Source organism: Micromonospora sp. NBRC 101691, assembly GCF_030269285.1.
Classification (GTDB): domain Bacteria; phylum Actinomycetota; class Actinomycetes; order Mycobacteriales; family Micromonosporaceae; genus Micromonospora; species Micromonospora echinospora.
Genome location: NZ_BSTB01000024.1, coordinates 57,672 through 112,325 on the forward strand (window position 1 = coordinate 57,672; position 54,654 = coordinate 112,325).

Below are 54,654 nucleotides of genomic sequence, written 5' to 3' on the forward strand. Positions count from 1 at the left end.
GCCAGCGCCCCGGTCGACGCGGCCACCGGGACGGCCGACCACGATGCCGTCACCGCCCCGCCGACCAGCCGGGCCGTGCTGCTGACCGTCATCCCCGCCCGGCGGCGGACGGTCCTCACCGGCTACCTGCGGGAGCAGATCGCGGCGGTGCTGGGACTCCAGCCGCAGCAGCTCGACGTGGACCAGCCCCTGCTGGGGCTCGGCCTGAACTCGCTGATGGTCTTCGAGCTGCGCAACCGTCTCCGGGTCATGTACGGCACGCAGATCGCCGCCCAGGACTTCCTCTCCGGGATCACCGTCGACCAGATCGTCGGTCACGTCCTGGCCCAGGTCGACGGCCCGGCTCCGGCCACGGACAGTCCGGCCTCCGGCACCGCCGACGGATCAGCGGATCCGGCCACCGGGGCGGCGGTTCCGCAGTCGACGGCGGTGCCCCGACCGGTGGTGGCACGTCGGTCGACCCGCCCGGCCCGGTCGGCCGCCGTCGAGGTCAGCACCGACCCCGCCGACTGGCTGGTCCGGGGCACCCCGGACCCGGACGCCCGGCTGCGGCTGTTCTGTCTGCCGTACGCGGGCGGCAACGCGGCGCTGTTCCGCACCTGGTCGGGCGAACTGCCCGACGGGGTGGAGGTCTGCCCGGTCCAGCTTCCCGGTCGGGAGCAGCGGCACCGGGAACCGGCGTTCACCCGGATGTCCACGCTGGTCGAGGCGCTCACCGGGGTGCTGCGGCCGTACCTCGACCGGCCGTTCGCGCTGTTCGGGCACAGCATGGGTGGCCTGGTCGCGTACGAGCTGACCCGGCACCTGCGCCGGCGGGAGCTGCCCGCCCCGACCCACCTGTACGTCTCGGCGGCCCGCGCCCCGCACCTGCCCGACCTGGAACCGCCGCTGCACCGGCTGCCGGAGGCCCGGCTGATCGAGAAGCTGCGGGCGATGGACGGCACGCCGGAGGAGATGCTCGGCGACCCGGAGACGATCGCGCTGTACCTGCCGGTGCTGCGCGCCGACTTCGCCCTGGTGGAGACCCGTATCCACCAGACCGAGCCGCCGCTGGACGTCCCGCTGACCGTCTTCGGCGGCGAGCGGGACGACAAGGTCACCGGGGAGCAGCTTGCCGCCTGGCGGGACCAGACCACCGCCGGGTTCGCCCTGGAGATGCTCCCCGGCGACCACTTCTTCGTCCAGCGGGAGCGCGCCGGGCTGCTGGCCGCGCTCTCCGGACGACTCACGCACGACCTGGCGCGGCTCGACGCGCCGCACGTCCCAGTTACCACCGACACCCGCATTTCCTAGAAGGAGGACCGGTGCCGTACATCGTCGCCACCGAGACCAGCCTGCCCACCTACTACTACGACCAGCAGACCCTCGCCACGACGCTGCGGAAGTACTGCCAGGCGATCGGGCTGGACATCGACCTGGACATCATCGACAGTCTCTTCCACAACACCCAGATCGACGGTCGCTACTTCGCGATGCCGCTGGACACCTTCTTCGACCCGCCGCCGTTCAGCACCGTCGCCGCCCGCTGCGTCGAGGAGGCCGCGGACCTCTGCGAGAAGACCGTCCGCAAGCTGCTGGCCGCCGCCGGCATCGACTCGACCGAGATCCATCAGTTCACCTCGATGCTCAGCACGGTGGTCTCGGTGCCCACCGTCGACGCGATCCTGATCAACCGGATCGAGTTCGCGCCCACCATGAAGCGGGTGCCGATCAACGGCCTGGGCTGCATGGCCGGCGTGGCCGGGCTGAGCCGGGTGGCCGACTACCTCAAGGGCCACCCGACCGAGGCGGTCATCCTGCTCACCTGCGAGCTGGGCGGCACCGCGTTCTGGCAGGGCGGCGTGCAGGGCTACCTCCAGGAGGCGCTGGACCGCGACCTGACCGAGAGCTCCTTCTACACCGACCTGGTGTCGCAGATCGTCACGGTGGCCCTGTTCGGCGACGGCGTGGCGGCGACCCTGATGGTCGGCGACGAGCACCCGCTGGCCAAGCCGGGCCTGCCCCGGGTGGTGGACACCCGCTCCGGTTTCCTGCCGGACACCCTGCACGTCGCCGGGGTGGACGTGCTGGACAACGGGTTCCGCAACCGGCTGAGCGTGGACGTGCCCGGCCTGGCGAAGACCGGTCTCCGTCCGGTGCTCGACCCGCTGCTGGCCGACCACGACCTCACCGTCGACCAGATCGGACACTGGCTGATCCACCCCGGCGGCCCGAAGGTGCTGACCGCGACGGCGGAGGAGTTCGGGCTGACCGCCGAGAACCTCAAGCTCAGCCAGCACGTCCTGCGCACCGTCGGCAACGTGTCCGGGCCGACCGTGCTCTACATGATGGACGAGACCTTCTCCTCGTACGACCTGGAGCCCGGCACCTACGGGCTGGTCGTCGGGATGGGGCCGGGCTTCTCGCAAGAGGCGGTCCTGCTCCAGTGGTGACCGCGAACCCGTCCGCACCGCGCCTGGCTCCCGGGCCGCGCGGCACGTTCCTGCTCGGCAGCCTGCTCGACCTACGGCGTGACCTGATCGGCTTCCTCGGCCAGGTCAGCGCCGAGTACGGCGACATCGTGCGGTTCACCGTCGCCGGGTTCACCGTGCACCTGGTCACCCACCCGGACCACCTGCGGCACGTGCTCCAGGTGAACAGCAAGAACTACGACAAGCAGTCGCACGAGTACCGGCCCCTGAAGCTCGCCTTCGGGGCGGGGCTCTTCACCAACGACGGCGACTCGTGGCTGCGGCAGCGACGGTTGATGCAGCCGGCCTTCCACCGGCAGCGGATCCTCAAGCTCGGCGAGTTCATCGTCGCCGACGTGGTGGACCGGATCGCCCGGTGGGAGTCGTACGCGGCGCGCGGCGAGTCCCTGGACGTCGCCGCGGAGATGGTCGCCCTGTCCATGAACGTGGCCACGAAGTCGCTGTTCAGCACCGGGCTGCGCGGGGACGGCGAGGTGACGGCGATCGCCCGCAGCCTGGACACGGTGATCAACTACTGCCTCTACCGGACGATGGTGCCCTTCGCGCCGCCGCCGAAGGTGCCCACCCGGCGCAACCGGGAGTTCACCACGGCCATGGCCGAGCTGGACGGCATCATCTACCGGATCATGGGGGAGCGCCGCGCGCAGGACGAGCAGCCGTACGACCTGCTGTCGATGCTGCTGGAGGCGCGGGACGAGGACACCGGCGAGGGCATGTCGGACAAGCAGGTACGCGACGAGATTGCCACCCTGCTGCTCGGCGGCTACGAGACGACCTCCAACCAGCTCAGCTGGGCCTGGTACGAGCTGTCCCGCAACCCGGAGGTCGAGGCGAGGCTGCACGAGGAACTCGACCGGGTGCTCGGCGACCGGCTGCCCACCGTGGCGGACGTGCCGCAGCTCGAGTACACCAACCGGGTGCTGGAGGAGACGCTGCGGCTCTACCCGGTGCCGTGGCTGGAGCGGCGGGCGGCCGGCGCGGACACCCTCGGCGGATACCACGTCAAGGCCAACTCGCTGATCTACATCAGCCCGTACCTGACCCACCGGCACCCCGACTTCTGGGAGGACCCGGAGCGGTTCGACCCGGACCGGTTCACCCCGGAACGGTCGGCGGACCGGCCCCGGTTCGCGTACTTCCCGTTCGGCGGCGGCCCCCGGTTGTGCATCGGCAACCGGCTCGCCCAACTGGAGGCGCAGCTCACCCTGGCGACGATCGCCCAGCGGTACCGGCTGCGCATGGTGCCGGGGCACCCGGTCGAAGCCAAGATGCAGGTCACCACCAGCCCTCGCCACGGGCTGCGGATGACCCTCGAACCACGCCGCCCGTCGGCCTGACGGCGGCACGAGGAGATGTCCCCTATGCACGACAACCGGTTGAACAGACTCGGCGGCACCTGCGCGATCCTGGTGGGTGTCTCCTACGTCGTGGTCACCACCTTCTTCGTGCTCGACCCGACGCAGCTCATCCACGAGGACAAGCACCGGCTCTGGACCGAGCTGGCCGAGAACGGCACCCCGCGGGTCCTCTACTACTGGGGGTACGCCCTCGGCGCGATCTTCGCGTTCGGGGCGATCCCGGCCATCGCCGACCTGGTCCGCGACAGGCACGAGGGGTGGGTGCGCTGGACCACCGGTCTGGCGTACCTCTCCTTCGGGGTGACCGCGGTCGAGACGTTCCGGCTGGTCACCGCGACCCCGCTCTGGGCGGCCGACTACGCCGGCGGCGACGCGACGGTACGGACCGCGATCGTCACCACCGACCTGCTGCTGCGGCTGGACCCGGCGACCTGGCTGCGGTTCGGCGCGCTCGGCCCGTTCTTCCTGGTGGTGAACATCCTCGCGCTGCGGTACGGCCTGCTGAGTCGGGCGCTGACCTACGTGGGCATCGCGTTGGGCGTGCTGACCAGCACGGCGGCGCTCGGGGTGGCCTTCGGGATCGGTCCGATGGTGCTGGTCTCGGCGATCCTCGGCGGGGCCCTGGCCGCGCCGATCTGGTTCGTCTGGATCGGGGTGACGCTGCGCCGGGGTGTGCCCCGGGCGGGCGTCGTGGAGCCGGCGGTGGCCGGCGGGGCTGTGAAGGAGGGGAGCAATGGCTGACCGTCACCCACCGGGGCCGAAGGGCGTCCCGGTGCTCGGCAACCTGCCCGGCCTCGGCCGGGGCATGGTGGAGTTCATGACCGAGACGGCGGCGCACGGCGACATCGCGTCGTTCACCATCGGCCCGACCCGCAACTACCTGCTGAGCAGTCCGGAGCACATCCACGACGTGCTGGTGCTGCGCCGGGACAGGTTCACCAAGGACCCGCACGACCTGCGGACGCTGGGCCGCTGGATGGGTCGGGGGCTGCTCACCAGCGACGGCGCGCACCACCGTCGGCAGCGCAAGCTGGTCCAGCCGGCGTTCCGCCACCGGCGGATGACCGGGTACGGCGAGATCGCGGTGGACAGCTCACTGCGCCAGATCGAGGGCTGGCGGTCGGGCGAGGTGCACGACATGCACCACGAGATGATGAAGCTGACGCTGAACGTGGTGTCCCGGTCGATGTTCGGCAGCGGGGTCTCCGACGAGGAGGCGCTGAAGGTCCAGCGGGCGGTCGCCGGCCTCCAGGACGTCGCCATCAACATCAGCAAGTTCGGCATGCTGGTGTCGCCGTGGCTGCTGCTGCCGCTGCACCAGCTCCTCAAGCGCGGCACCCGGGTGCTCGACCGTGCGGTCATGCGGATCATCGCCGAACGGCGGGCCGGCGGCGCGGAGGACCAGGGCGACCTGCTGTCGATGTTCCTGACCGCCCAGGACGAGGACGACGGCAGCGGCATGACCGACCAGCAGGTCCGCGACGAGACCGTGACCATCTTCGTCGCCGGTCAGGAGACCACCGCCAACGGGCTGACCTGGGCGTGGTACCTGCTCTCCCAGCACCCGGAGGTGGCCGAGAAGCTCGGCGCCGAGCTGGACGAGGTGCTGGGGGACCGGCCCCCGACGGCGGAGGACCTGCCCCGGCTGCGGTACACCGGGATGGTCTTCAAGGAGGCGCTGCGCTTCTGCCCGCCCGCCTGGACGCTGAACAAGCGCACCCCGGTGGAGGACGTCGAGCTGGGCGGCTACCGGATCCGCCGGGGCAGCGGGATCTTCATCATGCCGTACGTGATGCACCACCTGGAGCGGTACTTCCCGGACCCGGACCGGTTCGACCCGGAGCGGTTCGCCCCCGAGCGGGAGGCGCAGATCCCCCGGTACGCGTTCATGCCGTTCGGCGGCGGGGAGCGGATGTGCGTCGGGGCCGGCTTCGCCGAGATGGAGGCGAAGCTGATCCTGGCCACCCTCGCCCAGCGGTTCCGGTTCACCCTCGAACCGGACCAGAAGGTGGCGCTGAAGCCACTGGTCACCCTCGCGCCGAAGCACGGCATGCGGATGCGGGTGACCGCGCGGTCGAGCTGACCGTCGACCCCGGCAAGGGCCGACCCACCACCGGTGGGTCGGCCCTTGCGTTGTCCGCGTCCGTCCTCGGCGGGACCGGGCGGGGCGCCGGTGTCATCCCGGCTGGGCGCTCTCGTCCGGTCCGTCCCGCTCTGCCGGCGTGGCATGCCGGCCGGAAGTGGTCCGGCCAGCGAAAATCGCTTCGTCAACCGTTGACCGTGTGAGTAACGCGGTGTTAACTGTCAACAGTTTCCAGGAGGTTACCGGTGTTGAACGTCAGGCCCATCCGGGTGGAGTCGCTCGGCGAGAAGCTCGCCAGCGAGCTGCGTCGCCGCATCATCGTGGGCGACGTCCCGGCCGGCACCCGGCTCGTGGAGGAGGAACTGGCGGAGTCGTTCCGGGTCAGTCGTGGCCCGGTCCGGGACGCCATCCGGATCCTCCGCGCGGAGGGGCTGGTCACCGGGACCGGCCGTAACGTGGTGACGCTCTCGCTCAGCGTGGCGGACATCGACGAGCTGATGGCCCTGCGGGAGTCCTTCGAGCTGCTCGCCGTCGAACGTGCCATGGACACCAACCGGGACGACCTCACCGGCCGGCTGGCCGCCGCCCTGGTCGAGATGGACGCGGCGGCGGACGCCCGGGACGCCACCGCGTTCACCACCGCCGACATCCGCTTCCACAGTTCCTTCTTCGAGGCCGCCGGCCTGACCCGGCTCGACGTCCTCTGGAACCAGTTCCGCCCCACCATCGAGGGCCTGCTGCACGCCTCCGGCAAGCGCATGGACGACCTCGCCCCGTCGGCGAGGGAGCACCACGACCTTTCGGCGCTCATCGCCGCCGGCAAGGTCGCCGACGTCAAGAACGAACTGCACCGACACCTGCGGAAGACCCGCACGCGGCTCCAGGCCGCGGTTTCCCCACCCCCGTCCCAGAGGAAATCAGACCTATGAAGTCACGGATGTTCCGGATCGCCACCATGGCGGTCGTCGGCACACTCGCGCTCGGCGCGTGCGCCAACCGCGGCGGCACCGAGGAGGCGTCGTCGGAGAACTACCCCGAGAAGAGCCTGACCATGGTGGTCCACGCGGGGGCGGGCGGTGGTTCCGACCTGACCGCCCGTACCCTCGCCAAGGAGCTGGAGGCCGACCTCGGTCAGTCCATCGTCGTGGAGAACCGCACCGGCGGCGGTGGCCGGGTCGGTCTGACCTACCTCAAGGACCGCCCGGCCGACGGGTACTCCATCGGCTTCGTGCCGGTCGAGGTGGCGATGCTCGGCCACCAGGGCGCGGACATCAAGCCCGACCAGTACACCATCCTCGGCCAGGTGATGAACGCCCCGGCGACACTGTCGGTGCCGGCGAACAGCCCGCACCAGACGCTCGAGCAGTTCCTCGCCGCCGCGAAGGCCAGCCCGGGCAGCATCACCGTCGCCAACTCCGGCGCGGGCGCGATCTGGGAGGCCGCCACCCTCGCCCTCGGCGAGGCGGCCGGCGTGACCTTCAAGCCCGTCCCGTACGACGGCGGCGCCCCGGCCGTCGCGGCCGGTGTGTCCGGCGAGGTCCAGGCGGTCATGGCCGGTGTCAGCGAGTCCGCCACCGCCGCCAGGGACGGCCGGATGCGGGTTCTCGCGGTGCTCGCCCCCGAGCGGGTCGCCGCGCTGCCCGACACCCCGACCGCCAAGGAGCAGGGCCAGGACATCGTCATCGGTGGCTGGGGCCTGATCGGCGCGCCGGCCGGCCTGCCCGCCGAGGTCAAGGAGAAGCTCGCCGCCGCCGTGCAGAAGGCCGCCTCGTCGACCACCTTCAAGGACGTGATGACCAAGGCCGGCAACACCCCGATGGCCACCTCGCCCGACGAGGCGACCACCTTCGCCCAGTCCGAGTACGACCGGTTCGGCGAGATCTACTAGTCATGACCGCCGACCAACCGGCCCCCGTCGCGGGTGACCGCAGCGCTGCCTCGCCGTTGCGCGAGGCAGCGCTGGGCGGGATCTTCCTGCTGCTGGGCGTCGTCCTCCTCATCCTGGCCCGCTCGATCGAGCTGCCGGCGCGGGCCATGGCGGTCAGTCCGCGGATCTGGCCCGAGATGCTGGCCTACGGCATCATCGGCCTCTCGGTCGTCCAGCTCGTCGGCGCCTTCGTGCACACCCGGGCCGACGAGGACGAGCAGGAGCCGGCCACCCGGACCGGGGTCCTGCGGGTCGCCGGGTTCGTCCTGGCCACCGTCGCCTTCGGCGTCCTCTGGTACTACGTCCACTTCCTGGTCTCCGCGACGGTCTTCGTCGCCGCGCTGACCCTGATCGCGGGCGGCCGGGGCGTCAAGGACCTCGTCCTCTTCCCGGCCGGCATGACGGTGGTGCTCTACGCCCTGTTCGCGCTCCTGCTGAAGGTGCCGGTATGAACGCCGTGGTCGAGGGCTTCGGTGCCCTCCTCACCCTCGAGATCGCATTCTGCGTCCTGATCGGCGCGGCCATCGGCATGCTCGTCGGGGCGTTCCCCGGCATCACCGCCACCATGGCGGTCGCCCTGGCCAGCGCCTTCACGCTCACCATGGACCCGGTGCCCGGCCTGGCCGTGCTGCTGACCATCCTGATCGCGGCGCAGTTCGGCGACCGGGTGCCGGCGATCCTGATCAACACCCCCGGCACCCCGGCCTCCATCGCGACCACCTTCGACGGGTACGCGCTGGCCCGGCAGGGCAAGGCCGGCATCGCGCTCACCGCCTCGGCGTACGCGTCGGCGATCGGCGGGTTCGTGGGCATCGCGGTGCTGATGTTCGCCGCGATCCCGCTGAGCGGCCTCGCGGTGGAGTTCGGCTCGCCGGAGATGTTCGCCCTGGTGGTCTTCGGTCTGACCATGATGATCGAGGTGTCCGGCGGCAGGATCGTCAAGGGACTGATCGCCGGTCTCTTCGGCCTCGCCCTCGGCACCATCGGCCGGGACCCGCTGGACGGCTCGGACCGGTTCACCTTCGGCATCCCGCAACTGGTCGAGGGCATCCCGTTCATCGCCGTGATCATCGGTCTCTTCGGCATCGCCGAGGTCTTCGGGCAGATGCTCGAACGCGCGCACGCCAAGGGCCGGGCGGTGGAGACCTTCGGCCGCTGGTGGCCCAACCGGTCCGAGCTGCGCGGCATGGTCAAGCCGGTCGCGGTGGGCTCGACCGTCGGCACGGTGGTGGGTGTGCTTCCCGCCGCCGGCGGCGACATCGGCGGCATCGTCGCCTGGAACCAGGCGAAGAAGGTCTCCAAGCAGCCGGAGAAGTTCGGCAAGGGCTCCCTGGAGGGGCTGACCGCCGCCGACTCGTCGTCCAACGCCGGCGTGGGTGGGTCGGTGCTCACCACGCTCGCCCTGGGCGTCCCCGGCGACTCGGTGATGGCCGTGATGCTCGGCTCGATGATCATCTGGGGCATCCAGCCCGGTCCGACGCTCTTCTCGCAGCAGCCCGACCTGGTCTACTCGATCGCCGGCATCATGCTCTTCGCGACCGTGCTGACCCTGGGGCTCAGCCTGCTGCGCATGCGGGGCGTGGCCAAGCTGCTGGAGTTGCCCAACCGGTTCCTCTGGGTGGTCATCCTGACCTTCTGCGTCGTCGGCACGTACGCGGTCAACAACAGCGTCTTCGACGTCGGCCTGATGATCCTCTTCGGGATCGTCGGACTGCTGTTCCGCCGGTTCGGCTTCCCGGCCGGTCCGGTGGTGCTCGGCCTGATCCTCGGTCCGCTGGCCGAGCGGAACTTCCGCCGGTCGATGGAGCTCGGCGGTCTGGAGACCATCTACACCAGCCCGATCGCCGTCCTGCTCATCGTCGCCGCCGTCCTGGCCGTCGCGGTGCCCCGGATCCGGGCCCGACTCAAGGCCCGCCGGCCGGAGCCGCAGAAGGCTGACCCGGCCGACGACGACCGGACCCCGACCGGGGTGAACGGTTGATGCGTCGGGACTTCGTGGTCCGGGACGTGCCGGGGCAGTGCCACGGCAGCACGGTCTGCGTCCGGGGGGACGGTTCCTTCGTGGTCGCCTGGTTCGCCGGCGACCACGAAGGAGCCGCCAACTCCCGGATCCACCTCGCCACCGGGGCGGGCGGTCAGTGGTCCGACCCGGTGGTGGTCAGCGGTGACCTGGCCCCCTGCTGGAACCCGGTGCTGCACCGTCGGGTCGACGGGGACCTGCTGCTCTACTTCAAGGTCGGGGCGACCATCGGCGCCTGGCGGACCTGGCTGGTCCACTCCGGCGACGGGGGCCGCACCTGGTCGGCCCCGCGTCCGCTGGTCGACGGCGGCGAGGGGGGACGCGGACCGGTCCGCGTCCCGCCGCTGCGGCTGTCCTCCGGGCGGCTGCTCGCCGGGGCCTCCACCGAGACGTGGAGCGAGCGACCCCGCTGGGACGCCTTCGTCGACATCAGCGACGACGACGGCCTGACCTGGCGGCGCACCCCGGACGTGCCGCTCGACCACGACACGTTCCCCGGCGCCGGCATCATCCAGCCCACCCTCTGGGCGACCCCGGACGGCACGGTGCGCCTGCTGGCCCGCAGCACGTCCGGCCGGCTGGTCGCCTCGACCAGCACCGACGAGGGCGAGACCTGGTCACCGGGGGCACCCAGCGCGGTGCCGAACAACAACTCCGGGGTCAGCGCCTGCGCCGATGGACGCACGGTCCACCTCGCGCACAACCCGACCACCGGCGACTGGGCCTCCCGGGCCCCGCTGGTCGTCTCGGTCTCCACCGACGACGGGGACACCTGGCAGCCCTGGCTGACCCTCGAGGAGTCCACCGGCGCGGCCGACCGGGAGGACTACCGGCCCGCCGACTCGGGCGTGCTGACCACCGGCGTGAACGAGTTCTCCTACCCCTGTCTGGTCCGCACCCCCGACGGGCTCGCGGTCACCTACACCTGGCAGCGGCGCGGCATCGTCCTCGCCCTGCTCCATCCCTGATCCCCGGAGCCGACCCATGACGGCGTACCCCGCCAGCAACCTGATCAGCGCCCTGCCCACCCTCTTCGACACGCACGGCGAGGTCGACCTCGGTGCCAGCAAGGCCGCGTACGCGCACCTGGCCGAGACGCCCCTGGACGGGGTGTTCGTCGCCGGCACCACCGGCGAGTTCACCACGCTCACCGACGACGAGCGGCTCGCGGTCTGCGCGGTGGCCGCCGACGCGTTCGGCCCGGAGCGGACGTACTGGCACGTCGGCGCGGCCTCGACCCACCAGGCCGTCCGGCTCACCCGGACCGCCGTCGACCTGGGCGCCCGGCAGTTGGCGGTGCTGACCCCGTACTACTACCCGGCGAGCGAGTCGGCGCTGGTCGCGTACTACGAGCAGGTGGTCGCGGCGGCGGCCGGGGCGTCCGTCTACGGGTACCTCTTCGCAGCCCGGACCACCGTGCCGGTGCCCCCGGCGCTGCTCGCCCGACTCGCCGCGACCGGCCTCGCCGGGGTGAAGATCAGCGGCGAGAGCACCGCCGACGTCGGCGGGTACGTGGCCGCGCTCGCCGGCACCGGCCTGCCGGTCTACTCCGGGGCGGACGCCGAGTTCGCCGAGGTCGTCGCCGTCGGTGGGGCCGGGGTGGTCTCCGGGGTCAGCTCCGCCCTGCCGAAGCCCTTCCTGGAGGTCCGCGACGCGCTGCGCACCGGCGACGCCGACGCCCTCGCGGTGGCCCGCGAGCGCGCCCACCGGGCCGTCGCCGTCACCCGGCAGGGCAACCTCGCCCACCTCAAGGCGGTGCTCGAACTGCGCGGCGTACCCGCCAGCGGCCTGCGCGCCCCGCTCGACCCGATCTCGCCGGAGGACCGGCGCGTGCTCGAAGCCGACGTCGCCGACCTTCTCTGACCACATTCCCGGGAGCCATCATGAGCAGCAGTTACGCCTTCCCCGTCCTGGCCGACGAGGCCGCCGCCGAACCCGGCGTCGTCTACACCGTCGCCAGCGGCGACCTGCGGCTGAGCGCCAACCAGACCTGCTGGCCCACGCAGGAGGCGTTCGAGGCCGACCTGGACCGGGCGGTCACCGCCCTCGGCCGGCGGATCCGCCGCGCCCACCCGGTGGACGCCGAGCAGAAGCACGGCTTCATCGCCAGCCAGCGCCAGGGCATCGAGGTCTTCAAGACCATCCCGCCGGACGCCCCGGTGATCGTCGCCGAGGCGGTCTGGCAGTACAGCCACCACGTGCTCGCCGGCCTGCGTACCCACCGGGGGCCGATCCTGGTGGTCGCCAACTGGAGCGGCGAGTTCCCCGGCCTGGTCGGCCTGCTCGGGCTGACCGCCAGCCTGACCAAGGCCGGCGTCGCGCACTCCATCCTGTGGAGCCAGGACTTCACCGACGACTGGGCGCTCGCCGGGCTGCGTACCTGGCTGGAGACCGGCACGCTGACCCACGACCAGAGCCACGTCCGCGACCTGCCGGCGCTGCCGGACACCGAGGAGGTCGCGCTCGGTCGGGCGCTCGCCGCCCAGCTCCAGCGGGAGAAGGCGATCATCGGCGTCTTCGACGAGGGCTGCATGGGCATGTACAACGCGATCATCGACGACGAGCTGCTCAACCCGCTCGGCATCTACAAGGAGCGGCTCTCGCAGAGCGCGCTGGTCGCCGAGATGAACCGGGTGCCGGAGGCGGAGGCGCAGGCCGTCCGGGACTGGCTCGACAAGGCCGGGATGACCTTCCACACCGGCACCGACGAGGCCACCGAACTGACCGACGCCCAGCTGCTCAGCCAGTTCCGGATGTACGTCGCGGCGCTGCGCATCGCCGACGACTTCGGCCTGGACGCGGTCGGCATCCAGTACCAGCAGGGCCTGAAGGACACCGTCCCGGCCAGCGACCTGGCCGAGGGCCTGCTCAACAACGCCGAGCGCCCGCCGGTGCGCAGCCGCGACGGCGCGCGGGAGCTCTACGCCGGTCAGCCGCTGCCGCACTTCAACGAGGTGGACGAGGGTGTCGCGGTGGACTCCCTGGTCACCAACCGGATCTGGACCGCGATGGGCTTCGACCCGGCCACCACGCTGCACGACATCCGGTGGGGCGAGGAGTACGACGGCCGCTTCGTCTGGGTCATGGAGATCTCCGGCTCGGTGCCCGCCTCGCACCACGGCGGGTACGACAAGAGCTACAGCATGCGGCAGCCGCCGATGTTCTTCCCGCTCGGTGGCGGCACGCTCAGCGGTGTCTCCAAGCCGGGCGAGATCGTCTGGTCCCGGGTGTTCATCATGGACGGTGTCCTCCACGTCGACCTCGGACGCGGCACCGCCGTGGAACTTCCCGAGGAGGAGACCCGCCGCCGGCTGGACGCCACCAACCCGGAGTGGCCGATCATGCACGCCGTCCTGCACGGCGTCGACCGGGACCAGCTCATGGCCCGGCACAAGGCCAACCACCTGAACGTCGCGTACACCCCGGACGCCGACACGGCCGACCGGGCGTTGCAGGCCAAGGCGGCGATGTTCGAGTCCCTCGGTGTGGTCGTCCACCTCTGCGGGGACGTGCGGATCTGATGGGACCGCTCCTGCTCGGCATCGACCTGGGCACCGGCAGCAGCAAGGGCGTCCTCACCGACCCCGGCGGCCGGGTGGTGGCCACCGCCGTCCGCCCCCGGCCCCGGTCGATGTCCATGCCCCGTCCCGGCTGGGCCGAGGTGGACGCCGAGGCGGTCTGGTGGGGCGACGTGGTCGCCATCGCCCGGGAGCTGGTCGAGGCGGCCGGCGGGGCGCCGATCGCCGGGGTCTGCGTCAGCGGCGTCGGCCCCTGCCTGGTGCTCTGCGACGCCGACGACGTGCCGGTCCGGCCGGCCATCCTCTACGGCGTCGACATGCGGGCCACCGCCGAGATCGACGAGCTGACGCAGCGGTACGGCGCGGCGACGGTGCTCGACCGCTGCGCCACGCCGATCACCACGCAGGCGGTCGGCCCGAAGGCGCTCTGGGTGCGTCGCCGGGAGCCGGCGGTGTGGGCACGCGCGGCCCGCTGGTACAACTCCAGTTCCTACGTGGTCCGGAAGTTGACCGGCGAGTACGTCCTCGACCACCACACCGCCAGCCAGTCGGTGCCGCTGTACGACATCGAGGCCCGGCGGTGGCACCAGCCCTGGTACGACGACATCATGGGTGACCTGCCCGCGCCGCGGCTGGCCTGGTCGTCCGAGGTGGTCGGCGCGGTCACGCCGGCGGCGGCCGAGGCGACCGGCCTGCCGGTGGGCACCCCGGTCTGCGCCGGCACGGTGGACGCCTGGGCCGAGTCGGTCAGCGTCGGGGTGCGCCGCCCCGGCGACCTGATGCTCATGTACGGCTCGACGATGTTCTTCGTCCAGGTGCTGCGCGACCTGGCCCGGCACCCGCAGCTGTGGAACACCGCCGGGGTGGACGCCGAGGCGTACTGCCTGGCCGCCGGCATGGCCACCTCGGGCAGCCTCACCGGCTGGCTTCAGGAACTGGTGGGCGACGTGCCGTTCGAGACCCTGGTGGCGGAGGCGGCGCGGGTGCCGGCCGGCGCCGACGGGTTGCTGCTGCTGCCGTACTTCGCGGGGGAGCGGACGCCGATCTTCGACCCGTACGCGCGGGGCGTGGTCGCCGGACTCACCCTGCGGCACGGGCGCGGGCACCTGTTCCGGGCGGTGTACGAGGGCATCGCGTTCGGCATCCGGCAGATCCTGGAACTGCTCGACACCGAGGCGAACCCGGTGCGTCGGCTGGTCGCCGTGGGTGGCGGTACGCAGGGCGGACTCTGGACCCGGATCGTCAGCGACGTCACCGGCCGGGTGCAGGAGGTGCCGAAGGTGACCATCGGGGCCAGCTACGGCGACGCGCTGCTGGCGGGTGTCGGCGTGGGCCTGGTGCCGGCGGGGACGGACTGGACGGTGCCCGGGGTCACGGTCGAGCCCGATCCGACGGTGCGGGACACCTACGACCTGTTGTTCGCGCAGTACACGTCGCTCTACCGGGACACCCGGGACCAGGTGCACACCCTGGCCCGGCTCCAGTCCGACCCCGGCCCCGGGTAGGACGGTTCCCCGCACCGGGCCGGACCGGGCCCGGTGCGGGATCCCGGCGACTGTCGGATCGACACCGGGCCCCGGTTCGTCGGGTCACTCGAAGCGCGTCGGGTCCCCGGCGCCCCGGCGGACGATCTCGGCCGTGCCCTCGGAGAAGTCGATCACCGTGGTCGGCTCGGTGCCGCACTCGCCGGAGTCGACCACCGCGTCGACGGCGTGGTCGAGCGTCTCCTTGATCGTCCAGCCCTGGGTCATCGGCTCGTCCTCGCCGGGCAGCAGCAGGGTGCTGGAGACCAGCGGCTCACCCAGTTCGGTGAGCAGCGCCTGGGCCACGGTGTGCCGGGGGATGCGAACCCCGACGGTCTTGCGTTTCGGGTGCAGCAGCCGGCGCGGCACCTCCCGGGTCGCCGGCAGGATGAACGTGTAGCTGCCCGGGGTCGCGGCCTTGATCGACCGGAACAGCGCGTTGTTGATCTGCACGAGCTGACCGAGTTGGGCGAAGTCCCGGCAGACCAGGGTGAAGTGGTGGTCGTCGTCGAGGTGGCGGATCTGGCGGATCCGGTCGATGCCGGCCTTGTTGCCGAGTTGGCAGCCGAGCGCGAAGCACGAGTCGGTCGGGTAGGCGATCAGTCCGCCGTCGCGGACGATCCCGACCACCTGTCCGATGCTGCGGGGTTGCGGGTTGTCCGGGTGCACGTCGAAGTACCTCGCCATGCGCCGGAGCATAGAAGCGCACGCCGCCGTCCCGCCAACCAGCCTCGGTGCGACCGCCGGTCGGTCGACGGCGACGCGGTGGAAAAGTCGGCGGTGGGCGGTGAAGAAACCGGCGTCCGGCGGGCTCTACCTGATGACCGGCGCGACCGCGTCCGGTCGTCGGGAGAGCGAGGTGACCGATGGACGCGACGACGGTCGTCCTGGAGGTGGCCACCGGGGCGGTGGGGCTGGCCCTGGCCGTCACCAGGCTGGTGACGGAGACGGTGGACTGGTGGTCCGGCCGCCGCCGGTCCGCCGCTGTCGGGGAGGCGACAACCCGGTCCGGCGTGGTCGGCGATGCTGGAGGCGTCCGTTCCGGCGCGGGGCGGACCGGCGCGTGGGAGGACGACGGTGCATGAGTACGCCGACTTCGACGACTTCGTCGCCCGGACCCGGTCGGCGACGCTCGCCCGGGCGGTCATGTACTGCGGTCGCCGCCCCGACGCCGAGGACGCGGTGCAGGAGGCCTACCTGGCGGCGTACCTGCACTGGTCGGAGCTGCGCGAGCCACGGGCCTGGGTGGAGACGACGGTGAGGCGGCGGTTCGCCCGGGAGGCCGGACGCTGGTGGTCGCGGTGGCGGCGCACGGAGCTGGAGGTGCCGGTCGCCGCGTCGTCCACGCCGGACGAGGAGGCCGCCGCCGTGGCCGTGCTGCGCAGCGTCGGGCTGTTGCCGCCCCGGCAGCGTCAGGTGCTGATCATGATCTGTCTGGAGGGCATGACCTACCGGCAGGTCGCCGACGAGGTGGGGATCAGCGTCGGGGCGGTCGGCGCCAACCTCGCCAAGGCCCGGGAGCGGCTGGCCGTCCTGCTCGGTCTCGCCGCCGAACCGCACCGGGCCGGTGATCCGCTGGTCGCCGGCGTGCTGACCCGGTCCGCTCCGGACGGTCTGCCGGGGTACGGCGAGGACGCGCTGGCGACGGCGCTGCGCCGGACCGAACGGTGGCTGGCCCGGGGGTTCGACGCCGACCGGGCTTCGGCGCAGCGACTGCGGGCGGCCCTGGACCGGCAGCGGGACGAGAACCGGTGACCGCCTCGCTGCGGGCCCTGCTCGCGCTGATCCTGCTGGCCGGCGTCCACCTGCTCACCGGGCTGCTGGTGCTGCTCTGGATCGGGTTCGCGGTCGCCGCGGTCTGGGTGGTCGGCAGCCGGGAGGCCAGCCCGCAGTTCAACACCGTGCCGTTGCTGGTGGCCTCGGCGACCTTCGTCCCGCTGGCGCTGACCGTGCGCGAGCTGGTCCGGGTCAGCCGGCCGGCCGGCCCCCGGCCGGACTCCGTGCTGCTGACCCGGGGCCAGGGAGCGGCGTTGTGGGAGCTGGTGGAGACGTTGGCGGAGCGGGTCGGCACCGACCCGCCGCTGGAGATCCGCCTTACCGGCGAGGCCAACGCGGTGGTCACCGACGACGCCTGGCTGCTCGCGCCCACCGGCCGGCGTCGGCTCTACGTCGGGGTGCCGCTCCTGGTCGGCCTGCGCCCGGACGAACTGCGGGCGGTGCTCGCCCACGAACTCGGCCACTACGCGCGCCGGCACGCGCGCTTCAGCGAGCCCGCCCACCGCGCGTACGCCGGCATGGTCATGGGCCGGCAGCGCATCCGCGAGGCGATGGTCGCCAACCAACTGGTGCGTTTCTACGCCGGGCTCCTCCTGCTCACCGTCACCGCCTGCGCGGCGCTGACCTACCGGCTGGTGCGGCCGGTCCGGCGACGTCAGGAACTGGAGGCCGACCGGATCGCCGCCGAGGTCGCCGGGGCCGGCGCACTGGCCGACGGGCTGCGGTCGGTGCCGGCGGTCGCCGCCGCGTGGGCCCGGTTCGAGGCGGACCTCGTCGGGCCGGTGCGCCGCGCCACCGGCACGGTCCCCGACGAGCCGCACCGGGCGTTCGCGCACCTGTTGGCGGACCCGGAGTACCAACCCGAACTGGCGGCGCTGCGCCGGGCCGCCGAAGGGCTCCCGGCCGACGGGTTCCACCCCGCCATGCGGCGTCGCCTCGACCGGTTGACGGGGCTCCCCGACGATCCCCGGCTGCCGCCCGCGCCGGAGGTCGCCGCCACGCTCGCACCCGGTCCGCTGCGCCGGGCGACGCGGTACGCGGGGCGGAAGCGGCCGTGGACGGAGTGGCTCACCACGCTCGCCACGCATCGCGCCGGGGTGGCCGTGGCGGCGGTGACCTCCGTGCTTGATCCCGAACCGGGACCCTCGACCGTCGCGGAGGTGCTCCGCCGGGTCGGCTCCGGCCGGGCCGACCGGATCGCCCGAGCCCTCGGCCCGGACCCGCAGGTGGGGCGCCGACGGCTGGTCGAGGGGTTGTCCGCGCTGGTGGGGCTCTGCCTGCTCCGGGCCGGCCTGGCCCGGGTGACGGTCGGCTGGACGGGTTTCGGCCGGTTCACCGGTCCGGCCGTCGACCACGACGACATTACGGACTGGGTCACGGCGGCCCTCGACGAACCGGACGGGGTGCCCCGACTGCTGGCGAAGCTGACCGCGCTGGGGGCCGACCCCGACGACCGGGTGGGTGCCGGGCCGGCCGGAGCCGCCCGGATACTGACCATCACGCCCGCGCTCGACGAGACCACCCGACGCCGGCACCAGGACGTCGCCTACGTGTCGCTGGCCGTGCTGCTGCTCCTGGCACTGCTGGGATTCGCCCACTGGCTCGGCGACGAGCCGGAGACACCGTACCGGCCCGGGGTCACCCTCACCCGGCCGGCGCTGCCGGATCCGCTGGACCAGGGTCCCCTGCCGGGTCTCGACTCCGTGCCGGGATTCCCGCTCCGGCCCACCCGGGGCGTGCCGTCGTGGTCACCGCCGCCGTTGCCGGATCTGGTGCCCCGTCCCACTGGCGGCGGGTGACCCGGCTCCCCGCGCGGGGCATTTCCGCCCGGGGAGCGCCGCATCCGCTGCGGGCGGATGCGGCGCACCGGCGCGGCGTCAGACCCGGGTGACCCGGATCGCGTCGGCGATGACCAGGCCGCTGGCGGTGGTCCACCGGCTGACCCCGACGCGGTTCGCGTCGCCGGCCGGCAGGGTGAACGTGCCGAGGCTGCGCCACGTGCCGCCGGTCCGCTGGTCGACCACGACCGTCTTGTTGCCGGTCGTCGTCGAGACGATGTACGGCGTGGCGCTGTTGTAGCCGGAGACGCCCGGCCACCAGGCGTCCACCCGGTAGTTCGCGGTCGCCGGGATGTTGACCTTGTACCAGGCGACGTCGCTGGCCAGGACCGGGTTGGCGTACCGGTAGTCGGCGCCGTAGCGCTGGCCGGAGTACGTCGAGACGCCCCAGTTGGCGCTGGCGGTGAACCGACCGGCGGTGGTGTTGTCGACGATGGTGCTCCAGGCCGGGGGAGTGGTACCGCCCATCTTGGCGGCCACGTCGGCGCGCATGACGTTCAGGTCGATGAAGGACGGGTCGATCTTGCCGCTGGTGCTCGTCTCCCGGTGTCCCCGGGCGTAGCTGGAGTCCCGGCCCAGCCGCTTGAGGACGGCGGCGGTCGCGGCGACCGAGGCGTTGTACTGCGCCGCGGTCATCTCCTGGTTCACGCCGTTGTAGTCGATCTCCCACCCGATCAGCATCGTGTTGCCGTCCCCGGCGGGGATCGGCCCGCTGGCCCGGGCCGTGCCCGCGTGGTTGCAGCGGCCGGCGGAGATGACGTGGAAGACGCCGTGGTAGTCGACCAGCGCCTGGCAGAGCGGGCCGGGCAGGTCGGAGCGACCGTTGATGCAGACGTTCAGCGCGGGGTGCGGGTTGCTGGCGCTGGAGGTGGCAGCGGTGTGGTGCCAGAGCACGCCGATCGGGTCGAAGCTGCCCGGCCGCATCCGGTTCAGCCAGTCGCCGTGGACCACCACCTGCACGCCGGCAGAGCGCAGCACGTCCACGAGCCAGGGGATGGTGGCCATCAGGCCTCCCCGAGCAGGTCGGCCAGGCACTCCACGCGCTTGGCGGTGGGAGCCGGGGCGGCGCTGGCCGAGGCGGGCGCGGCAGCGACGGCGGCGGATGCGGCGACCACGAGGGCCGGGACGCCGAGCAGACGTCGGCGCCGCAGTCGGAGGGATCGTGAGGTGGCCACGGCGCTCCTTAGGAACGAGGGGTCCAAGGGGGGTTCACCAGGTCGACGACCAGGTTGATCGGCACGCTATATCCTCACGCCCATCTATGTCGATAGTCTTCGTGTCTGTTTATCGACGTGAAACTCTCCGACGATCATCGGGTCGCCGCGACGACGGTCGGCAAGCGGTCGTGTGACGGTTCCATGACGAAGCGCCCCGCCGGCCGCGAACCGCGTTTGCGCAGTCCGGAGCGGTGGGGATGGGTACGTTGACGACAGACCCGCCAAGGGAGGTATCCCATGGAAGTGACCGGCTTCTTCACTGCCCTCGTGATCGGCCTGATCATCGGTGCGCTCGGCCGGTTGGTCGTGCCGGGCCGGCAGTCCATCCCGATCTGGCTCACCCTGCTCATCGGTGTGATCGCCGCCGTCCTCGGCACGCTGGTCGCCGGGGCCCTCGGTGTCGACGACACCCCGGGGGTCGACTGGATCGAACTCGCCCTCCAGGTCGTCTTCGCCGCGATCGGCGTGTCCGTCGTCGCCGGCACCTACGGCCGACGCCGGCACTAGAGCGGAGCCACCGGCCCCGTCCTGTCACTCCGTTGCCGGGGCGGGTCCGGTGCTGCCGCGTACGGTCAGCCGGGGCGCCAGCAGGGTGGCGTCCGGCACCGGCTCGCCGGTGAGCTTGCGCATCAGCAGCGACACCGCCTCCCGGCCGGTCTCCTCCGCCGGCACCGGCACCGAGGTCAACGCCGGGCTGGCCCGCTCCGCGAACTGGTCCGGGCAGACCGCCACCACCGAGACGTCCTCCGGCACCCGCCGACCGAGGGCGGGCAGCGCGGCCAGGACCGGCCCGACCGCCGCCTCGTTCTGCACCACCAGCCCGGACAGGTCGGGGGAGCGGGTCAGCAGGTCGACCAGTTCGTCCCGGACGGCGGCCACCTCCTCCGGGCAGGGCCGGGTCTCGGCCGTGACGCCGAGCCGGATCGCGGCGTCGGTGAACCCGGCCCGGGTCCGGTGCGCGAACCCGGTGCCCCGGTCGTAGACCGCCGTCGGCGCGCCGAGCAGGGCGACCTGGCGGTGCCCGAGCGCGGCCAGGTGCTCGACACAGACCTCCCCGGCCCGGCGGAAGTCCAGGTCCACGCAGGTCAGGTCGGTCGGGTCGGCGGGAAAGCCGATCAGCACGCTGGGCCGGGTCAGCTCCCGCAGCAGCGGAGCCCGGCTGTCGTGCATCTCGACGTCCATCAGCACGATCCCGTCGACCATCGCGCTGGCCGCGATCCGTCGCAGCCCGGCCGCCCCCTCGTCGGCGGTGAGCAGCAGCACGTCGTGGTCGTAGCGCCGGGCGGTGGTCACCACCGCGGTGGCGTACTGCATCAGCACCGGCACCTGCGCCCCGGTGCGCAGCGGCAGCACCAGCGCGATGACGTTGGCCCGACGGCTGGCCAACGCCCGCGCGCCGGCGTTCGGGTGGTAGTCGAGCAGGCGGATGCTGGCCAGCACCCGGTTGCGGGTGGCCGCCGAGATGGCCCGCTTGCCGCTGAGCACGTACGACACGGTGCTGACCGCGACCCCGGCGTGCCGGGCCACGTCCGCGATCGTGACCAGGTCGGCCGACTTCACCGCGCGGGTCGGGGAGCCGGCGGCCCGGTCACCGGGTGGCGCCGACATCGAAGGGTTCCCGCTCGGGCCGCCACCCGGCCGTCCCGCCGGTCACGGCCAGCGCGCCGACCAGCCGGATGTCCCGCGCCGAGCGTCCCACCAGCACGCTGTGCCGGGCGTCCTCCACCACCGGCCGGCCCCGGGACTCGTCCCAGTACGCCAGGTCGGCGACGCGCAGCCGCAGCGTGACGACCCGCCGTTCGCCCGGGGCGAGGGAGATCCGGGCGGTGTCGCGCAGCTGGCGCAGCGGCTGCTTGACCCGTGAGCGGCGCTGGCGGGTGTAGAGCTGCACCACTTCCTCGCCGGGGCGGTCGCCGCTGTTGGTCACCGTCACGCTCACCCCGACCTCCTCGTCGGCGGTCGCCGACCCCGCGCTCAGCTCCAGGTCAGCGTAGTCGAACCGGGTGTAGCCGAGCCCGTGCCCGAACGGGTAGAGCGGATCGCCCCGGTGGTAGAGGTAGGTGGCGTCCGCCTCGATGACGTCGTAGTCGAGCAGGTCGGGCAGCTCGGCGCCGTCCCGGTACCAGGTCTGCGGCAGCCGGCCGCCCGGCTCGGTGTCGCCGGCCAGCGCCGCGGCCAGCGCCGCACCGTACTCCTGGCCGCCGTGCGCGGACCAGAGCACCGCCGGCAGGTGCGCGTCGGCCCATCCGATCGCGTACGGGTAGCTGCTGCTCAGCACCAGCACGGTCCGCGGGTTGGCGGCGTGCACCGCCTCCAGCAGTCGCTGCTGCCCGGCGGGCAGGGCCAGGTCGACCCGGTCCTCGGTCTCGCGTCCGTTGACCATCGGGTGGTTGCCCAGCACCACCACGGCCACGTCGGCGGCGGCGGCGCGGGCAGCGGCTTCGGCCGCCCCGTCGGCGACCAGCTCGACCCGGAACGCGGTGGCCCCGGCGGCGTCGGCCGCGTCGGCCCGCAGCAGCCCGTCCGGGCCGGCGGCGACGTACCGGTCGGTGGCGACGTGGTGCAGCAGCACGGTGCCGTCCGGCCCGGGGTGGCACCGGAAGGTCTCCCGGACCACCCACTCACCCGGTCCGGGCCGGTCGTTGACGAGCAGTCCGTTCTCGTCCGCGCGGACGTGTCGCCCGTTGGCGACCGCGCGCAGCGCCAGCAGGTCCGCTCCCCAGTCGAAGACGTCCAGGTGGGTGTCGTCGGTCGCGTCGGTGGCGTCGGCGGTGAGCGCCGCGCCGTCCGGCGTGCCGGCGCAGCGGACGTACCGGTCGCCGACCCGCAGCGCGATCCGGTCCACCCCCTCGTGACCGGTCACGGTGGTGTACCGCTCGGCCAGCGCCCCGTATGCGGTCACCGCGTACGGCAGCGTCCCGCTGTACCAGTCGGTGAAGAGGGTGTCGGCCAGCGGGCCGAGCACCGCCACCCGCAGCCCCGGGTCGGTGGCCAGCGGCAGCAGTCCGTCGTTGCGCAGCAGGACGAGCGACTGCCGGACGGACTCCCGGGCCAGCTCCCGGTGCGCGGGGCAGTTGACCACGTCCGGCGACACGTCGGCGTACGGGTCCTCGTCGCGCGGGTCCAGCTCGCCGAGCCGGACCCGGACCGTGAGGATCCGCCGTACCGCCGCGTCCACGTCGGCCTCGGTGACCAGCCCGCGGCGCAGCGCCTCGGTGAGCCGCTCGACGGTCGGCGTGCTGTCCTCGTTGTCCTCGGTGAAGTTGTCGATCCCGGCGCGCAGCGCGGCGGCGAAGCCCTGCACGTGGTCGGGCAGGTACCCCTGCATCCCGGCGATGTTGGTCACCGCGCCGGCGTCGCCGACCACCATGACCTCGCCCGGCGCGTACCGGCGCAACTCGTCGGCGATCAGCGGGCTCAGGTGCGCCGGTACCCCGTTGACCAGGTTGTACGAGGCCATCACGGCGACCGCCGCGTCGGCGGCGAGCGGGGCCCGGAAGGCGGGCAGTTCGTACTCGTGCAGCACCCGGGGCGGCAGGTTGCTGGAGGTGGTGGCCCGGTCGGTCTCGTTGTTGTAGCCGAGGAAGTGCTTCAGGGTGGGGGCCGTACGCAGCCGCCAGGGGTGGTCCCCGCGCAGTCCGCGCGCGTACGCGGTGGCCAGGTGCCCGGTGAGCCAGGGGTCCTCGGCGAAGCCCTCCTCGTTGCGTCCCCAACGCGGGTCGCGCAGCGGGTTGACCACCGGCGCCCAGACGTTCAGCCCGACCCGGTCCGGGTCGGCGTGGTGCATGGCGCGGACCTCCGCGCCGACGGCCGCGCCGACCGCGCGCAGCAACTCCGGGTTCCAGGTGGCGCCGAGCCCGACCGCCTGCGGGAAGACGGTGGCCGGCCCGAGCCACGCCACCCCGTGCAGCGCCTCGGTGCCGGTGCGGAACGACCGCAGGCCCAGCCGGGGCACCGCGGCCTGGTACTGGTGCAGCAGCCCGATCTTCTCCGGAAGGGTGAGCTGGCCCAGGAGGTGCTCGACGCGGTCGCCGGGGGAGTCGCCGGATGCGGGAGCGATGCGGTTCGTCATGGTCGGTCCGTTGCCTTTCCTGGCCTGCCTCGACCCGGTCCGGGCTGTCGAAGCGCTTCGACGACCACCGGCGCGGGACGTGCGGGATCGGGGTGAGGGGTAGCCGTCAGCCCGGTCGGCGGGAAGCGCCTCGACGGCATGCACACGTGACCCGCCCCGGTTGCCCACGTGTTACGGGGCGGCTGTCTGAGGCTTGCACCAGCCCCGTCCTCCGGTCAAGAGGTTGGTGGGATCGCTTCCACGCGGGCGTGTCGATGGATGTCCGTCGGTGCGGGTGTCGGGTCGGTCGCGTCGGCCGGACGCGTCCGGCCGCCCGGTGCCGGACGTGGGTCAGCCGAGGGCGGCGGCCGGGGTGGGCAGCCGGCCGGCCTCGACCGCGGCCAGCGACGCGGTCGCACCGCCCAGCGCCGTCGCCTCGGCGCCGAGCGTGGAGGCCTCCAGCCGGCAGCCACCGGCGTCCGGGGCGAGCGCCCGCCGGGTCAGCTCCGTCCGGGCCGCCGGCAGCAGCCAGGGTGCCAGCGCCGCGAAGTGTCCGCCCACCAGCACGGCCTCCGGGTTGAGCAGGTCGGCCAGGACGGCCGCGCCGTGCCCGAGGTGCCGGCCGAGGTCGGCCAGACCGGCGAGGGTGGACCGGTCCTCGGCGCGGGCCAGGGCCTGGATCCGTTCGATCTCCGGGGCGAAGTCGGTGACCGCGCCGTCGGACTCGACGTCGGGCAGCAGCCGGCGGACCACCGCCGGCAGACCGACGAGCGCCTCCAGGCAACCCCGCCGGCCGCACCGGCACGCCGGGCCGGACGGGTCCAGCGGCAGGTGCCCGACCTGGCCGGCGAAGCCCCGCCCGCCGCGCAGCAGCCGCCCGTCGACGAGGACGCCCGCGCCGATGCCGACGCCGCCGGTGAGGTGCACGAGGTTGGCCGTTCCGGCCCGGTCCCCGTGGCGCTGTTCGGCCAGGACGGCCAGGTTGGCCACGTTCTCCACGGCCACCGGGAAGCCCGGGTCGCGGAGCGCGGCCCGCAGTTCGGCGGCGACCGGCGCGTCCCGCCAGTTCAGGGTGGCGGCCAACGGCACCGTGCCGGTGGTGTCCACCAGCCCCGGCACCCCGAGGGTGAGCCCCAGCACGGTACGGCCCCCGGCGGTGAGGCGTCCGACGGCCCGGCGGGCCAGCTTCGCCACGGCGGCGACGGTCTCGGCGGGGGAGGCGTCCAGCGTGCCGAAGGCCCGGCGCCAGGTGAGCAGCCGGTTTCCGCCCAGGTCGACCGCGACCACCACCAACTCGTCGGCGTCGACCTGCATGCCCAGCGCCGCGTACGGCTCGCCGTCGAGGACCAGCATGGTCGCCGGCCGGCCGACCCGGTTCTCGGTGAGCCCGGTCTCGCGCAGCAGCCGGCGTTCGATCAGCTCGGTCACCAGGCTGGAGACGGTCGCCTTGTTCAGCCCGGTGCGGGCCGCGATGTCCGCCCGGGAGCAGGGGGAGTGGGTGCGGACGTAACGCAGCACCACGGCCCGGTTGGTGGCCCGGACGTCGCTCAGGTCGGTCGGCTGCGGCCCGGTCTGCATGGTGATCAACGTTCTCCGCTCCCTGCGCCGACGTGCCCCGACCGGTGCTGTCGTGGGCGGTGATCGCGTCTTCATCATGCCGCACCCGGACCGTCGGTTCCGACCGGTACGCCCGTCGCGGTCCGGTTGCCGACCACCGGGTCCGCTCCCTTGTGGGACCGGTGGCGGTCGTTTAGTTTGTTCGGCTAGAAGACTAACTAATCCTAACCGGGTCGGGCCGCTTTGCAACCGTGATCACCACGATCCGGCCCGGTTTCGCCATGAAGGGAGTGCGCCGTGCAGCCGTCCCTGCCGGACGTGTCCACCGATCGTCGGACCCTGCTCCGCCTCGCCGGGGCCGGCGCCGCCGCGACCGTGGCCGGCGGAACCCTGGCCGGGTGCAGCAAGGAGGCGGGCAGCCAGGGCAGCGCCACCAAGGCCGACGCGATCCGTGCCGTCCTGCCCACCTACAAGCCCGCCGAACTGCTCAAGCCGGACATCCCGGGGGAGGGGCCGATCCCGGACGGCTACCTCACCTATCCGCGTGAGCTGGTGGACGCGATCACCGAGCAGCCCGGCCGGGGCGGCGCGCCGATCGGCACGATGAGCCCGTGGTGGGGGCCGGCCCCACCGACGCTCGGCCGCAACTCGTACCTGGCCGCGGTGAACGGCAAGCTCGGCGTGGACGTCAACCCCAGCCTCCAGGACGGCGGCACCTACGCCGACAAGCTCAACGCCATGCTCGGCGCGCGCGACGTGCCGGAGTTGCTCAGCGTGCCGAACTGGGAGGTGGACAAGGTCGCCCGGTTCTCCGACGCGGTCAAGGCGCTCTTCGAGGACCTCACCGACCATCTCAAGGGCGATGCCGCCGCCACCTACCCGTACCTCGCCGCGCTGCCGACCGGCGCCTGGGAGTACTCGGTCTGGGGCGGGCGGCTGTACGCGGTGCCGTTCCCGACCGACGGCCCGTTCGCCTACGCGCTCTTCTACCGCAAGGACCTGGCGGCCAGGAGCGGTCTGGGCGCCCCGACCAGCCCCGAGGAGCTGTACGAGTTCGGCAAGAAGGCCACCGACCCGGCCAAGGGGGTCTGGGCCTTCGGCAGCGTCTTCGACATGGTCCAGCAGTTCTTCGGCTGTCAGCAGATCTGGCGGAAGAAGCCGGGCGGCGGGCTGGAGCACAAGTTCGAGACCGCCGAGTTCCGGGCCGCGCTGGAGTTCACCGCCCGGCTCTTCGCCGAGAACCTGGTTCACCCGGACACGGTGGCCAGCAAGGGCGCCGACGAGAAGCAGCTCTTCAAGGGTGGCAAGATCCTGATGTACCAGGACGGCCTCGGCGCCTGGCAGGGCATGCAGGGCGAACAGTCCAAAGTGCTGGCCAGCTTCGACATGCAGCCACTGCCGGTCTTCGGCGTGAACGGAAAACCGGCGGTGATCTGGGGCAGCGAGAAGCCGATCTTCTTCACCTTCCTCAAGAAGGGGCTCGGCGAGGAGCGCACCCGGGAACTGTTGCGGGTGCTGAACTGGTGCGCGGCACCGTTCGGCAGCCGCGAGTTCGAGCTGCGCGAGTACGGCGTGGAAGGCAAGCACTTCACCCGGGGCTCGGACGGCAGCCCGGTCCCCACCGAGCTGGGGCGCAAGGAACTGGGCGCGCAGTACACCCACATCGGCGGCCGGGTGCCGGTGAAGGTGCGCAGCGGCGACACCCCGAACTACGTCCGCGACTACCTCGGCTACTACCAGAAGCACATCTCGTTGATGGAGAAGGACCTCTTCGCCGGGATCAAGCTGGAGCTGCCGGCGAACTGGTCGAAGATCCTCACCCCGACCGAGGACAAGATCCGGGACATCCTGCGGGGCCGCCGGCCGATCGGCGATCTCGACCAGGTGCGCAAGGAGTTCCTGTCCACCGGTGGCGAAGAGGGGCGCGCGTTCTTCGAGAAGGCGCTCGCCGACAACGGCCGATGAACCGGGCGGGCACGGCCGGGGCGGTCGACGCCCCGGCCGGCACCGATCGGGAGCCCACACCGGCTGGGCGTACGCCGAAGCGGGGTCGCCGTCGCGGTGACCGGCCCCGCCCCCGGCGCAACCTGCGGGCCCGGCTGCGCCGGGACTGGCCGCTGCTGGCGATGACCGCGCCGGCCGCGTTGCTGCTGCTGGTCTTCCACTACCTGCCGACCCTCGGCAACGTGATCGCCTTCCAGGACTACAACCCGTTCGTCGGCGACGATCCGCTCGAGGCGTTCCTCTACAGCGAGTGGATCGGCTTCGGCAACTTCGAGGCGCTCTTCCGCGACCCGCTCTTCTGGGACGCGGTCGGCAACACCCTCACCATCACCGCTTTCCAGCTGGTCTTCTTCTTCCCGCTGCCGATCCTGCTGGCCATCCTGCTCAACAGCCTGGTCTCCGGCCGGGTGCGCGGCTTCGTGCAGAGCGTGGTCTACCTGCCGCACTTCTTCAGCTGGGTGCTGGTGATCACGTTCTTCGTGCAGATGCTCGGCGGCGCCGGGCTGCTGGCCCAGGAGATGCGCCAGGCCGGGCTGGAACCGTGGAACGTGATGACCAACCCGGACACGTTCATCGTGCTGGTCACCGCCGAGGCGGTCTGGAAGGACGTCGGCTGGGGCGCGATCGTCTTCCTGGCCGCGCTCGCCGCCATCGACCCGAACCTGTACGAGGCCGCGGCGGCCGACGGCGCGGGCCGCTGGCGGCGGCTCTGGCACATCACCCTGCCCGGCCTGCGCCCGGTGATCGTCCTGCTGCTCATCATGCGGCTGGGCGACGCGCTCTCGGTCGGCTTCGAGCAGTTCATCCTCCAGCGCGACGCGGTCGGCCGCGAGGCCGCCGAGGTGCTGGACACCTTCGTCTACTACCAGGCGATCGCCACCCAGCAGTGGGGCCTGGGCGCCGCCGCCGGCCTGTTCAAGGCGGTCGTCGGCCTGCTGCTCATCGTCACCGCCAACCACCTGGCACACCGGATGGGCGAACAGGGGGTGTATTCGAGATCATGACCGCACAGCTCAGTGGGGCCGGACCGGTGCCGGTGGCGCCGCCCCCGGTCGACGGTCGCCGGAAACGGCGGGCCCGGCCGGCGCGGCCGGTCTGGGAGGGACCGCCCTCGCCGGCCGGCCAACTCGGCAAGGGCGTGGTGCTCACCCTGTTGGTGCTCGCCGTGCTCTTTCCGATGTGGTCGGTGGTGGTGACCAGCCTCGCCTCCCGGGAGACGATCAGCGAGACCGGTGGCATGGTCGTGGTGCCACGCGAGTTCGACCCGAGCGCGTACGTGACGATCTTCAACGGCGGTCAGATCACCCAGGCGGTCTGGATCAGCACCCTGGTCACCGTGCTCGGGACGGCGGTGAGTCTGGTGCTCACCGTGCTCGCCGCGTACGGTCTCTCCCGGCCGGGCTCGGTGGCGCACCGGGGGCTGCTCTTCTTCTTCCTGCTGACCTTCCTGATCTTCCCCGGCCTGGTGCCCAGCTACCTGGTGGTTACCGGGCTGGGCCTGAAGGACAGCATCTGGTCGCTGATCCTGCCCAGCGCGATCAGCGTCTTCAACCTGGTGGTGATCCGGGCGTTCTTCATGAACGTCCCCGGCGAACTGGTCGACAGCGCCCGGATCGACGGGGCGGGCGAGTTCCGCATCCTGTGGAAGGTCATGCTGCCGCTGTCGAAGGCGGTCGTCGCGGTGGTCGGTCTCTTCTACGCCGTCGGGTACTGGAACGCGTACTTCAACTCGGTGCTCTACATCGACGACAACGACAAGTTCCCGATCCAGCGGGTGTTGCAGACCTACATCCTGGGTGGACAGTCACCGGCCGTTTCCGGGTCGTCGTGGAACATCCCGGGGGTGACCGCGTACCCGCCGACGCTGGCGGTCAAGATGGCGGTGGTGGTGGTGACCGTCCTTCCCGCCGTGATCATCTATCCGTTCGTGCAGCGGCACTTCACCAAGGGCGTGATCACCGGCGCGGTCAAGGGCTGACCCGATCCCGTCCCGTCGCCGCGTCCGGCCCCACCGGCAGTCCCCGGCCGCACGCTTCGGCGCCCCGACCGTCTCCGGTCGGGGCGCCGTGTGCGGGTTCAGCCCGCCGGGTCGAACAACCCGTCGAGCGGCGTCGGCGGCACCTCGGCGCCGTCGAGCAGCACCCGGGCCGGTGCGTCGGCCCCGGCCACCGGCGCGAGGGCCACCCCGCGCAGCCGCAGCGGCCCGTCGCTGGTGACCCGCAGCGTGTCGCCGTCGCGGACCGCCGTGACGACCGTGTCGCCGTCGGAGTCGTGCACCACCGCGCGGCCGTCCACGCCGCCCCAGCTCACCAACGTGACGTCGGTGAACGGGCCGTCGGCGATCCGGTCGGCCGGGGCAGCGACCGGCAGCAGCGCGCCGTACCGGACGAAGAGCGGGGTGCGCTCCAGCGGTACGTCGACGGGCAGGTGCCGGCCGCCGTCGTGCACCTCGCCGGTGTGCGCGTCGACCCACCGGTCCCCCTCGGGCAGGTACACGGTGCGTCGGCCGGTCGGGTCGTACATCGGGGCCACCAGCAGGTCCCGGCCGAGCCGGTACTCCAGGTCCCGGGTCCACGCGGTGGGGTCGTCCGGGGTGTCCACCAGCAGGGCCCGCATCATCGGCGCCCCGGTGCGGGCCGCCTCGGCCGCGACCGAGTAGAGGTACGGCAGGAACCGGTAGCGCAACCGCAGCGCCGCCACCGCGTCCCGTTCGGTCTCGGCGGGGAAGTCCCAGGGCAGCCGGCTGGTGGTGCCGTGCAGCCGGACCAGCGGGGAGAACGCCCCGAACTGGGTCCAGCGCACGTACAGGTCGGGCTCCGGGGTGCCGTGGAAGCCGCCGGTGTCGTGGCTCCAGAACGGGATGCCGGAGAGCCCGTGCGAGAGCCCGCCGCGCAGCGTACTGGCCAGGGCCGGCCAGGTGGCGTTGACGTCACCGCTCCACTGGGCGGCGTGCCGCTGCCCGCCGAGGAAGGACGACCGGGCCCAGACGGTGTCGTGCCCGGCCACCTCCCGGGTCACGGTCGAGACCGCGTCGTTGAACAGCAGCGAGTACACGTTGTGCAGTTCCACGCCGGTCATGCCGTTGGCGGCCACCGCGTCGGCCGGTACCCCCTCGGCGAAGTCCGTCTTGAACACCGCCGCGCCCTGTTCCAGCAGCGGGCGCAGCAGCCCGGTGAACCAGTCGGTCGCCTCCGGGTCGGTGAAGTCGACGATCGCGCTGGCCGCGTGGCTGCCGTGCCAGACGTCGGCCACGTAGGTGCGGCCGTCGGCGTGGGTCAGGAAGTAGCCGGCCTCGGCCGCCTCGGCGTAGAGCGGGCTGTCGGCGGAGACGTACGGGTTGATCCAGAGACAGACCCGGAACCCCTGCTCAGCGAGGGTGGCCATCATGCCGGCCGGGTCGGGGAACTGTTCGGCGTCCCACTGGAGGTCCGACCAGCGTCCGTCGACCTGCCAGTAGCAGTCCAGGTGCAGCACGTCGCAGGGGATGCCCCGCTCGCGGATGCGGCGGGCCCGTTCCAGCACCCGCTCCTGGCTGTCCGGGTAGAAGCCGGAGGAGATCCAGGACCCGAACGCCCACTTCGGCGGCAGGTATGGCCGCCCGGTGAGGCGGTCGAACCGGTCGAGGATCTCGGTCGGGGTCGGCCCGGCCAGGACGTAGTAGTCGAGCACGTCGTCCGGAACGAGGATCTGCACGCTGCTGTGCGTGGACTGGCAGACGTCGAACTCGACCGGCAGGCCGCTGTCGACCAGCACCCCGTAGCCCCGGTTGGACAGGTAGAACGGCACGCACTTGTGCGACCGGTCCGACTCGCTGCCGAAGGCGTCGAAGTTCCACATCAGGGCACGCTGGCCGCGTTTGTCCAGCGGGGTGAACTTCTCCCCGAAGCCGACGAAGCGCTCGTCGCCGGGGGCCACGAAGCTCTCGTGGTACGCCACCGGCTCTCCGCCGGAGCCGGAGCGGCCGAAGGGCAGGGTGCGCCGCCGGCCGGAGATGTCCAGGGTGCCGCCGTCCTGCTGGAGCAGCACCCGCCCGTCCGGGGCGAGGAAGCGCAGGTGCCAGGGATCGAGCCGGATCTCGGCCACGACCGCCCCGGCGTCGAGCCGGACCAGGCCGTCGTCGACAGTGACCCGGGCGGGCCGGGGCTCGCCGGTGACCAGCGGCAGGATCCGGGCGGAGCGGCTGCGGGCCTGCGGGTCCTCGGCGAGCCGCACCCGGATCACGCCGTCGCCGGCGGCCTCCACCCGGACGACCAGGGAGCCGCCGTCGGAGGTGGCGCTCTTCAGGGTCACCCCGTGGTCGTCGGTCTCCACCACCTCGGCCCGGGCGACCACGGCGGGGCCGTCGTCCCCGGCGCGGCGGACCGGCAGGTCGGGCGGGTCGGCCACGAAGGTCTCGAACGGAACCAGTGGCGGGCGGTACGGCATGGACGTCTCCTCGGTCCCCGGGTCGGCAACCCCACCAGTTTCTTTGGATACCCAACAAAGTGTCAACGAGAATCGGCCCTTCCTGTGGGGTGAACCGCGTTGACAAGGGCCTTCCCCGCCAATAATTTAGCCGGACGGTAAACAAAGTGGTGGGAGTGCGGCATGATGTTGGACGGTCGGCTCTGCTACGGCGGCGACTACAACCCGGAGCAGTGGCCGGCGGAGGTCTGGGAGCAGGACGTCGAGTTGATGCGGCGGGCCCGGGTCACCCTGGTCACCGTCGGCGTCTTCGCCTGGTCCCGCCTCGAACCCGCCCCCGGCCGGTACACCTTCGACTGGCTCGACCGGGTGCTCGACCTGCTGCACGCCGGTGGCATCCGGGTCGCCCTGGCCACCCCCACCGCGTCGCCCCCGCCCTGGTTCACCCTGGCCCACCCGGACGCGCTGCCGGTCACCGCCGACGGCGTCCGGCTGCACCACGGCAGCCGGGACACCTACTGCGCCGCCGCGCCGGCCTACCGCGCCGCCGCCCGCCGGATCACCGCCCTACTGGCCGAGCGGTACGCCGACCATCCGGCGCTCGCGCTCTGGCACGTGCACAACGAGTACGGCACGATCTGCCACTGCCCCCATGCCGAGACCGGCTTCCGGCGCTGGCTGCGGGAGCGCCACGGCGACCTCGACGCGCTCAACGACGCCTGGACCACCAGCTTCTGGAGCCAGCACCACTCCGACTGGGCCCAGGTGAGCACCCCCCGGGCCACCCAGTACCTGCCCAACCCGAGCCAGGTGCTCGACTTCCGCCGCTACTGGTCCGACGAACTGCTCGCCGCGTACGTCGAGCAGCGGGACGTGCTCCGCGCGGCGACCCCGACGGTGCCGGTCACCACCAACTACGTGCTCGGCGACTGGGTGCCGGTCGACCACGCCCGCTGGGCCGCCGAGGTCGACCTGGTCGCGATCGACCACTACCCGTCCGACGCCGGACCGGCCGCCGAGGAACAGATCGCCCTCGCCGCCGACCTGGCCCGGGGCTGGGCCCGGCACGGCGCCCGCCACCACGCCCGCGCCGCCGACGGCGACCTGCCCGGAACGCACGGCTCCTGGCTGCTGATGGAGACCGCCCCCAACCCGGCCTACACCCGGATGCACACCGTGCCCGGCCGGATGGTCCGGCACAGCCTGGCGTACGTCGCCCGGGGCTCCCGGGGGGCGATGTTCTTCCAGTGGCGCGCGTCGCGCGGCGGCGCGGAACTCTTCCACTCCGCCCTGGTGCCGCACGCCGGACCGGACAGTCGGATCTTCCGGGAGGCCGTCGATCTGGGCGGCCTGCTGGACCGGCTCGCCGAGGTCGACGCCGGAGCCGTCGAGGCCCCGGTGGCGCTCGCCTGGGACGCCGCCAGCGGCTGGGCGTTGCAGCAGCGTGCCCTGCCGTCGGACCGGATCCACCACCACACCGAGGTGGCCGTCGCGCACCGGGCGCTCCGGCAGGCCGGGTACGCCTGCGACCCGGTGCTCCCCGGCGACCCGCTGGCCGGGTACGCGCTGCTCGTCCTGCCCGCCCTCTACCTCGCCGACGACGACACCGCCGCCTGGGTGCGCGACCACGTCCACGGCGGTGGGCACGTGGTCATCGGCTACCTCAGCGGGGTCGCCGACGAGCACGCCCGGATCCGGCTCGGCGGCTACCCGGGGGCGTACCGGGACGTCCTCGGCGTCCGGGTGGAGGAGTTCCACCCGCTCGCCGACGGCGAGGAGGTCCCGCTGACCGGCGGCGGCACCGGCCGGTTCTGGGCGGAGACCGTCCGGCTCGCCGGGGCGGAACCGGTCGACGCGTACGCCGCCGGGGTGCTCGCCGGCCAGCCGGCCGTCACCCGCCACCGGTACGGCGACGGCATCGCCTGGTACGTCTCCACCCGCCCCGACGAGGACACGTACCGGCGGCTGCTCGACGAGGCGGCCCGTGCCGCCGGTGCGGCACCGACCTGCCCGGACGCGCCGCCCGGTGTCGAGGCGGTGCGGCGCCGTGGCCCGGAGGCGAGCTGGCTGTTCCTGCTCAACCACACCGGTTCGGCGCAGCGGGTGCCGGCCGCCGGGATCGACCTGCTCACCGGCGCGGTGGTCGAGGACGCGGTGACCCTGCCCGCCGGGGGCGTCGCGGTGGTCCGGGAGCGTGCCGGTGCCTGACCCGACGACCGGCGGGCCCGGTCCCCGGATCCGCTTCCACCACCCCGCCACGAGCTGGATGGACGCGTTGCCGCTGGGCAACGGCCGGCTCGGCGCGATGGTGCACGCCGGTCGCGCCCGGGACCGGATCGCCCTCAACGTCGACACCCTCTGGTCCGGCGGACCCCGGTCGCACGGCGTGCCGGACGGCCCCGCCACCCTCGCCGAGGTCCGCCGTCTCCTGCTCGACGAGCGCGACCCGGCCGCCGCCGGCGCCGCCTCGAAGCGGTTGCAGGGTCCGAACAGCGAGGCCTACCAGCCCCTCGGTGACCTGCTCGTCGACCTCGCCCCGACCGGGGGTGACTGCCGGCGGGAGTTGGACCTCACCCGGGCGGTGGCCACCGCGCGCACCGGCGCGACGGTCCGCACCGCGTTCTGCTCCGCTCCGGACGACGTCCTGGTGGTCCGGCTGCGCGACGAGATTCCGCTCGACGTCACCGTCACCCTGCACCACCCGCACGGTGAGGGCTGGACCACGTGTCCCGACCCGGCGACCGTCGCCGCCGGGGGCCGGGTCCCCGCGCACGTGCCCCCGCCGCATCCCGACCGGTCCGAGCCGGTCGTCCACACCCCCGGCGAGGGCATGTGCTTCGGGTACGCGGTGCGGGTGCTCGCCCGGCCGGGAACGGTCACCGCCGACGGCGACACCCTCCGGGTCACCGGCACCCGGGAGGCGACCCTGCTGGTGGCGGCGGAGACGGCGTACCGGGGCTGGGACCGGGTGCCGCACGACGACCGGCGTCGGTTGCTCGACGCGGTCACCGCGACCCTGGACGCGGCCACCGCCGTCGGCCCCGACCGGCTCGCCGCCCGGCACGAGGCCGACCACCGGGCGCTGTTCGACCGGGTCCACCTCGACCTGGCGGGTGACCCGGCCCTGGACGCCGTGCCCACCGACGAACGTCTCGCCCGGTTCCAGGCCGGGCACGCCGACCCCGGCCTGGCGGCCACGCTCTTCGCCTACGGCCGCTACCTGCTGATCGCCGCGTCGCGACCGGGCAGCCAGCCGGCCACCCTCCAGGGCGTCTGGTGCGAGGACGTGCAGCCGGCGTGGAGCAGCAACCACACCGTCAACATCAACCTCCAGATGAGCTACTGGGCGGCGGAGACCACCAACCTGCCCGAGTGTCACCGGCCCCTGCTGGACATGGTGGACGAGTTGGCCGTCTCCGGGGCACGCACCGCCCGCTCGCTCTACGACTGCGCCGGCTGGACCGCCCACCACAACGTCGACCTGTGGCGGACCAGTTGGCCGGTGGGGGAGGGCCGGGACGATCCGATGTGGGCGATGTGGCCGATGGGCGGGGTGTGGCTGACCCTGCACCTGGTCGACCACGCCGTCTTCGCCGGGGACGACGATCTCCTCGCCGGTCGGGCCTGGCCGCTGCTGCGCGGCCTGGCCGCGTTCTTCCTCGACTTCCTCACGCCGGAGGAGACCGGCCGGCTGGTGAGCTGCCCGTCGACCTCGCCGGAGAACACCTACCGGGACTCCGCCGGCCGCGAGGTGGCGGTGGACGTGATGACCACGATGGACGTGTGGCTGCTGCGGGACCTGTTCCGGGCCACCCTCGCCGCCGCCGACCGGGTCGCCCGCGTCGGCGGCGACCCGACCGCCCGCGCCGACGGCGACCTGGTCCGGCGCGTCCGTGCCGCCCGGGACCGGCTGCCCGAGCCGGTGGTCGGCCCGGACGGACGGCTGTGCGAGTGGTCCGCGCCGGTGGCCGAGGTCGACCCCGGCCACCGGCACCTGTCCCACCTCTACGGCCTCTATCCCGGCGTCGCCGTGGACCCGGTAGACACCCCGGAATGGGCGGAGGCGGCCCGCCGTTCCCTGCGGGCCCGGCTGGACGCCGGTGGTGGCAGCACCGGCTGGAGCCGGGCCTGGACCGTCGGCCTCTGGGCCCGCCTCGGGGACGGCGTCGCCGCCGGTGCGGGCCTGCGCGAGCTGCTCGCCCACTACACGGCCCCGAACCTGCTCAACCTCCAACCACCGGCGACCTTCCAGATCGACGGCACCCTCGGGGCCACCGCGGCCATCGCCGAACTGCTGGTGCAGAGCCACAACGGCCGGCTACGGCTGCTGCCCGCCCTGCCGCCGGCCTGGCCGGACGGGACGGTCCGAGGGCTGCGCGCCCGGGGACCGGTGCTGGTCGACCTCGCCTGGCGGGACGGTCGGCCCACCTCGGCCACCTTCACCGCCGCCCACGACCGCACCATCGCGCTGGCCCTTCCACCGGGGGTCCCCGGCCCGTCGAGCGTGCACGTGCGCGCGCACGTCCCGACCACCCTGGCCTTTCCCGGCTGACCCGGACCCCGTCGACCGCCGTCGAAAGGGGCGTCGCCGTCGGATCGCCGACCGAATACTGTGGCGTCACGTCCGGGACGACCAGCATGGACCGCTGGCGACGACGGCACCCTCGCCGGGCCGGTGGTGGTCGTTGGCGCCGGCCGGGCACGATGCCTGGGGAAAGGGAGGTGCGGCGTGGGGGATGTCATCGTCGTCGGGGGCGGCATCGTCGGGTTGACGACCGCGCTCCGGTTGCAGGAGCGGGGCGCGCGGGTCACGGTGTTCACCGCCGATCCGCCGGAGCGGTTGGTCTCGACGGTCGCGGCGGCGGTCTGGTATCCGACCCACACCGACGCCGACCCGCGCGTGCTGCGCTGGGCGGCCACCACCTACGAGGAGTTCCGCCGGCAGGCCGCCGACGGGGTGCCCGGCGTGCTGCTGCGCCGGACCCGGATGTTCCAGCGCCAGGCCGCCGACGGCCTGCCCTGGTGGGCCGAGGCGGCCGGGGACGTGCAGGCCGTCGACGCGCCCGCGCCGTACGTACGCGAGCTGCGCTTCGTGGCTCCGCTGGCCGAGACGGCCACGTACCTCGACTGGCTGGGCGAGCGGCTGGTCGCCGGCGGCGGCCAGGTGGTGCGACGCCGGGTGGAGTCGCTCGACGCCCTCTTCGCCGAGGCCCCGGTGGTGGTCAACGCCGCCGGCCTGGCCGCCGGCGCGCTCTGCGGCGACCCGACCGTGCTCCCGGTACGCGGCCAGGTGGTGCTGGTCGCCAACCCCGGTCTGGACGTGTCGGTCCGCGACGAGGACGACCCCGAGGGCATCACCTACGTGCATCCGCGCAGCCGGGACGTGGTGCTCGGCGGCACCTTCGAACCCGGCCGGGCGGACCTCGCCCCCGACCCGGCGGCCCGGGCCGGCATCCTCCGCCGGGCGGTCGCGCTGGTGCCCGAACTCGCCGTCGCGCCGGTGCTCGGGGAGCGGATCGGCCTGCGGCCGGCCCGGCAGGGCGGCCCCCGGGTGGAGGCGGAACGCCGCGACGGGGGGCTGCTGGTGCACGCCTACGGACACGCGGGCGCGGGGATGACCCTCTCCTGGGGCAGCGCCGACGAGGTCTGCGACCTGGTCGCCGGCGGGTGAGGAGACCCGGTCAGCCCGTGACGAGGCGTACGGGCAGGGTCCGGTGTCCGTTGGAGATGAAGGACTCCACCGGCTCGATCTGCCCGGGCGGCACGGCCAGGGTGAGTCCGGGGAACCGGGCGAAGAGTGCCGGCAGCGCCACCCGCGCCTCCAGGCGACCCAGCGGAGCGCCGAGGCAGTGGTGCACGCCGTGGCCGAAGGCCAGGTGCTCCTTGTCGGCCCGGGTGACGTCGAAGCGGTCGGCGTCCGGGCCGTACCGTGCCGGGTCGCGGCCGGCGGCGGCGTACGCGACCAGGATGGCCTCGCCCCGGCGGATGAGCGTACCGGCGAGTTCGATGTCCTGGACGGCGTACCGCAGCGGCAGGTTGGCCACCGGCGCGTCCCGCCGCAGCGTCTCCTCGATCACCTCGTCCCACGAGGCGCGGCCCGACAGCACGTGGGCGCGTTGTCCGGGATGGGTGAGCAGGGCGTGGACGGCGTTGTCGATCAGGTTGACGGTGGTCTCGTGACCCGCGCTGATCATGAGCAGCAGGGTGTCGAGCAGTTCCTGTTCGCTGAGCCGGGTGCCGCCCTCGTCCTCGCGGGCGGCGATCAGCGCACTGGTCATGTCGTCGCCGGGTGACCGCCGCTTCGTGGCGACGAGGTCACCCAGGACGGCGTAGAGCCGGGCGTACGTGGCGGTGACCTCCTCCGGGCCGGCGGAGGTGTGGAAGACGCTGTCCACCAAGGACCGCAGTTCCGCCCGTCGTTCCCCGGGCAGGCCGAACAACTCGCTGATCACCTGGATGGGCAGGGGATAGGCGAACGTCTCCCGCAGGTCGACCACGTCCCCGTGCCGCCCCGCGTCGGCGACGCGGTCCAGCAGGTTCGCGGTGATCTCCTCGACGCGCGGTCGCAGGGCGGCGGTCCGGCGGGCGGTGAAGGCCCGGGCGACCAGCGTCCGCAGCCGCCGGTGCTCGTCGCCGTAGGCGGTGAACATGTTCCGTACGGCGACCCAGGAGTACAGCGGCCACTCCGGGGAGATCTGCCCGTCGATCCAGGCCGGCCAGTGCCGACGTGGATCCTTGGAGACCCGGGGGTCGGTGAGCAGTTGTCGTAGCAGGTCGGGACTGCTGACCGCCCAGGCCTCGACCCCATCGGGAAGTGCGACGCGGGCCACCGGCCCCTGTCGCCGGAGCCGGGCGCCCTCCCCGTGGATGTCGCGGCCCGTCGGATCCACCACCAGCGGCCTCTGCCCGTCCATCGACACCTCCGTGACGTACCGGATCCAGTACGACACGGACGGTCGTGATCTGGCAAGGGTCGGGTCGCCACGACGACCGGACGCCGGGGACGGCACGCGGTCGCGGCGCTGGCGCGCCGGAGCGGTCGCCGGGTGGGACGTCAGCGGTCCGGGCTGTCGGCGGGGGCCATCACCCGCAGCGCGTTGGCGGCCAGGCCGAGCCGGATCGGGGTCTGCCCGCAGAGTTCCCCGTCGACCTCGACCCGCGCCGGGCGGTCGGTCTCCAGCCAGAGTTCGCGTACCGCGAGGAACGGTTCGTCGCCGAGCGTGCGGCGGTGCCCGGTGGCCGCGTTGCGGGCCGTGTCGCGCAGCAGGCCGCGTCGGGTCGGCCCGCCCACCGGGTAGGCGACCAGCAGCCGGTCGTCGGCGTCGGCGTCAGCGGTGATCCGCCGCCCGGCGTGGAAGCCGCCGTTGGCCACGTACAGCTGGTGGGTGACGAACTCGTGCTCCGCCCCGGCGGACCGGAGGGTGGCCCGCATCGGCCGGTGCCGGGCGAGCAGCCCGAGCGCGGTCAGCGGGTACGCGAGCCGGCCGGTGATCCGCTTCAGCCGGGGTGGGGTCCGGAGCATGATGTCGGCGGAGAGCCCGATCCCGACATGGTTGGCGAACGGCACGTCCCCGGCCAGGCCGAGGTCGACGTCGATGACCTTGCCGTCGGTGAGGACCGCGACGGCCCCGTCGAGGTCGAGCGGCACGCCGACGGTCCGGGCGAAGTTGTTGGTGGTGCCCAGCGGCAGCAGGCCGAGTGCCATGTCCCGGTGGGCGAGCAGCCGGGCGGCGGCGCTGAGCGTGCCGTCCCCGCCGCCGGCCACGAGCAGGTCCGGTGCCAGGGCGGCGGCGGCCGTGAGGCTCTCCTCCAGCTGGCCGGGACGGTCGACCGGGTACGTGCCGAGCAGGTCGAATCCGGCTGCCAGCAGGCGGGACCGTGCGTGGTCGTAGCGGCGACGACCCCGGCGGGAACGGGCGTTGATCACCAGCACGGCGCGACGGTCTCGCCGGATGGCCTCGCCCAGTTCCTGCTTGCTCCGCATGGGAACCGACCCTATCGCCCGCCCGGGGACCCGACGTGATCGGTGCCGCGCGGTCGTCCGGCGCCGGCCCCGGGCCGGCGACTCCGGATGCCGCCGGAATCATGAATCGTCAAGACCGATATCTGCTTCCGGTGTTCAACCGTCGTGGCCTCTCCGGCGTCGACTCAGTGCCACTCCCAATCGTTGCGGTAGGAGGTGGACTGCGCCGTGAATTCCTGCATCGTGACTTCCTCTCGCGTTCTGGTGTCATCGACGTTAGTCCACGCGAGGAAGAGTGTCTGCACCAATGGGAACGGTTGACCGGTTCCGGCCACCGGTCGCCGATTCGAGATCCGCCAGGGCGCGACGGATGGTTCCCTCCAGCAGCGTGGGGCGCGGCTGCCGGCAGAGAACGAGGGCGGTGTGCAGGGTCGTGCGGGCGCGTTCCACCTGGCCACGGCCCTGGTAGCAGAGGCTGAGGCCGTGCAGGGCCTGCCCCTCGCCGGTGAGGTCGCCGAGCTGTCGGCTAGCCGACAGAACGCGGGAGAACAGCGGTTCGGCTTCGGTGAACCGCTCCTGACGCACCCGGAGCATGCCCTGCCAGAACAGCACCTGCGCTTCCAGTCTTGTCGATCCACCCAGGCGGCACATGTCCAGTGCCTGACCGAAATAGTGGTCGGCGGTCGAATGGTCCTGCTGGTTCAGATGTATTTGTCCGATACCCCGGAGTGCGAGCGCGGCGGAACTCCAGTCCCGCGCGTCCACCAATTCCGGCAGTACCTCCTTGTACCGGACGAGTGCCTCGCGTTCGTGACCCTTGATCCGGCTGAGCGACGCGGCAAAGGCATTCACGAGCGCCCGTCCGTGCAGGCTGCCGGTGGTGGCGAAGAGTTCCAACGACCGGGCGATGTACTCCTCGGCCCGGCCGAACTCGCGGCGGTCGGTGCTGTGCATGGCGAGGCGGTACAGCATCGTCGCCTCGCCCAGCCGGTCGCCGGCCGCCTGCGCCGCGTCGAGGGCCAGGACGAGCAGCTCGTGCCACTCGGTGAAGTAGCGTCGCATCTGGAACAACGGCGAGGTGATGTTGACCAGTTCCCAGCACGCCGCCGCGTGGCCCTCCTGCGCGGCCCGGCGGGCGACCACGGCCAGCGCGGCCCGTTCGCTCTCGAACCAGGTGACCGGCTCCTCGGCGGACCGGACCCGCTGGGCGTCGTCGACCGCGTACCGCTCGACGGAGACCCGGACCGTCTGGTAGGGCCCACCGTGCATCGCCCGGTAGGCGCCGTCCGCCATGGACAGCCAGGCGCCGAACACCCGGATGCGGGCGGCCGTCAGCTCGTCGCTGTCGTCCTCGGCGTCGGCGCGCTCGCGGGCGAAGAGACGGACGAGGTGGTGCAGACGGAACCGGGAGCCGCTCACCGGATCGGCCTCGGCGACGTCCACCAGTTGTCCGTCGAACAACTCCTCCAGCAACGACTCGCCCTGCGCGGCGCTGACGTCCAACAGCGCCGCCGCGATCCAGGAGTCGGTGTAGGCCAGGTCGACGTGCCCGGTCAGGCGCAGCAGCCGTTGCGCGGCCGGCGAGAGCCCGGCGTAGCTGATCGCCAGGCTCGCCCGGACGTCCAGCTCGTGGTAGCTGAACTGGTCGAGGCGTCCGCTCTCGTCACGCAGCATCCCGCTCAGCTTCGCCACGCTCCAGTGTGGCTTCGCCGCGAGCCGGGCACCGAGCACGCGCAGCGCCAACGGGAGGAACCCGCACTGGCGACACAGCTCGGCGGCGGCGTCGGGCTCGGCCCGCAGCCGGGCGGTGCCGGCGACGTGTCCCAGCAGTTCCACCGCCTGCCCCGGCTCGAAGATCTCCAGGCGCAGGGCGGGCGCGCCGAAGGTCGAACCGAGGTGGGTGCGACCGTTGATGATGACCGCGCACCGGCGTCCGGCCGGCACGAGTGGGGCGATCTGGTCGTCGGAGGCCGCGTTGTCGAGCACCACCAGCACCCGGCGTTCGGCGAGCAGGTCACGGTAGAGGTCGGCCCGTTCCTCGATGGTCTCCGGCACGGCCGCGCCGTCGACGCCGAGCGCCCGCAGGAAACGACCGAGCACCTCGGAGGGGTCGATCGGGGTGCGGTGGTCCGGTCCGCGCAGGTTGGCGTACATCTGACCGTCGGGGAAGTCCTCCTGGAGCGTGTGTGCGACGTGCACCGACAGGGCGGTCTTGCCGACCCCGCCGGGGCCGGTCACGGCCACCACCGCCACCCCGGTACGGGTTGGCGCGGTCAGCAGCCGGCGGATCCGGCCGATCTCCGTCGTGCGTCCGGTGAAGTCGCTCACGTCCGGCGGCAGCAGTCGGGGCACCCCGCCCCGGAAGGCCACCCCCGACTGGTCGGCCACCCCCATCGGCAGGGTGTCGTCCGGGGGCTCGGCCGGCGGCTCGCCCTCCCCCTCGCGCAGGATGGACAGGTGCAGCCGCTGGACGTCCGGCTGCGGGTCGACGCCGAACTCGTCGGCGAGCCACCGACGCCACTCGTCGTAGTAGCTGAGCGCCTCGGCGCTGCGGCCGACCCGGGTCAGGGCCAGCATGAGCTGGCCGACGAGCCGTTCGCGGGCGGGGTTGACCCGCGCGGTGGCGAGGAGTTCGTCCACGATGCGCTGCTGGTTGCCGAGCCCCAGTTCCAGGTCGAAGAGTTCCTCGGTGGCGGTCAGGCGGGCGGACTCCAGGCCCTGGCAGAGGGTCGCGCAGAGTTCGTTGGGGACGTCCCCGCCCAGCACCGGCCCCCGCCAGAGGTCGAGGGCCCGGCGTAGGGTCCGGATGGCGGCGTGGCCGTCCCGCTCGGCGCGGGAGGCCCGGACCAGGGTGAGGAAGTGCTGCGCGTCGATCGCCTCGGGCGCGGACTCGAGCAGGTATCCGCCGCCCCGCGTACGCAGGCGCACCGCCGCGTCGGCGGAACCATTGAGGACGGCGCGCAGTTCGCTGACCCGGGTCTGCACGACGGCCCGCGCCTGACGGGGTGGCGAGTCGCCCCAGAGCAGGTCGATCAGCTGGTTGGACGAGACCAGCTCGTTGGCGCGGAGTGCGAAGATGCCGAGGATCAGCCGCTGCTGGCGCCGGGCGAGACGCACCGGGGCGCCGGCGTGCCACACCTCCACCGGTCCCAGTATGCGAACTTCCACCCCACACCCCCCCCGGGTCGCAGTTTCCGCGACGATACTCCTCGCGACGGCGTCCCCGCCCTACGTGTCGGAACTTCCGCCGTAACGAAGTGGCACACAAGCAATGTTACGGTCATCGATGGAACCGGACGGGAAGCGTTTGGGAAGGCAGGGCTTGCGACACTGGGGCGGGCCGGCCGCGGCATGGCTGGTCCAGTGAACTCAGGAGGAACGACCCATGCCCGTCCACAACGGACTCGCCGACGCCCCGACCGCTGGCGAATCCCTGCCCACTTTAGAGGTCAGCAAGCTGGACCGGGACATCCTGCGCCAACTGGCCGCCGGACATACCGACGAGGCGACGGCGCTGCGGCTGAACGTCAGTCCGCGCACCGTCCGCCGTCGGGTGGCGCTGATCGGGGAGCAGTTGGGGGTGCAGGGCCGGTTCGGCCTCGGTGTCGCCGCCGCGCAGCTCGGACTGGTGTCGGTCCGCTGGCGCTGACCGCTACCGCGACTCGTCCGGCCACCGGGCCTCGCGGATCCGCCGGTCGGTGAAGGCCCACCCGACGGCGAGGGCCAGGACGCCGGCCAGGGTGAGGATCGCGTACGCGGCGGGAAGCCGCTCCAGCAGCTGGCCGGAGGCGAAGAGGCCGAGCGAGGCGCCGGCCCCGAGCACCGTCATGAACGCCGTGAACGTCCGACCGCGCTGCTCGTCGGGCACCTGCCGGAAGATCAGGATGTCGACGAGCACCCGCATCGACGGGCCGCCGAGACCGAGCAGGAACAGCGCGGTCGCCAGCCACCAGGCTCCCAGCGGCAGGGCCAGCGCGCTGATGAACGCCACCGCCGTGCCGCCGAGGACCAGCATCAGCGTCCCCGGGGAGAGCGCGCGGTGCAACGGACGGACCAGCAGGGTGCCGGCGAGCCCGCCGACCGCCAGTCCGGCCGAGGTCAAGCCGATCATGGTGGGGGAGGCCCCGGCGCGGTCCAGCATCACCATGACGATGAGGAAGAGCGGCGCGGTGACCGCGTTCAGCGCCATCGCGAAGATGGTGCTGTGCCGCAGGGTCGGCACCCGCCAGAGCAGGGCGAGTCCGGCGAGGGCCCGACGGACCGTCCCGCCCGCCTCGGCGGGCGCGGCCGGGGCGTCGTCGCGACGGGGAACACGGACGAAGATCGCGCAGACCAACGACACCGTGAACGACACCGCGGTGGCGACGAAGGGCAGCAGGGTGGCGAGGCCGTAGAGCAGGCCGCCCAGCGGGGGACCGCCGAGGGCCGCCGCGTGCGTGCGCACCTCTTCCTGGGTCAGCGCGGCGGTGAGCTGCCGGGGCGGTACGACCGCCCGGACCAGGAGCATCCGCGCCGAGCCGCCGAGCGGTCCCACGGTGCCCACCACGACGGCCACGCTCAGCAGGTGCGGCAGGGTGACGGCGTCGAGGAGCACCGCCGCCAGGACGCTCGTCGCGGCGGTCGCCCGGGCGATCTCCATCACGATGAGCAGCTTCCGCCGGTCGTAGCTGTCGGCGACGCTGCCCGCCGGGATGCCGACCAGCAGGGCCATGAACAGTTGCACACCGCCGAACGCGCCCGCCCAGGCGGGGGACCCGGTGATGGCCAGGACCATCAGGGGGTAGACCAGGTCGGTGATCTCCCGACCGAGGAAGGCGAAGGCCGAGCCGCTCCAGAGCAGCTGGAAGTCGCGGTTGCGCCGGAGCGGCTTCTCGGCGACCACCTCCGTGTCGCGCACGGCCGTGCCGCCGGGCTGGGCACTCATCGCGGGTTCTCCTGTCGGGGGTCGGGTCGGAACGGACTCAGGAGCCGGCGGGCGGGTCGTCGTCGGCGAGGATGCGGTAGAGGTCGCGTCGGGCCGCGTCCAGCACCCGCCCGGCCCGGACCAGCTGCTCGTCGCTGCCGGTCGCGGTCACCTGGGCCGCCGCCGAGGCCAGCCCGTCGAGGGCGCGGCGTACCTCGACGCCCCGGTCGGGCGGCAGCCGGTCGACCGCCCGCCACGGCTCGTTGACGCGGTCCTCGTTCGCCGCGACGAAGGCGCGACCGGCCTCGGTGAGGTGGCAGCGCCGGTCCGCCCCGGCGCCGGTGACCCCGACCAGGCCCTCCTCCTCCAGCTGGGCCAGTGCCGGGTAGACCGAGCCGGGGCTGGGCCGCCACCGGCCGCCGCTGCGCTCGGCGACGGCCTGGATGAGCTGGTAGCCGTTGCGGGGCTGCTCGTGCAGCAACGCCAGCAGGGCGGCCCGGACGTCGCCCCGGCGCATCCGGCCTGCCCGTCCCCCGCCGGGCGGCGCGGGCGGAGGTGGGGGCGGGGGCGGAGGTGGAGGAGCCGGCTTGGCCGGCAGGGGCGGGAACGGGGGCAGGGTGTCCGGGGCCCCGTCAGGTCCGATGTGGACGTGACGGGGAGCCCCGGGGTGGTGCTCGGGCATCGGTCGACCTCCGTCGGGTGTGGACACCGCAACGATATATCGCGATAGCTCGTTACGGTAGTCCTCTCGACGGGTCGGTCACCTGCCCTCCCAGACCGGATCGCGCTTCTCCACGAACGCCCGGGGCCCCTCCACCGCGTCCTGACTGGTCGACCGCCGCTGCTCCCACTCGTAGTGGGCGGTGAACGCCGCCTCCAGCGGCATGTCCACCGACCGCATCGCCGCCTGCTTGATGGCCCGGACCGCCAGGGGAGCGCTGCGCAGCAGGTCGGCCACCCAACCCGCGACACAGTCGTCGAGCTCGTCGGCCGGCACCACGTCGTTGACCAGCCCGAGCTGCCACGCCCGCCGCGCGTCCAGGCGGCGACCGGTCAGCAGGTGACCCATCGCCGTCTTCAGCGGCAGCTGCCGGGCCAGCCGGAAGACCCCACCCGCGCCGGCGACCAGGCCGAGCCGGGCCTCCGGCAGCGCGAACACCGCGTCCTCGGACGCCACGACGATGTCGCAGGCCAGCGCCAACTCGAAGCCGCCGCCCAGGGCGTAGCCGTGCACCCGGGCCACGACCGGCTTGGACAACTCGAACCGTTCGGTCAGTCGGGGCCAGCCGGGCTGCCCCCGACTGCCGAACGTGGTCGGACCGGACCCGGCACGGTCCCGGTCGGCCCGCTCCTTGAGGTCCTGTCCGGTGGAGAACGCGCGGTCACCGGCGCCGGTCAGCACCGCCACCCACAGCTCGTCGTCGGCCTCGAAGTCGTCCCACACCCGCCCGAGTTCCTCGTGCGTCCGCAGGTCCATGGCGTTGAGCACGTGCGGCCGGTTCAGCGTCACGTACGCGACCCGGCCCCGCTTCTCGTACCGGACCCGGGGCTCGTCGACGTCCTGCGTCACCGTTGCGCGCTCCTTCTCTCTCCGGTCAGTCCGTCACCGCCGCCGCCCGCGGGGCTGCGGCGAAGCGGGTGACCTTGTGCATGACGTCCTCGCTGTAGAGCCGGCGGGCCTGCTGGACGGCGAACTCGGCCAGGTACGCCCGGAACCACTCCTGCGGTTCCTCGGCGAGGTTGAGCATCCGCCGGTTCGCCACCACCGCCGGGGCGTCCATCCGGGCCACCTCCGCCGCGACCGCCGCGTCCATCTCCTCGGCCGGGACGACCTCGTCGAAGAACAGCTTCCCGTCCGGCTCGCTCGCCGAGACCCGCCGCCCGGCGAGGATGACCTGCCGGGACAACCGGCCGTTGGCGACCCGCCCGAGGCGCAGGTTACCCACCCCCGGCACGATCCCCTCCTGAGCCGCCGGCAGGCTGAAGAAGGCGTCCCGTTCGGCCACCACCCGGTCGCAGGCCAGCACGAGCTGCGCGCCACCACCGATGGCGAAGGAGTCCACCGCGGCGATCCACGGCTTCTGCACCACGTCGCCGTCCCAGGCCCGGTCGCGTTCACCGGTCAGCCCGTGGACGATCTTGGCGATGTAGCCCAGCTCCCGCCGGAGCAGGAAGTCCACGTAGGAGATCTGCCCGGCCTGGAGGCACCGCAGGTTGATGCCGGCGCTGAACACGCGGCGCCCGGCGTACCGGGGATGGGTCATCACCCCGCCGCGCAGCACACCCACCCGCACCGACGGCGCCAGCAGAGCCAGGTCGACGGCGGTCTCCATGTCCTCGACCTGAGCGTTGTCCTCGGCGTTGAGACAGTCGTCCCGCTGCATGGTCAGGTGGGCCGCGCCGTCCCGGACCTCGACACGCACCGAGTCCAGCCGGGCGACGCCGGTGCGGGCGAACTCGGGCAGCAGGGCCAGCGCCCGCGCGGTGGGCCGGCGCATGGCCTCCAGCAGGTGCGGCCCGGCGAGGTCCGACCGGAGCAGGTGGCTGACCAGGATGCTCTGGTCGATGTCCAGCCCCTCCTTCTCCGCCGGGGGCAGCCGCAGCTCGGCGGCGACCTGCGCGGGAGTGGGCACGAGACCGGGCACCGCCTCGGCGACCGCCGCGCAGACCTCGTCCAGCCGCAGGTGGCGGGAACGCTCCCCGGTCACCTCGTCGTAGAGCCGGTCCACGTGCCCGCGCAGGAACCCGTCGGCCAGGTCCCGGGCCTGCCGGCGGGCCTCGGTGACGGCCGCCCGCTGCTCCGGCGAGCGCTGGGCCGGTCCGGGCAGGGTGGCGAGCAGGTCGTCGACCCGTGCCGCGGCAGCGGTGACCTCGCGGGCGGCGGGCCGGGCCCCGACCGGTTCAGACGAGAGCCGCGACATCGTGTGCCCCCTCCGAGCGGGGCCGCCGCAGCAGCCGGTCGCAGGCGGCGAGGTGACGGCCGAGGGCCTCCTCGAACGGGATGGTCGTCGCGTCGAGCATGAGCTGGCGGCGGACCGCGACGTCGGGGCCGGCGGTGGCGGCGAGCGCGGCGACGGTCTCCGCGACGGCCGTCGCGACGTCGTCGGTGACCTCGTCGACGAGGTCCAGGGCGAGCGCCCGGGCGGCGGGGATCGCGTCGGCGAAGAGCACCGAGCGCCGCAGCCGGGCATACCCGACCTGGTTCGCCAGCCGGTAGAGGCCCATCCCGGGCCAGGCGCCCCCGTCGGTGACCGGCAGATGCAGCCGGGCGTCGGTGGTGGCGACCCGCAGGTCGGTGGCGAGCAGGGCCTCGACGGCGGTGCCGCCGCAGTCCCCGCGGACCACGGCGACGGTCGTCGTGCCGGCCCGCTCCAGGCGGCGCAGGACCCGCTCCCACCGGTTCACCACGGCCAGCGGCGGCCGGTCGGTGGCGGTCGGCGAGGGGACGCCGGTGAGGTCGAGCAGCGCGACGGCACCGGCGGGCGCGTCCTCGACGGTGTCGATGAAGGCGTCGAGCGCCGCGACGGTCGCCGGAGCGAGCGGCTCGCTTCCGTCGATGGAATGCTGGAGCTGCATGTCTTCTCCCGTGTGGGGTGGCAGGGGTGGAAGGTGCGCCGGGCGGGTCACCAGCGGACCAGACAGGTCTCGATGGTGGAGCCGGGCCCCATCGTCATGAGGACGCCGTACTCGCCGGGACGGACGGTGCCCTCCTGGATCAGGCGTTCGTAGGAGAAGAGGAACGACCCGCTCGACAGGTTGCCGTAGTCGCGCAGGACGCCGGTGGTGTGCCGCAGGTCGTAACGGGTCAGGCCGAGGTTCACGCCGACGGCGTCGATGACCTTCTTGCCGCCGGAGTGCACGAGCCAGTGCGCGATGTCGGACTGGCGCAGGCCGGCCCGACCGAGCAGCCGGTCCACGGTCAGCCGGGCGTGCGCGCCCACGACGTACGGGATGTCCGGGTCGAGGTAGAAGCTGAACCCGTTCTGCGCGCTGTCCCAGTCGTAGCGCATCGCGTCCACCGCCTCGGGGATGATGCAGCTGGTGAAGTCGATGACGCGCGGGGTGAGCGGCTGGTCGGTGGCCGGGTCGGGCTCGGTTCCGGCGACCACCGCGATGGCCGCCGACCCGTCGCCGAAGAGGCTGTTCACCACCGAGGTCCGCATGGTGCCGTCGAAGACGTACGCGGCCGAGCAGGCCTCGATGCAGACCATCAGGGCCAACTCGCCGGGGTGGGCCCGGGCCCAGCCGGCCACCGCGTTGAGGCTGTTCAGCCCGGCGTTGCAGCCCATGCCGACGATGTCGGCGCGGCTGGTGTGCCGGTCGAGGCCGAGTTCCCGGATCAGCAGGGCGCTGAAGCCCGGGGTGAGGAACCCGGTGGAGGTGACGCAGAGCAGGTAGTGGACGTCGGAGAGGTCCGCGCCGATCTGCTTCAGGCACTCCTGCACCGCGCGACTGCCCATCGCGATGCCCTGTGCCTTGTGCTTGGCCAGCAGTTGGCCGGTGGTCTCCATCGCGCGCACACCGTCGGCGTCCGGCTCCGGCAGGGTGAGGAACCGCCGGTCGATGGCGCTGTTCAGGTAGACCGAGCGGATCCTGGCATCCCGGATGTCGAAGATGTCGAGGAGTTCCCGCTGGGAGTAGGCCGTCTCCGGGGTCGCCGTGCCGACGGCCAGGATCCGGGCCATGGCCGTCGACTCGAGCGCCGGCGGCGGCGTGGCGCGGATCAGGCCCGGGTGGGGCAGCAGTGCGGTGGGCATCATCGGTATGTCCAACCCCACATCCGCTTCCGGCTCCTGGTCAGTCGTTTGACCGTTCGCTCAGTCAAGGTCGCTCATCCTTTCCGCGATGATCGGGCCGATTCGGGACATGGCGTCCGTCCGGACGATGTCGAGGTGACCGCAGTCCAGGTCGTGGAACTCCGCCCCGCCGGTGAGGAACGGCTGCCAGAGCAGGTCGGAGTCCTTGTTGTGCCGGGTCGCGACGAAGCCGAGGGTCGGACCGTCGAACCGGGCGGGCGAGTTGACGGACATCGCCCGGATGTTCGCCGCCGTCACCGCGACCAGCCGGTCCAGCGTCGCGTCGTCCAACGAGGCCAGCGGGCTCTGCGCGGCCACGAGCTGCTCCCGCCGGGTCCGACCCGCGTCGGTGTTCACCCCGTCCAGGGCGACGTAGTGGGCCTCCTCCTCGGTCGGCTCGTACGGGCCCTCGCCACCCGGCCGGGCGTCGAACAGGACGAGCAGCGCCACCTCGGCGCCACCGGCCCGGAGCGCCACCGCGACCCGGTGGGCCAGGGTGCCCCCGAACGACCATCCGGCGAGCACGTACGGACCGGTGGGCTGGATCGCGGTGATCTGGTCGCGGTACCCGGCGGCCAGGTCGGCCACGCTGCGGTCGTCCACCGTCCCGCCGGCCAGCCTCGGGTCCTGGAGCGCGTGGATCGGGTGCCCCGGCGGGACGTGCCGGGGAAGGGCCGAGTAGCCCCAGCCGAGCCCGTTCGCGGGCGGCAGCACGAACACCGGGGTCCGCTCGCCCGCACGGCGGTAGGTCAGCACCGGTTCCAGCCCGGTCGGCTGGTCGTGGTCGAGGAGACGGTCGAGCTGCGCGACGGTCGGCGCGGCGAACACCGTCCGGACGCCGACGTCGACGCCGAGCACCGCCCGGATCCGGTTCACCAGGCGGGGCGTGAGCAGCGAGTGCCCACCCAGGTCGAAGAAGCTCTCGTCCACGCCCGGGTTCGGCACCCCCAGCACCTCGGCGAACAGGTCGACGAGGATCTGCTGGCGGGGCGTGGCCGGCGGCCGTCCGCCGGTCCGCCGCTGCGGCTCCGGCAACGCCGCCCGGTCCACCTTGCCGTTGGCGTTCAGCGGCAGCGCGTCCAGCACGACCAGCGACGGGGGCACCATGTAGTCGGGCAGCCGGGCGGCCAGGTGCGCCCGGACGCCGTCGAGGTCCGGTTCGGTCCCGGGTCGTCGGGCGAGGTAGCCGACCAGGGAGCGGTCACCGTTGCCGCCGGTGTGGACGGTCACCACCGAGGCGGCCACGTCCGGGTGCGCGTCGAGCGCCGCGACGATCTCGCCCAGTTCGATCCGGAAACCACGGATCTTGACCTGGTCGTCGGTGCGGCCCAGGTACTCCAGGTGACCGTCACGCGCCCACCGGACCAGGTCCCCGGTGTGGTACATCCGCGCGCCGGGCTCGCCGAACGGGTCGGCGACGAAGCGGCTGGCGGTCAGCCCCGACCGCCCCAGGTAGCCCCGGGTCACGCCGGCGCCCCCGACGTACAGGTCGCCCGCCGTGCCCTCCGGCACCGGACGCAGGCGCCCGTCGAGGACGTACGCCCGGGTGTTGGCGACGGGATGCCCGATCGACGGCGGGCCGGGCCGGTCGTCGATCACCGCGTCCGTGCAGCTGACGGTCGTCTCGGTCGGGCCGTAACCGTTGATCACCCGACGGCCGACGGCACGCATCTGGTCGGCGAGCTGGCGGGACAGGGCCTCGCCCCCGGTGATCAACATGAGGCCCCGCATCGCCTCGGGCACGGTCGCCAGGAGCACCTGCCACAGGCTCGGCGTGGTCTGCATGACGGTGACGCCCCGGTCGCGGACCACCTCCGCCAGCATGGTCGGGTCGTGCACCACGTCCCTACCGACCAGCACCACCGTGGCCCCGGCGACCAGCGGGGCGAACAGGTCGAGGACCGACATGTCGAACGCCGCCGTGGTGATCGCCGCGAGCCGGTCCCGTTCGGTCAGGCACAGGAACTCGGCGATGGCGACCTGGTAGTTGACCAGGTTGGCGTGGGACACGACGACGCCCTTGGGCCGTCCCGTCGATCCGGACGTGTAGATCACGTAGGCGGCGTTGCCGGGCGCCACCACCGGGCGGACGGCGTCGGCGGCCTGCGGCAGCAGCCCGGTCGCCACCGCCTCGTCCAGCACGATCCGGGGACACCCGTCGACGTCGGGCAACGCGTCCGCGGATTCCCGGTCGGTCAGCATCAACACCGGCCGGGCGTCGTCGAGCATGAAGGAGATCCGGTCCGCCGGATGTTCGGTGTCGATCGGCAGGTACGCCCCACCGGCCTTCCACACGGCCAGGATCGCCACGAGCAGCCGCTCCGACCGGTCCAGGGGCAGGGCGACGAACCGCTCCGGACCCACCCCGCACCGCCGGAGGATGCCGGCCAACCGGTCGGCCTGCTCGTCGAGCTCCCGGTAGGTCAGCTCCCGGTCCCCGGCGACCACCGCGACCGCCTCCGGCCGCCGCGCGACCTGATCGGCGATCATGTCCAGGATCGAACCGTCCGGCAGCGGACGCGCGGTGGAGTTGGCCGTGCCGAGCAGTCGGTTCCGGGTGGCCTCGTCCAGCAGATCGATCCCGCTGATCGGCGCTCGCGGCGTGGCCGCCACCGCCGTCAGCACCCGGACCAACTGCTCGGCGACGGCCTGCGCCGAGTCGGGCTGGAACAGGTCCTGGGCGTACTCGACCAGGCCCTTGATTCCCGCCGGTTCGCCGGCCGCGTCCCGCTGCTCGGCGAGGACGAAGGAGAGATCGAACTTGGCCACGTCGTGGGCGGAACGTTGCGGCGCGCCGGCCAGCCCGAGCAGCGGCACGTCCTCGGTCCCGCCACTGGCCACCATGAAGAAGACCTGGAACAGCGGATGCCGGGACAGGGAGCGGGTCGGCTGAAGCTCCTCGATGAGCCGCTCGAACGGCAGGTCCTGGTGGTCGAACGCGGCCAGGTCCAGCGTCCGGACCCGGTGCAGCAGCTCGACGAAGGTCGGATCACCGGAGGTGTCGGTGCGCAGTACCAGCGAGTTGACGAAGAACCCGACCAGGTCGTCCAGGGCCTCGTCCGACCGGCCCGACACGGCGGTGCCCAACGGGACGTCGGTGCCGGCGCCCAGGCGGGTGAGCAGGGTGGCGATGGCCGCCTGGACGACCATGTACACGGTCACCTGCTCCGCCTGGGCCAGGCTCCGCAGTCGCCCGTGGGTCTGTGCGTCGACGGTGAACTCGACCGTGCCGCCCCGATGGGACGACTGGACCGGCCGGGGGAAGTCGGTGGGCAGCGTCAGTTCCTCCGGCAGCCCCCGCAGGTTGCGCCGCCAGAAGTCCAACTGCCGGGTCAGCTCGCTGGCCGGGTCGTCGTCGGTGCCGAGCAGGTCCCGCTGCCAGAGCGTGTAGTCGCCGTACTGCACCGGCAACGGCTCCCACGCCGGGGCCGCGCCGGCCAGTCGGGCCGCGTACGCCTCGGACAGGTCCCGACCCAGCGGCCCCATCGACGCGCCGTCGGCCGCGATGTGGTGCAGGACCAGCACCAGCACGTGGTCGTCGTCGGCGACCGTGAAGAGCCGTACCGCCAGCGGGAGCTCGGTGGACAGGTCGAACGCGCGCGTGCAGAGCTGGGCCACCCGCGCGTCCACCTCGTCGGCGGCGACCGTCTCGTGCGCGGTGTCGATCCGTGCCTCGGCCGGGGGCAGGACCCGCTGCGCCGGTTCGCCGTCGATCTCGACGTAGACCGTCCGCAGCACCTCGTGCCGGGCGACCACGTCGGCCACCGCCGCCCACAACGCGTCCGGGTCGACCGGGACGCTGAAGCGGTTGATCAGCGGAACGTTGTACGTCGCCGACGGGCCGTCCAGCTTGTACATGAACCAGAGCCGGCGTTGGGCGTAGGACAGCGGGAGCACCGCCTCGTCCCCCATGGTCAACGATCCGGTCACCGCTTGCGCCAGACGGTGACGTGTGAGTCGAACCAGTCGTACTCGCGGGGGTTCTGCCGCAGCACACCGGGCTCGTCGACCTCGGCGACCAGTTCGAAGCCGTCCCGCAGCAGGGCCCGGAGGGCCTCCTCGCTCGGCGTGGCGGTCGCGGCCGAGCCCAGCCACTCGCTCGGGGCGCTGTACTCGGCATACCACGACCAGGGGCAGGCGACCATCATCAGGCCACCGCTGCGGAGGATGTCCGCCGAGGCGGAGAACTGCTCCAGGCAGGCCGCCGGCTGCTGCACGCGGTCCAGGACGTTGGAGAGCACGACCGCGTCGTACGCCTGCTCCGGGGCCCGCAGCGCGTTCGCGTCGCCGACCTCGAAGGTCACCCCGGCGCGCCGGCCGGGCTCGTCGATGCGGACCACGATCTCGCGGTAGAAGGGACCCTGCTCGATGACGCAGAACGTGCCGCCACCGTGCTCGGTCAGCGTCTGGGCGATCTCGATCGAGCGGTGGCTGACGTCGACGCCGACCACCTCGTCGCGCACCCAACCGCTGAGCGCGTGTGTCACACCGCCCACGCTGCACCCGATGTCGAGAGCGCGCGCCACCGTCGTCCCGGTGCGCTCCGCGCAGGAGCGCAGCAGGTCGGAGAGGCGCTGGCAGTACCCGTGCGCGGCGGCCAGCGGATGCTGCCCCCGGTTGAACAGGTCCTCCAGGCTGCCGTAGTGCATCAGCAGGTACTTGGAGAGGTCGCGGGAGGCGTCGTAGGGGGCACTGGCGTCGTGCTCGAACAGTTCGTCGCCCTTGAGCAGGGCCGGAGGCAGCGTCACGGGAGGGTTCCTTCCGCTTGTGGCTCAGCGGTTGCCCGTCGACCGCGCACGCAGCGTGGGACGGGCGGGCCGGGCCGAGGTCAGGTGGGGTTCGAGAGCGACGACGGTGGGGTTCTCGAAGAGTTGCCGGACGCCGAGTTCGACGCCGAGGGTGGTACGGATGCGGTTGACCAGGCGGGTGGCGAGCAGGGAGTGGCCGCCGAGGTCGAAGAAGTTGTCGCCGGTGCCGACGTCGGGCAGGCCGAGGACGTCGGCGAAGAGCCGGCAGAGCACGTCCTGCCGGGCGGTGCGGGGGGTGTCCTCGACGGTGGTGTGTCGTTCCGGAGCGGGCAGGGCGTTGCGGTCGAGTTTGCCGTTGGCGGTGATCGGTAGGGCGGTCATGGTCACGTAGGCGCTGGGGACCATGTAGTCCGGCAGTTTCACGCCGAGGTCGTGGCGGAGGTCGCCGATGTCGATGGTGCTGTTGTCGGTGGGGACGAGGTAGGCGACGAGTCGTT

The 54,654-nt window shown here is 72.9% G+C and carries 43 protein-coding genes (1 of these 43 cut by a window edge); 24 read left to right on the forward strand and 19 right to left on the reverse strand.

Features of this window, described 5'->3' with window-relative positions; translation table 11 throughout:
* The 13 genes from QSK20_RS27965 to QSK20_RS28025 all read left to right on the forward strand — a co-directional run.
* On the forward strand, positions 1-1,293 hold the 3' end of the coding sequence (locus QSK20_RS27965; protein WP_285791605.1) for a type I polyketide synthase. Its footprint begins 3,681 nt before the window's first position; the window shows 1,293 of its 4,974 coding nt (coding positions 3,682-4,974); the start codon falls outside the window, past its left edge; it ends in the stop codon at positions 1,291-1,293.
* 11 nt (positions 1,294-1,304) lie between these two features.
* On the forward strand, positions 1,305-2,432 hold the full coding sequence (locus QSK20_RS27970) for a type III polyketide synthase (RefSeq protein ID WP_285791606.1): 1,128 nt from the start codon (positions 1,305-1,307) through the stop codon (positions 2,430-2,432).
* The gene (locus tag QSK20_RS27975; protein ID WP_285791607.1) at positions 2,429-3,808 is read left to right on the forward strand and encodes a cytochrome P450; all 1,380 of its coding nucleotides are present in this window, start codon (positions 2,429-2,431) and stop codon (positions 3,806-3,808) included. The genes QSK20_RS27970 and QSK20_RS27975 overlap by 4 nt, the downstream gene beginning before the upstream one ends.
* A 24-nt stretch (positions 3,809-3,832) precedes the next feature.
* Positions 3,833-4,570, forward strand: a complete 738-nt coding sequence (locus QSK20_RS27980) for a hypothetical protein (RefSeq protein ID WP_285791608.1) — start codon at positions 3,833-3,835, stop codon at positions 4,568-4,570.
* Positions 4,563-5,912, forward strand: coding sequence for a cytochrome P450 (locus tag QSK20_RS27985; RefSeq protein ID WP_285791609.1), 1,350 nt, complete (start codon positions 4,563-4,565; stop codon positions 5,910-5,912). Before QSK20_RS27980 ends, QSK20_RS27985 begins: the two co-directional genes overlap by 8 nt.
* 245 nt (positions 5,913-6,157) lie before the next feature.
* Positions 6,158-6,841 (forward strand): GntR family transcriptional regulator, encoded by a 684-nt coding sequence (locus QSK20_RS27990; RefSeq protein ID WP_285791610.1) that lies wholly within the window; start codon positions 6,158-6,160, stop codon positions 6,839-6,841.
* Positions 6,838-7,800 (forward strand): tripartite tricarboxylate transporter substrate binding protein, encoded by a 963-nt coding sequence (locus tag QSK20_RS27995; protein ID WP_285791611.1) that lies wholly within the window; start codon positions 6,838-6,840, stop codon positions 7,798-7,800. The genes QSK20_RS27990 and QSK20_RS27995 overlap by 4 nt, the downstream gene beginning before the upstream one ends.
* A gap of 2 nt (positions 7,801-7,802) precedes the next feature.
* The gene (locus QSK20_RS28000; protein ID WP_285791612.1) at positions 7,803-8,291 is read left to right on the forward strand and encodes a tripartite tricarboxylate transporter TctB family protein; all 489 of its coding nucleotides are present in this window, start codon (positions 7,803-7,805) and stop codon (positions 8,289-8,291) included.
* Positions 8,288-9,820: a tripartite tricarboxylate transporter permease gene (locus QSK20_RS28005; protein WP_285791613.1), complete on the forward strand. Its 1,533-nt coding sequence runs from the start codon at positions 8,288-8,290 to the stop codon at positions 9,818-9,820. The genes QSK20_RS28000 and QSK20_RS28005 overlap by 4 nt, the downstream gene beginning before the upstream one ends.
* Positions 9,820-10,827, forward strand: a complete 1,008-nt coding sequence (locus QSK20_RS28010; protein WP_285791614.1) for a sialidase family protein — start codon at positions 9,820-9,822, stop codon at positions 10,825-10,827. Before QSK20_RS28005 ends, QSK20_RS28010 begins: the two co-directional genes overlap by 1 nt.
* A gap of 16 nt (positions 10,828-10,843) precedes the next feature.
* Positions 10,844-11,722 carry a dihydrodipicolinate synthase family protein gene (locus QSK20_RS28015; RefSeq protein ID WP_285791615.1) on the forward strand — a complete coding sequence of 293 codons (879 nt, stop codon included), beginning with the start codon at positions 10,844-10,846 and terminating at the stop codon, positions 11,720-11,722.
* Positions 11,723-11,742: 20 nt separating this feature from the next.
* Complete coding sequence (locus QSK20_RS28020; RefSeq protein WP_285791616.1) at positions 11,743-13,380, forward strand: fucose isomerase; 1,638 nt, start codon at positions 11,743-11,745, stop codon at positions 13,378-13,380.
* Positions 13,380-14,882, forward strand: coding sequence for an FGGY-family carbohydrate kinase (locus QSK20_RS28025; protein WP_285791617.1), 1,503 nt, complete (start codon positions 13,380-13,382; stop codon positions 14,880-14,882). Before QSK20_RS28020 ends, QSK20_RS28025 begins: the two co-directional genes overlap by 1 nt.
* Positions 14,883-14,966: 84 nt before the next feature.
* On the opposite strand, the gene QSK20_RS28030 is transcribed toward QSK20_RS28025, so the two are convergent.
* Entirely contained in the window at positions 14,967-15,587 is a 621-nt protein-coding gene (locus tag QSK20_RS28030; protein ID WP_088984480.1) for an L-threonylcarbamoyladenylate synthase, read from the reverse strand.
* Between the two features lie 179 nt (positions 15,588-15,766).
* On the opposite strand from QSK20_RS28030, the gene QSK20_RS28035 reads away from it, so the two are divergent.
* From QSK20_RS28035 to QSK20_RS28045, 3 genes are read left to right on the forward strand one after another with little or no spacing between them, the layout of a single operon-like run.
* Positions 15,767-15,985, forward strand: coding sequence for a hypothetical protein (locus QSK20_RS28035; RefSeq protein ID WP_285791618.1), 219 nt, complete (start codon positions 15,767-15,769; stop codon positions 15,983-15,985).
* Positions 15,978-16,655 (forward strand): RNA polymerase sigma factor, encoded by a 678-nt coding sequence (locus QSK20_RS28040; protein WP_285791619.1) that lies wholly within the window; start codon positions 15,978-15,980, stop codon positions 16,653-16,655. Before QSK20_RS28035 ends, QSK20_RS28040 begins: the two co-directional genes overlap by 8 nt.
* Positions 16,652-18,475 carry a M48 family metallopeptidase gene (locus tag QSK20_RS28045; protein ID WP_285791620.1) on the forward strand — a complete coding sequence of 608 codons (1,824 nt, stop codon included), beginning with the start codon at positions 16,652-16,654 and terminating at the stop codon, positions 18,473-18,475. Before QSK20_RS28040 ends, QSK20_RS28045 begins: the two co-directional genes overlap by 4 nt.
* Positions 18,476-18,553: 78 nt before the next feature.
* Here QSK20_RS28045 and QSK20_RS28050 read toward each other — a convergent pair whose 3' ends face one another.
* Together QSK20_RS28050 and QSK20_RS28055 are read right to left on the reverse strand one after the other, a co-directional pair.
* The gene (locus QSK20_RS28050) at positions 18,554-19,519 is read right to left on the reverse strand and encodes a golvesin C-terminal-like domain-containing protein (protein WP_285791621.1); all 966 of its coding nucleotides are present in this window, start codon (positions 19,517-19,519) and stop codon (positions 18,554-18,556) included.
* Positions 19,519-19,689, reverse strand: a complete 171-nt coding sequence (locus tag QSK20_RS28055; protein WP_186542647.1) for a hypothetical protein — start codon at positions 19,687-19,689, stop codon at positions 19,519-19,521. The genes QSK20_RS28050 and QSK20_RS28055 overlap by 1 nt, the downstream gene beginning before the upstream one ends.
* Before the next feature lie 279 nt (positions 19,690-19,968).
* Between QSK20_RS28055 and QSK20_RS28060 the strand changes: the two genes are divergently transcribed.
* Entirely contained in the window at positions 19,969-20,238 is a 270-nt protein-coding gene (locus tag QSK20_RS28060; RefSeq protein WP_285791622.1) for a GlsB/YeaQ/YmgE family stress response membrane protein, read from the forward strand.
* Positions 20,239-20,262: 24 nt separating this feature from the next.
* Here QSK20_RS28060 and QSK20_RS28065 read toward each other — a convergent pair whose 3' ends face one another.
* The 3 genes from QSK20_RS28065 to QSK20_RS28075 form a co-directional block, all read right to left on the reverse strand.
* Positions 20,263-21,339: a LacI family DNA-binding transcriptional regulator gene (locus tag QSK20_RS28065; protein ID WP_285791623.1), complete on the reverse strand. Its 1,077-nt coding sequence runs from the start codon at positions 21,337-21,339 to the stop codon at positions 20,263-20,265.
* Positions 21,320-23,803 (reverse strand): glycoside hydrolase family 3 C-terminal domain-containing protein, encoded by a 2,484-nt coding sequence (locus QSK20_RS28070; protein ID WP_285791624.1) that lies wholly within the window; start codon positions 23,801-23,803, stop codon positions 21,320-21,322. The genes QSK20_RS28065 and QSK20_RS28070 overlap by 20 nt, the downstream gene beginning before the upstream one ends.
* Positions 23,804-24,133: 330 nt before the next feature.
* The gene (locus QSK20_RS28075; RefSeq protein WP_285791645.1) at positions 24,134-25,360 is read right to left on the reverse strand and encodes an ROK family transcriptional regulator; all 1,227 of its coding nucleotides are present in this window, start codon (positions 25,358-25,360) and stop codon (positions 24,134-24,136) included.
* 276 nt (positions 25,361-25,636) lie between these two features.
* On the opposite strand from QSK20_RS28075, the gene QSK20_RS28080 reads away from it, so the two are divergent.
* From QSK20_RS28080 to QSK20_RS28090, 3 genes are read left to right on the forward strand one after another with little or no spacing between them, the layout of a single operon-like run.
* The gene (locus QSK20_RS28080) at positions 25,637-27,304 is read left to right on the forward strand and encodes an extracellular solute-binding protein (protein ID WP_285791625.1); all 1,668 of its coding nucleotides are present in this window, start codon (positions 25,637-25,639) and stop codon (positions 27,302-27,304) included.
* Complete coding sequence (locus QSK20_RS28085; RefSeq protein ID WP_285791626.1) at positions 27,301-28,347, forward strand: ABC transporter permease; 1,047 nt, start codon at positions 27,301-27,303, stop codon at positions 28,345-28,347. The genes QSK20_RS28080 and QSK20_RS28085 overlap by 4 nt, the downstream gene beginning before the upstream one ends.
* Positions 28,344-29,321, forward strand: coding sequence for a carbohydrate ABC transporter permease (locus QSK20_RS28090; RefSeq protein WP_285791627.1), 978 nt, complete (start codon positions 28,344-28,346; stop codon positions 29,319-29,321). Before QSK20_RS28085 ends, QSK20_RS28090 begins: the two co-directional genes overlap by 4 nt.
* Positions 29,322-29,419: 98 nt before the next feature.
* On the opposite strand, the gene QSK20_RS28095 is transcribed toward QSK20_RS28090, so the two are convergent.
* Positions 29,420-31,768: a TIM-barrel domain-containing protein gene (locus QSK20_RS28095; protein WP_285791628.1), complete on the reverse strand. Its 2,349-nt coding sequence runs from the start codon at positions 31,766-31,768 to the stop codon at positions 29,420-29,422.
* A 162-nt stretch (positions 31,769-31,930) separates the two neighbouring features.
* On the opposite strand from QSK20_RS28095, the gene QSK20_RS28100 reads away from it, so the two are divergent.
* The 3 genes from QSK20_RS28100 to QSK20_RS28110 all read left to right on the forward strand — a co-directional run bounded on the left by QSK20_RS28100 (position 31,931) and on the right by QSK20_RS28110 (position 37,418).
* The gene (locus QSK20_RS28100) at positions 31,931-33,955 is read left to right on the forward strand and encodes a beta-galactosidase (RefSeq protein ID WP_285791629.1); all 2,025 of its coding nucleotides are present in this window, start codon (positions 31,931-31,933) and stop codon (positions 33,953-33,955) included.
* Positions 33,948-36,299: a glycoside hydrolase family 95 protein gene (locus tag QSK20_RS28105; protein ID WP_285791630.1), complete on the forward strand. Its 2,352-nt coding sequence runs from the start codon at positions 33,948-33,950 to the stop codon at positions 36,297-36,299. The genes QSK20_RS28100 and QSK20_RS28105 overlap by 8 nt, the downstream gene beginning before the upstream one ends.
* Before the next feature lie 177 nt (positions 36,300-36,476).
* Positions 36,477-37,418, forward strand: a complete 942-nt coding sequence (locus QSK20_RS28110; RefSeq protein WP_285791631.1) for an FAD-dependent oxidoreductase — start codon at positions 36,477-36,479, stop codon at positions 37,416-37,418.
* A 10-nt stretch (positions 37,419-37,428) separates the two neighbouring features.
* Here QSK20_RS28110 and QSK20_RS28115 read toward each other — a convergent pair whose 3' ends face one another.
* From QSK20_RS28115 to QSK20_RS28125, 3 genes are all read right to left on the reverse strand, one after another.
* On the reverse strand, positions 37,429-38,661 hold the full coding sequence (locus QSK20_RS28115) for a cytochrome P450 family protein (protein ID WP_285791632.1): 1,233 nt from the start codon (positions 38,659-38,661) through the stop codon (positions 37,429-37,431).
* Between the two features lie 140 nt (positions 38,662-38,801).
* Positions 38,802-39,731 (reverse strand): diacylglycerol/lipid kinase family protein, encoded by a 930-nt coding sequence (locus QSK20_RS28120; RefSeq protein ID WP_285791633.1) that lies wholly within the window; start codon positions 39,729-39,731, stop codon positions 38,802-38,804.
* Positions 39,732-39,986: 255 nt separating this feature from the next.
* Complete coding sequence (locus QSK20_RS28125; RefSeq protein ID WP_285791634.1) at positions 39,987-42,854, reverse strand: AfsR/SARP family transcriptional regulator; 2,868 nt, start codon at positions 42,852-42,854, stop codon at positions 39,987-39,989.
* 241 nt (positions 42,855-43,095) lie between these two features.
* Here QSK20_RS28125 and QSK20_RS28130 point away from each other — a divergent pair, with 241 nt between their 5' ends.
* A complete protein-coding gene (locus QSK20_RS28130; RefSeq protein ID WP_285791635.1) occupies positions 43,096-43,359 on the forward strand; it encodes a helix-turn-helix domain-containing protein in 264 nt (87 codons plus the stop codon).
* Positions 43,360-43,362: 3 nt separating this feature from the next.
* Here QSK20_RS28130 and QSK20_RS28135 read toward each other — a convergent pair whose 3' ends face one another.
* From QSK20_RS28135 to QSK20_RS28175, 9 genes are all read right to left on the reverse strand, one after another.
* Positions 43,363-44,634, reverse strand: a complete 1,272-nt coding sequence (locus QSK20_RS28135) for an MFS transporter (protein ID WP_285791636.1) — start codon at positions 44,632-44,634, stop codon at positions 43,363-43,365.
* Between the two features lie 37 nt (positions 44,635-44,671).
* On the reverse strand, positions 44,672-45,130 hold the full coding sequence (locus QSK20_RS28140) for a PadR family transcriptional regulator (protein ID WP_285791637.1): 459 nt from the start codon (positions 45,128-45,130) through the stop codon (positions 44,672-44,674).
* A gap of 243 nt (positions 45,131-45,373) precedes the next feature.
* Positions 45,374-46,183, reverse strand: a complete 810-nt coding sequence (gene dpgD / locus QSK20_RS28145; protein ID WP_285791638.1) for an enoyl-CoA-hydratase DpgD — start codon at positions 46,181-46,183, stop codon at positions 45,374-45,376.
* Between the two features lie 25 nt (positions 46,184-46,208).
* The gene (gene dpgC, locus QSK20_RS28150) at positions 46,209-47,534 is read right to left on the reverse strand and encodes a (3,5-dihydroxyphenyl)acetyl-CoA 1,2-dioxygenase DpgC (protein WP_285791639.1); all 1,326 of its coding nucleotides are present in this window, start codon (positions 47,532-47,534) and stop codon (positions 46,209-46,211) included.
* Positions 47,515-48,189, reverse strand: a complete 675-nt coding sequence (dpgB, locus tag QSK20_RS28155; protein ID WP_285791640.1) for an enoyl-CoA-hydratase DpgB — start codon at positions 48,187-48,189, stop codon at positions 47,515-47,517. The genes dpgC and dpgB overlap by 20 nt, the downstream gene beginning before the upstream one ends.
* Positions 48,190-48,236: 47 nt before the next feature.
* Entirely contained in the window at positions 48,237-49,373 is a 1,137-nt protein-coding gene (gene dpgA / locus QSK20_RS28160) for a 3,5-dihydroxyphenylacetyl-CoA synthase DpgA (RefSeq protein ID WP_285791641.1), read from the reverse strand.
* A gap of 57 nt (positions 49,374-49,430) precedes the next feature.
* Positions 49,431-53,339: a non-ribosomal peptide synthetase gene (locus QSK20_RS28165; protein WP_285791642.1), complete on the reverse strand. Its 3,909-nt coding sequence runs from the start codon at positions 53,337-53,339 to the stop codon at positions 49,431-49,433.
* Positions 53,336-54,157: a methyltransferase domain-containing protein gene (locus QSK20_RS28170; protein ID WP_285791643.1), complete on the reverse strand. Its 822-nt coding sequence runs from the start codon at positions 54,155-54,157 to the stop codon at positions 53,336-53,338. The genes QSK20_RS28165 and QSK20_RS28170 overlap by 4 nt, the downstream gene beginning before the upstream one ends.
* A 24-nt stretch (positions 54,158-54,181) precedes the next feature.
* Positions 54,182-54,654, reverse strand: a 473-nt coding sequence (locus QSK20_RS28175) for a phosphopantetheine-binding protein (RefSeq protein ID WP_285791644.1), incomplete at its 5' end; no start/stop codon positions are given.

Excerpts from the sequence above, each read along its gene's own strand:
- QSK20_RS27980 (WP_285791608.1), top strand. The coding sequence starts at position 3,833 with ATGCACGACAACCGGTTGAACAGACTCGGCGGCACCTGCGCGATCCTG.
- QSK20_RS27985 (WP_285791609.1), top strand. The coding sequence starts at position 4,563 with ATGGCTGACCGTCACCCACCGGGGCCGAAGGGCGTCCCGGTGCTCGGC.
- QSK20_RS27995 (WP_285791611.1), top strand. The coding sequence starts at position 6,838 with ATGAAGTCACGGATGTTCCGGATCGCCACCATGGCGGTCGTCGGCACA.
- QSK20_RS28000 (WP_285791612.1), top strand. The coding sequence starts at position 7,803 with ATGACCGCCGACCAACCGGCCCCCGTCGCGGGTGACCGCAGCGCTGCC.
- QSK20_RS28005 (WP_285791613.1), top strand. The coding sequence starts at position 8,288 with ATGAACGCCGTGGTCGAGGGCTTCGGTGCCCTCCTCACCCTCGAGATC.
- QSK20_RS28010 (WP_285791614.1), top strand. The coding sequence starts at position 9,820 with ATGCGTCGGGACTTCGTGGTCCGGGACGTGCCGGGGCAGTGCCACGGC.
- QSK20_RS28015 (WP_285791615.1), top strand. The coding sequence starts at position 10,844 with ATGACGGCGTACCCCGCCAGCAACCTGATCAGCGCCCTGCCCACCCTC.
- QSK20_RS28020 (WP_285791616.1), top strand. The coding sequence starts at position 11,743 with ATGAGCAGCAGTTACGCCTTCCCCGTCCTGGCCGACGAGGCCGCCGCC.
- QSK20_RS28025 (WP_285791617.1), top strand. The coding sequence starts at position 13,380 with ATGGGACCGCTCCTGCTCGGCATCGACCTGGGCACCGGCAGCAGCAAG.
- QSK20_RS28030 (WP_088984480.1), bottom strand. The coding sequence starts at position 15,587 with ATGGCGAGGTACTTCGACGTGCACCCGGACAACCCGCAACCCCGCAGC.
- QSK20_RS28035 (WP_285791618.1), top strand. The coding sequence starts at position 15,767 with ATGGACGCGACGACGGTCGTCCTGGAGGTGGCCACCGGGGCGGTGGGG.
- QSK20_RS28050 (WP_285791621.1), bottom strand. The coding sequence starts at position 19,519 with ATGGCCACCATCCCCTGGCTCGTGGACGTGCTGCGCTCTGCCGGCGTG.
- QSK20_RS28060 (WP_285791622.1), top strand. The coding sequence starts at position 19,969 with ATGGAAGTGACCGGCTTCTTCACTGCCCTCGTGATCGGCCTGATCATC.
- QSK20_RS28065 (WP_285791623.1), bottom strand. The coding sequence starts at position 21,339 with ATGTCGGCGCCACCCGGTGACCGGGCCGCCGGCTCCCCGACCCGCGCG.
- QSK20_RS28070 (WP_285791624.1), bottom strand. The coding sequence starts at position 23,803 with ATGACGAACCGCATCGCTCCCGCATCCGGCGACTCCCCCGGCGACCGC.
- QSK20_RS28075 (WP_285791645.1), bottom strand. The coding sequence starts at position 25,360 with ATGCAGACCGGGCCGCAGCCGACCGACCTGAGCGACGTCCGGGCCACC.
- QSK20_RS28085 (WP_285791626.1), top strand. The coding sequence starts at position 27,301 with ATGAACCGGGCGGGCACGGCCGGGGCGGTCGACGCCCCGGCCGGCACC.
- QSK20_RS28090 (WP_285791627.1), top strand. The coding sequence starts at position 28,344 with ATGACCGCACAGCTCAGTGGGGCCGGACCGGTGCCGGTGGCGCCGCCC.
- QSK20_RS28095 (WP_285791628.1), bottom strand. The coding sequence starts at position 31,768 with ATGCCGTACCGCCCGCCACTGGTTCCGTTCGAGACCTTCGTGGCCGAC.
- QSK20_RS28100 (WP_285791629.1), top strand. The coding sequence starts at position 31,931 with ATGATGTTGGACGGTCGGCTCTGCTACGGCGGCGACTACAACCCGGAG.
- QSK20_RS28115 (WP_285791632.1), bottom strand. The coding sequence starts at position 38,661 with ATGGACGGGCAGAGGCCGCTGGTGGTGGATCCGACGGGCCGCGACATC.
- QSK20_RS28120 (WP_285791633.1), bottom strand. The coding sequence starts at position 39,731 with ATGCGGAGCAAGCAGGAACTGGGCGAGGCCATCCGGCGAGACCGTCGC.
- QSK20_RS28130 (WP_285791635.1), top strand. The coding sequence starts at position 43,096 with ATGCCCGTCCACAACGGACTCGCCGACGCCCCGACCGCTGGCGAATCC.
- QSK20_RS28135 (WP_285791636.1), bottom strand. The coding sequence starts at position 44,634 with ATGAGTGCCCAGCCCGGCGGCACGGCCGTGCGCGACACGGAGGTGGTC.
- QSK20_RS28140 (WP_285791637.1), bottom strand. The coding sequence starts at position 45,130 with ATGCGCCGGGGCGACGTCCGGGCCGCCCTGCTGGCGTTGCTGCACGAG.
- dpgC (WP_285791639.1), bottom strand. The coding sequence starts at position 47,534 with ATGTCGCGGCTCTCGTCTGAACCGGTCGGGGCCCGGCCCGCCGCCCGC.
- dpgB (WP_285791640.1), bottom strand. The coding sequence starts at position 48,189 with ATGCAGCTCCAGCATTCCATCGACGGAAGCGAGCCGCTCGCTCCGGCG.
- dpgA (WP_285791641.1), bottom strand. The coding sequence starts at position 49,373 with ATGATGCCCACCGCACTGCTGCCCCACCCGGGCCTGATCCGCGCCACG.